General features: G+C 59.4%; 53 protein-coding genes (1 of these 53 running past the window's edge). 21 read left to right on the forward strand and 32 right to left on the reverse strand.

Annotation, left to right across the window (positions count from 1 at the left end; translation table 11 throughout):
- The 4 genes in view from KKQ10_RS25090 to KKQ10_RS25105 are tightly spaced (at most 18 nt apart) and all read right to left on the reverse strand, a layout consistent with a single transcriptional unit that may run on beyond the window.
- Positions 1-254: the beginning of a CpsD/CapB family tyrosine-protein kinase gene (locus KKQ10_RS25090; protein ID WP_127651802.1), read on the reverse strand. Its footprint begins 394 nt before the window's first position; the window shows 254 of its 648 coding nt (coding positions 1-254); the start codon lies at positions 252-254; the stop codon falls past the left edge of the window.
- The gene (locus tag KKQ10_RS25095) at positions 254-1,000 is read right to left on the reverse strand and encodes a sugar transferase (RefSeq protein WP_215502603.1); all 747 of its coding nucleotides are present in this window, start codon (positions 998-1,000) and stop codon (positions 254-256) included. The genes KKQ10_RS25090 and KKQ10_RS25095 overlap by 1 nt, the downstream gene beginning before the upstream one ends.
- Before the next feature lie 18 nt (positions 1,001-1,018).
- Positions 1,019-2,056 (reverse strand): NAD-dependent epimerase, encoded by a 1,038-nt coding sequence (locus tag KKQ10_RS25100; protein WP_215502604.1) that lies wholly within the window; start codon positions 2,054-2,056, stop codon positions 1,019-1,021.
- A complete protein-coding gene (locus KKQ10_RS25105; protein ID WP_127651799.1) occupies positions 2,053-3,405 on the reverse strand; it encodes a UDP-glucose dehydrogenase family protein in 1,353 nt (450 codons plus the stop codon). Before KKQ10_RS25105 ends, KKQ10_RS25100 begins: the two co-directional genes overlap by 4 nt.
- A gap of 69 nt (positions 3,406-3,474) precedes the next feature.
- On the opposite strand from KKQ10_RS25105, the gene KKQ10_RS25110 reads away from it, so the two are divergent.
- The 8 genes from KKQ10_RS25110 (at position 3,475) to KKQ10_RS25145 (ending at position 11,111) form a co-directional block, all read left to right on the forward strand.
- The gene (locus KKQ10_RS25110) at positions 3,475-3,723 is read left to right on the forward strand and encodes a hypothetical protein (protein ID WP_127651798.1); all 249 of its coding nucleotides are present in this window, start codon (positions 3,475-3,477) and stop codon (positions 3,721-3,723) included.
- Positions 3,724-3,796: 73 nt separating this feature from the next.
- Positions 3,797-5,494, forward strand: coding sequence for a sulfatase-like hydrolase/transferase (locus KKQ10_RS25115; protein WP_215502605.1), 1,698 nt, complete (start codon positions 3,797-3,799; stop codon positions 5,492-5,494).
- A gap of 168 nt (positions 5,495-5,662) precedes the next feature.
- Positions 5,663-6,316, forward strand: a complete 654-nt coding sequence (locus KKQ10_RS25120) for an ABC transporter ATP-binding protein (RefSeq protein WP_215502606.1) — start codon at positions 5,663-5,665, stop codon at positions 6,314-6,316.
- A complete protein-coding gene (locus KKQ10_RS25125; RefSeq protein ID WP_215502607.1) occupies positions 6,313-8,784 on the forward strand; it encodes an ABC transporter permease in 2,472 nt (823 codons plus the stop codon). Before KKQ10_RS25120 ends, KKQ10_RS25125 begins: the two co-directional genes overlap by 4 nt.
- Positions 8,774-9,841, forward strand: coding sequence for a lipocalin-like domain-containing protein (locus KKQ10_RS25130; RefSeq protein WP_215502608.1), 1,068 nt, complete (start codon positions 8,774-8,776; stop codon positions 9,839-9,841). The genes KKQ10_RS25125 and KKQ10_RS25130 overlap by 11 nt, the downstream gene beginning before the upstream one ends.
- A 163-nt stretch (positions 9,842-10,004) precedes the next feature.
- The gene (locus KKQ10_RS25135; RefSeq protein WP_215502609.1) at positions 10,005-10,247 is read left to right on the forward strand and encodes a hypothetical protein; all 243 of its coding nucleotides are present in this window, start codon (positions 10,005-10,007) and stop codon (positions 10,245-10,247) included.
- Between the two features lie 11 nt (positions 10,248-10,258).
- On the forward strand, positions 10,259-10,441 hold the full coding sequence (locus tag KKQ10_RS25140) for a hypothetical protein (RefSeq protein WP_215502610.1): 183 nt from the start codon (positions 10,259-10,261) through the stop codon (positions 10,439-10,441).
- Positions 10,442-10,526: 85 nt separating this feature from the next.
- The gene (locus KKQ10_RS25145) at positions 10,527-11,111 is read left to right on the forward strand and encodes a hypothetical protein (RefSeq protein ID WP_215502611.1); all 585 of its coding nucleotides are present in this window, start codon (positions 10,527-10,529) and stop codon (positions 11,109-11,111) included.
- 328 nt (positions 11,112-11,439) lie between these two features.
- Here KKQ10_RS25145 and KKQ10_RS25150 read toward each other — a convergent pair whose 3' ends face one another.
- Positions 11,440-12,246 (reverse strand): glycosyltransferase family 2 protein, encoded by an 807-nt coding sequence (locus KKQ10_RS25150; RefSeq protein WP_127651790.1) that lies wholly within the window; start codon positions 12,244-12,246, stop codon positions 11,440-11,442.
- 216 nt (positions 12,247-12,462) lie between these two features.
- On the opposite strand from KKQ10_RS25150, the gene KKQ10_RS25155 reads away from it, so the two are divergent.
- On the forward strand, positions 12,463-13,275 hold the full coding sequence (locus tag KKQ10_RS25155) for a VanW family protein (protein WP_215502612.1): 813 nt from the start codon (positions 12,463-12,465) through the stop codon (positions 13,273-13,275).
- Between the two features lie 417 nt (positions 13,276-13,692).
- Here the strand turns inward: KKQ10_RS25155 and KKQ10_RS25160 are convergent, their stop codons facing one another.
- The 4 genes from KKQ10_RS25160 to KKQ10_RS25175 are packed head-to-tail and all read right to left on the reverse strand — an operon-like array spanning position 13,693 to position 16,438.
- The gene (locus tag KKQ10_RS25160) at positions 13,693-13,866 is read right to left on the reverse strand and encodes a hypothetical protein (protein ID WP_215502613.1); all 174 of its coding nucleotides are present in this window, start codon (positions 13,864-13,866) and stop codon (positions 13,693-13,695) included.
- 36 nt (positions 13,867-13,902) lie between these two features.
- Positions 13,903-14,157, reverse strand: a complete 255-nt coding sequence (locus KKQ10_RS25165) for a hypothetical protein (protein ID WP_215502614.1) — start codon at positions 14,155-14,157, stop codon at positions 13,903-13,905.
- Between the two features lie 9 nt (positions 14,158-14,166).
- On the reverse strand, positions 14,167-15,135 hold the full coding sequence (locus tag KKQ10_RS25170; protein ID WP_215502615.1) for a tetratricopeptide repeat protein: 969 nt from the start codon (positions 15,133-15,135) through the stop codon (positions 14,167-14,169).
- The gene (locus KKQ10_RS25175) at positions 15,128-16,438 is read right to left on the reverse strand and encodes a hypothetical protein (protein WP_215502616.1); all 1,311 of its coding nucleotides are present in this window, start codon (positions 16,436-16,438) and stop codon (positions 15,128-15,130) included. Before KKQ10_RS25175 ends, KKQ10_RS25170 begins: the two co-directional genes overlap by 8 nt.
- Between KKQ10_RS25175 and KKQ10_RS25180 the strand changes: the two genes are divergently transcribed.
- Positions 16,438-16,644 carry a hypothetical protein gene (locus tag KKQ10_RS25180; protein ID WP_215502617.1) on the forward strand — a complete coding sequence of 69 codons (207 nt, stop codon included), beginning with the start codon at positions 16,438-16,440 and terminating at the stop codon, positions 16,642-16,644. The genes KKQ10_RS25175 and KKQ10_RS25180 overlap by 1 nt on opposite strands.
- A 56-nt stretch (positions 16,645-16,700) precedes the next feature.
- Here the strand turns inward: KKQ10_RS25180 and KKQ10_RS25185 are convergent, their stop codons facing one another.
- From KKQ10_RS25185 to KKQ10_RS25210, 6 genes are all read right to left on the reverse strand, one after another.
- Positions 16,701-17,777: a DUF6708 domain-containing protein gene (locus tag KKQ10_RS25185; RefSeq protein WP_252191752.1), complete on the reverse strand. Its 1,077-nt coding sequence runs from the start codon at positions 17,775-17,777 to the stop codon at positions 16,701-16,703.
- 123 nt (positions 17,778-17,900) lie between these two features.
- On the reverse strand, positions 17,901-18,998 hold the full coding sequence (locus tag KKQ10_RS25190) for a DUF6708 domain-containing protein (RefSeq protein WP_343228791.1): 1,098 nt from the start codon (positions 18,996-18,998) through the stop codon (positions 17,901-17,903).
- A 4-nt stretch (positions 18,999-19,002) separates the two neighbouring features.
- The gene (locus tag KKQ10_RS25195) at positions 19,003-22,344 is read right to left on the reverse strand and encodes a toxin VasX (RefSeq protein WP_215502618.1); all 3,342 of its coding nucleotides are present in this window, start codon (positions 22,342-22,344) and stop codon (positions 19,003-19,005) included.
- Positions 22,341-23,240 (reverse strand): DUF4123 domain-containing protein, encoded by a 900-nt coding sequence (locus KKQ10_RS25200; protein ID WP_215502619.1) that lies wholly within the window; start codon positions 23,238-23,240, stop codon positions 22,341-22,343. The genes KKQ10_RS25195 and KKQ10_RS25200 overlap by 4 nt, the downstream gene beginning before the upstream one ends.
- Complete coding sequence (locus KKQ10_RS25205) at positions 23,233-25,275, reverse strand: type VI secretion system Vgr family protein (RefSeq protein WP_215502620.1); 2,043 nt, start codon at positions 25,273-25,275, stop codon at positions 23,233-23,235. The genes KKQ10_RS25200 and KKQ10_RS25205 overlap by 8 nt, the downstream gene beginning before the upstream one ends.
- 131 nt (positions 25,276-25,406) lie before the next feature.
- Positions 25,407-25,922 carry an Hcp family type VI secretion system effector gene (locus tag KKQ10_RS25210; RefSeq protein ID WP_007919523.1) on the reverse strand — a complete coding sequence of 172 codons (516 nt, stop codon included), beginning with the start codon at positions 25,920-25,922 and terminating at the stop codon, positions 25,407-25,409.
- 407 nt (positions 25,923-26,329) lie between these two features.
- Here KKQ10_RS25210 and KKQ10_RS25215 point away from each other — a divergent pair, with 407 nt between their 5' ends.
- Complete coding sequence (locus KKQ10_RS25215; protein ID WP_215502621.1) at positions 26,330-27,007, forward strand: type 1 glutamine amidotransferase domain-containing protein; 678 nt, start codon at positions 26,330-26,332, stop codon at positions 27,005-27,007.
- Positions 27,008-27,101: 94 nt separating this feature from the next.
- On the opposite strand, the gene hglS is transcribed toward KKQ10_RS25215, so the two are convergent.
- From hglS to KKQ10_RS25245, 6 genes are all read right to left on the reverse strand, one after another.
- On the reverse strand, positions 27,102-28,481 hold the full coding sequence (gene hglS, locus KKQ10_RS25220; RefSeq protein ID WP_215502622.1) for a 2-oxoadipate dioxygenase/decarboxylase HglS: 1,380 nt from the start codon (positions 28,479-28,481) through the stop codon (positions 27,102-27,104).
- A gap of 88 nt (positions 28,482-28,569) precedes the next feature.
- Positions 28,570-29,790 (reverse strand): glycolate oxidase subunit GlcF, encoded by a 1,221-nt coding sequence (gene glcF / locus KKQ10_RS25225; protein WP_215502623.1) that lies wholly within the window; start codon positions 29,788-29,790, stop codon positions 28,570-28,572.
- A 2-nt stretch (positions 29,791-29,792) separates the two neighbouring features.
- The gene (gene glcE, locus KKQ10_RS25230; protein WP_215502624.1) at positions 29,793-30,842 is read right to left on the reverse strand and encodes a glycolate oxidase subunit GlcE; all 1,050 of its coding nucleotides are present in this window, start codon (positions 30,840-30,842) and stop codon (positions 29,793-29,795) included.
- Positions 30,842-32,341 (reverse strand): glycolate oxidase subunit GlcD, encoded by a 1,500-nt coding sequence (gene glcD / locus KKQ10_RS25235; protein ID WP_215502625.1) that lies wholly within the window; start codon positions 32,339-32,341, stop codon positions 30,842-30,844. The genes glcE and glcD overlap by 1 nt, the downstream gene beginning before the upstream one ends.
- A 202-nt stretch (positions 32,342-32,543) precedes the next feature.
- A complete protein-coding gene (locus KKQ10_RS25240) occupies positions 32,544-33,470 on the reverse strand; it encodes an alpha/beta fold hydrolase (protein WP_127651777.1) in 927 nt (308 codons plus the stop codon).
- 21 nt (positions 33,471-33,491) lie between these two features.
- The gene (locus KKQ10_RS25245; protein ID WP_215502626.1) at positions 33,492-34,943 is read right to left on the reverse strand and encodes a flavin-containing monooxygenase; all 1,452 of its coding nucleotides are present in this window, start codon (positions 34,941-34,943) and stop codon (positions 33,492-33,494) included.
- Between the two features lie 190 nt (positions 34,944-35,133).
- Here KKQ10_RS25245 and KKQ10_RS25250 point away from each other — a divergent pair, with 190 nt between their 5' ends.
- Together KKQ10_RS25250 and KKQ10_RS25255 are read left to right on the forward strand one after the other, a co-directional pair.
- A complete protein-coding gene (locus tag KKQ10_RS25250; protein ID WP_215502627.1) occupies positions 35,134-36,207 on the forward strand; it encodes a diguanylate cyclase in 1,074 nt (357 codons plus the stop codon).
- Between the two features lie 209 nt (positions 36,208-36,416).
- Complete coding sequence (locus KKQ10_RS25255; RefSeq protein WP_215502628.1) at positions 36,417-37,652, forward strand: M20/M25/M40 family metallo-hydrolase; 1,236 nt, start codon at positions 36,417-36,419, stop codon at positions 37,650-37,652.
- 262 nt (positions 37,653-37,914) lie between these two features.
- On the opposite strand, the gene KKQ10_RS25260 is transcribed toward KKQ10_RS25255, so the two are convergent.
- The 8 genes from KKQ10_RS25260 to KKQ10_RS25295 form a co-directional block, all read right to left on the reverse strand.
- Positions 37,915-38,784, reverse strand: coding sequence for an oxaloacetate decarboxylase (locus KKQ10_RS25260; RefSeq protein WP_127651770.1), 870 nt, complete (start codon positions 38,782-38,784; stop codon positions 37,915-37,917).
- Between the two features lie 121 nt (positions 38,785-38,905).
- Positions 38,906-39,940 (reverse strand): arginine N-succinyltransferase, encoded by a 1,035-nt coding sequence (gene astA, locus KKQ10_RS25265; protein ID WP_215502629.1) that lies wholly within the window; start codon positions 39,938-39,940, stop codon positions 38,906-38,908.
- Between the two features lie 61 nt (positions 39,941-40,001).
- Positions 40,002-41,018 (reverse strand): arginine N-succinyltransferase, encoded by a 1,017-nt coding sequence (locus KKQ10_RS25270; RefSeq protein ID WP_215502630.1) that lies wholly within the window; start codon positions 41,016-41,018, stop codon positions 40,002-40,004.
- 119 nt (positions 41,019-41,137) lie between these two features.
- The gene (locus tag KKQ10_RS25275; protein ID WP_127651767.1) at positions 41,138-42,487 is read right to left on the reverse strand and encodes an APC family permease; all 1,350 of its coding nucleotides are present in this window, start codon (positions 42,485-42,487) and stop codon (positions 41,138-41,140) included.
- 88 nt (positions 42,488-42,575) lie between these two features.
- The gene (locus KKQ10_RS25280) at positions 42,576-43,328 is read right to left on the reverse strand and encodes an N-formylglutamate amidohydrolase (protein ID WP_215502631.1); all 753 of its coding nucleotides are present in this window, start codon (positions 43,326-43,328) and stop codon (positions 42,576-42,578) included.
- Complete coding sequence (locus KKQ10_RS25285; RefSeq protein ID WP_215502632.1) at positions 43,312-44,643, reverse strand: type I glutamate--ammonia ligase; 1,332 nt, start codon at positions 44,641-44,643, stop codon at positions 43,312-43,314. Before KKQ10_RS25285 ends, KKQ10_RS25280 begins: the two co-directional genes overlap by 17 nt.
- Positions 44,640-45,284: a cysteine hydrolase family protein gene (locus tag KKQ10_RS25290; protein ID WP_215502633.1), complete on the reverse strand. Its 645-nt coding sequence runs from the start codon at positions 45,282-45,284 to the stop codon at positions 44,640-44,642. Before KKQ10_RS25290 ends, KKQ10_RS25285 begins: the two co-directional genes overlap by 4 nt.
- Positions 45,285-45,286: 2 nt before the next feature.
- Complete coding sequence (locus KKQ10_RS25295; RefSeq protein ID WP_127651763.1) at positions 45,287-46,141, reverse strand: MurR/RpiR family transcriptional regulator; 855 nt, start codon at positions 46,139-46,141, stop codon at positions 45,287-45,289.
- A 310-nt stretch (positions 46,142-46,451) separates the two neighbouring features.
- On the opposite strand from KKQ10_RS25295, the gene KKQ10_RS25300 reads away from it, so the two are divergent.
- A complete protein-coding gene (locus KKQ10_RS25300; RefSeq protein ID WP_215502719.1) occupies positions 46,452-47,042 on the forward strand; it encodes a histidine phosphatase family protein in 591 nt (196 codons plus the stop codon).
- A complete protein-coding gene (cobF, locus tag KKQ10_RS25305) occupies positions 47,042-47,797 on the forward strand; it encodes a precorrin-6A synthase (deacetylating) (RefSeq protein ID WP_215502634.1) in 756 nt (251 codons plus the stop codon). The genes KKQ10_RS25300 and cobF overlap by 1 nt, the downstream gene beginning before the upstream one ends.
- A gap of 105 nt (positions 47,798-47,902) precedes the next feature.
- Here cobF and ftrA read toward each other — a convergent pair whose 3' ends face one another.
- Positions 47,903-48,877, reverse strand: a complete 975-nt coding sequence (ftrA, locus tag KKQ10_RS25310; RefSeq protein WP_215502635.1) for a transcriptional regulator FtrA — start codon at positions 48,875-48,877, stop codon at positions 47,903-47,905.
- Positions 48,878-48,979: 102 nt separating this feature from the next.
- Here ftrA and KKQ10_RS25315 point away from each other — a divergent pair, with 102 nt between their 5' ends.
- The 4 genes from KKQ10_RS25315 to KKQ10_RS25330 all read left to right on the forward strand — a co-directional run bounded on the left by KKQ10_RS25315 (position 48,980) and on the right by KKQ10_RS25330 (position 52,677).
- Entirely contained in the window at positions 48,980-49,408 is a 429-nt protein-coding gene (locus tag KKQ10_RS25315; protein ID WP_215502636.1) for a rhodanese-like domain-containing protein, read from the forward strand.
- Between the two features lie 289 nt (positions 49,409-49,697).
- The gene (aotJ, locus tag KKQ10_RS25320) at positions 49,698-50,477 is read left to right on the forward strand and encodes an L-arginine-binding protein AotJ (protein ID WP_215502637.1); all 780 of its coding nucleotides are present in this window, start codon (positions 49,698-49,700) and stop codon (positions 50,475-50,477) included.
- 200 nt (positions 50,478-50,677) lie between these two features.
- On the forward strand, positions 50,678-51,790 hold the full coding sequence (locus KKQ10_RS25325) for a M14 family metallopeptidase (protein ID WP_215502638.1): 1,113 nt from the start codon (positions 50,678-50,680) through the stop codon (positions 51,788-51,790).
- A gap of 170 nt (positions 51,791-51,960) precedes the next feature.
- A complete protein-coding gene (locus KKQ10_RS25330) occupies positions 51,961-52,677 on the forward strand; it encodes an alpha/beta hydrolase (RefSeq protein WP_215502639.1) in 717 nt (238 codons plus the stop codon).
- 3 nt (positions 52,678-52,680) lie between these two features.
- On the opposite strand, the gene KKQ10_RS25335 is transcribed toward KKQ10_RS25330, so the two are convergent.
- Together KKQ10_RS25335 and KKQ10_RS25340 are read right to left on the reverse strand one after the other, a co-directional pair.
- Positions 52,681-53,247 carry a DcrB/PsbP domain-containing protein gene (locus tag KKQ10_RS25335; RefSeq protein ID WP_127651756.1) on the reverse strand — a complete coding sequence of 189 codons (567 nt, stop codon included), beginning with the start codon at positions 53,245-53,247 and terminating at the stop codon, positions 52,681-52,683.
- Positions 53,248-53,322: 75 nt separating this feature from the next.
- Positions 53,323-54,117, reverse strand: a complete 795-nt coding sequence (locus tag KKQ10_RS25340) for a hypothetical protein (protein ID WP_215502640.1) — start codon at positions 54,115-54,117, stop codon at positions 53,323-53,325.
- Positions 54,118-54,264: 147 nt separating this feature from the next.
- Between KKQ10_RS25340 and KKQ10_RS25345 the strand changes: the two genes are divergently transcribed.
- The gene (locus tag KKQ10_RS25345; RefSeq protein ID WP_127651754.1) at positions 54,265-54,801 is read left to right on the forward strand and encodes a chalcone isomerase family protein; all 537 of its coding nucleotides are present in this window, start codon (positions 54,265-54,267) and stop codon (positions 54,799-54,801) included.
- A 140-nt stretch (positions 54,802-54,941) separates the two neighbouring features.
- Positions 54,942-56,261 carry an Nramp family divalent metal transporter gene (locus KKQ10_RS25350; RefSeq protein ID WP_215502641.1) on the forward strand — a complete coding sequence of 440 codons (1,320 nt, stop codon included), beginning with the start codon at positions 54,942-54,944 and terminating at the stop codon, positions 56,259-56,261.
- Positions 56,262-56,345: the final 84 nt, after the last annotated feature.

Below are 56,345 nucleotides of genomic sequence, written 5' to 3' on the forward strand. Positions count from 1 at the left end.
AGGCCGCGCTCCTTGCCGAGGTTCAGTTGTTGCGTGAGATTGCTCGCCGACTGGCTGGCATCGACCAGCAGCACCTGGCCGCTGCTCATCTGCGCCAGTTGGCTGGCCAGCGCCAGGGCACTGGTGGTAGTGCCGGCGCCGGGGTTGGCGGCGGTCAGAAAGAGGATCCGCAGATCCAGATCCAGCACGGTCGAGATCAGGTTCGATTCGCTGGGGTTGGCAATGCTCAGGCTTTTATTGGTTGAACCGTCCATTAGCTTGCTCCGTGGCCGCTGAATACTTTGAAGGGGGTTTTCAACAGGATCTTCAGATCAAGCAAAAGGCTTTGCTCGGCGATATAGCTGAGGTCCAACTCAACGCGCTGGTCGAAGTCGATGTTGCTGCGTCCGGAGATCTGCCACAGGCCGGTCATGCCGGGGTAGATGCTCAGGCGGGCGAGGTGATTGTCCTTGTAGCGGTAGGCATTGAACGAGGTCGGACGAGGCCCGACCAGGCGCATGTCACCGGTCACCACGTTGATCAGGTTGGGCAGTTCGTCGAGGCTGGTGCGCCGCAGGAAACCGCCGATCCCGGTGATGCGTGGGTCCTTGTCGATCTTGAAATCGATGGCGTCGACCCCGTGCTTGTTGAGGTGGCGCAGCGATTCCTTCAGTTCTTCGGCGTTGCACACCATGGTGCGGAACTTGTACATGCCGAACTTGCGCCCGCGATAACCGGTGCGTTTCTGCACGAACATCACCGGTCCCGGACTGGTGAGTTTGATGGCCAGCGCCAGCCCCAGCAGCAGCGGCGAAAACACCACCAGGATCAGCAGCGCACCGAAGCAGGCCAGCACCCGGTTGGTGCGCGACAGCGTCCAGGGCCGGCCACCGTCGCGGCCGGTCAACCAGCCACGGCCCTGCATGTGGATGGCGGTATCGAGGCGCATTCGGTGCTCGGGGTCCATGCGCTTGTCGCGGCGCATTTGATTGATCGGTACACCTTGCTCATGTCCAGTCATGGGGTCCTCCGCTGATGTTCAGCCGCGAGCGGCGCGTGGGTGACAGGCAGTGGGGTAGTAGTCGCGAAACCAGGCGATGAAACGCCCCAGTCCTTCATCCAGCTCGATCCGGGGCTGGAACCCGGTGGCCTGGGCCAGATCATCGGTCTCGGCACAGGTGTTGAGCACATCGCCCGGTTGCAGGGGCAAGAGCTCGACAATGGCTTTCTGGCCGAGGTGTTTTTCCATCAGCGCCAGATAGGTTTTCAGCTCCACCGGGTGGTGGCCGCCGATATTGAACAGGCACCACGGCGCCATGCTGCTGCCCGCGTCGGGATGTTCGCGATCCCACTCCGGGTGGTTGTGCGGCGGATGGTCGGCGAGGCGGGCGATGCTTTCGACGATGTCGTCGATGTAGGTGAAGTCCCGTTGGTGCTCGCCGTAGTTGAACAGTTTCAGCGGCGTGCCTTCGGTGATCGCGCGGGCGAACTGGATCGGCGACATGTCGGGCCGACCCCAGGGGCCGTACACGGTGAAAAAGCGCAGGCCGGTGCTGGGAATACCGAACAGGTGGCTGTAACTGTGGGCCATCAGCTCGTTGGCTTTTTTGGTGGCGGCGTACAGCGACAACGGGTGATTGACGCCGTCGCGCACCGAATACGGGGTGTGCTGGTTGGCGCCGTACACCGAGCTCGACGAGGCGTAGATCAGATGCTCGACCGGATGATGCCGGCAGCCTTCGAGAATGTTCAGGAAACCGCTGAGATTGCTGTCCAGATAGGCCCGTGGATTTTCCAGCGAGTAGCGCACCCCGGCCTGCGCCGCGAGGTGGATCACCACTTGCGGTTGCTCGCGGACAAACAGCGCTTCGATCGCGGCGGCATCGGCCAGGTCAATCCGCGCCAGCGGAAAATGTCCGACCTGATCACGCACCCATTGCACGCGGTCGTGTTTGAGCTGCGGGTCGTAATAGCCGTTGAAATTGTCCAGGCCGACCACCGCATGCCCGTCGCGCATCAGCCGCAACACGCAATGGGCGCCAATGAAGCCGGCTGCGCCGGTGACCAGGATTTTCATGGGCGCAGTCCTTCCGGAGCGATGTGGCGCAGACCGATGCCGCTGTAATGCAGGCCGGCGGCGGCTACGTGTTCCGGGTTGTAGAGGTTGCGACCGTCGACAATCACCTTCGAGCGCAGCTTGCTCGCCAGCAGCTCGAAATCCACCACGCGAAAATTCTTCCACTCGGTGCAGATCACCAGTGCATCGGCATCTTCCAGGGTGTCGTCGCGGGTGGCGCACAGGTGCAGGTCGCTGCGATAACCATACAGGCGCCGGCACTCGGACATGGCTTCCGGATCGTAGGCCTGCACGCTGGCGCCTTCGGCCCACAGCGCGTCCATCAGATAGCGGCTGGGGGCTTCGCGCATGTCATCAGTATTGGGTTTGAACGCCAGGCCCCAGATCGCGATCGACTTGCCGGCCAGGCCTTGCGGAAACTGCGCCTTGAGTTTGCTGAACAGGATGTGCCGCTGGCTGTCGTTGACGTCGGTGACACTGCGCAGCAGCTTCAGCGGCATGCCGTTGTGTTCGGCGGTGTGCAGCAGGGCGCGCAGATCCTTGGGGAAGCATGAACCGCCGAAGCCGCAACCGGGGTAGATGAAGTGGTAGCCGATGCGTGGGTCGGAGCCGATGCCTTTGCGCACGGCTTCGATGTCGGCGCCCAGCAGTTCGGTGAGGTTGGCCAGTTCGTTCATGAAGCTGATGCGCGTGGCGAGCATCGCGTTGGCGGCGTACTTGGTCAGCTCGGCGCTGCGGTTGTCCATGAACATCAGTTTTTCGTGATTGCGGCAGAACGGCGCGTACAGCTCGCTCATCTGCTCGCGGGCCGCGTCGTCGCGGGTGCCGACGATGATCCGGTCCGGGCGCATGCAATCGGCGAGGGCGCTGCCTTCCTTGAGAAATTCCGGATTGGACACCACCCGCACCTTGAGGCTGCTACGGTCACGGCGCAGCAGTTCTTCGTTGGCCTTGGCGGCGACCTGGTCCGCCGTACCGACCGGTACCGTGGACTTGATGATCAGGGTGCGATCAGCCTCCATGTGCGAGGCGATTTGCCGGGCGACGTTGAGCACGTGAGTCAGGTCGGCGGAACCGTCCTCATCGGCGGGGGTGCCCACGGCGATGAAAATCAGCTCGGCATGCTCCACCGCGTCGCTGGCCTGGGTGCTGAACAGTAAACGGCCGGCCTTGATGTTTTCTTCCAGCGCTGCAGATAAACCCGGTTCGCTAATAGGCGGAACGCCCTGTTGCAGTTGTTTAATCTTGTTCGGGTCAATATCCACACATAAAACCCGATGTCCGACATCGGCAAGTGCGGCGGCTTGTATAAGGCCAACATAGCCCGTACCAAATACGCTCACGTCCATAGTTGGCGTGCCTCGTAAGACGGTGGAAGATAATAAAAATTGAACTGTCAAAAGGGGTATAGCGCAGGCATGGAAAAGCGTGTCAGCAAAATGACATGTTGCATGTGTATAACACCGGGCATTTTTCAGGCTATTGGCCATCAAGTGCTTGCTATTGCTGGATTTGTCGCGTTCTTGACGCTTTTTTCAAATCCCGAAGAAAACGATAAACGGTCGAAAGCCGTGAAATTAAAGACTTGTAGCGGCTGGAGTGTGTCAGGAATGAGTCAACGTTTTTTTGACGCTTCAGGGAAAAGTCAGGCTTTTCTTGCGCTTTGATAGCCGGGTGCTAGTGTCAGATTTTGACCGACAAACTATTGACCCAATGCCGTTTTGAATGACCGGAATTGCCATGTTTCGATATCTGAAAGAACTGCTTTTAATTATTTATCTGCTGCTTTATTCCGAATATTACATTGATCGGTTAAATGCTATCGGTGTCGGTTTTGCTGTACTTCTTTTTGGCGCGATGTTTTTGGCGCTCACTTTAGCATTATATCTAACGGCTTATATTCGTCAGGCATGGGTTCGACACTTATTCGCGATAACGCTATTTGTCTCGGCGGTATTTTTTGATGTTTACACCCGGGTCACCGCCGATTACCTGAGCTACAGCAGCTTTGTCTCGCTGGTGTACTCCGGCGGCTTCATCCAGGAGGCTGCCTACCAGTACCGCGACGCGATCATTCATGGCGCGCTCAGTGGCCTGCTGTTGCTGTTCGGCATCGGGCTCAAGCCGCGTCACGCGCTGGTGGTGCCCAACGTGTTGCGCGTGGCGGCGCCGGTATGTGGCGTATTGCTGTTGAGTGCGGTGTTGTTCCTGCGGGCGGGCGAGGGCGCGCGCGGCTTGCCGATCATGTACACGCCGCTGGCCTATCTGAACCTGTTCGCCTATGAAGCGCTGCACAACACAGTCGGCCCGCGTGAACCGGTGACGCTGGCGCGCAGTGCACCCGCGGTCAATCACGACATCGTGCTGATCATCGACGAAAGCATCTCCGGCAATTACCTGGACATCAACGCGCCATTCGGGGTGCACAGCAACCTCAAGCAGGCGCATCCGGGTGTCGACATCTTTAATTACGGCTACGCCGCGTCCATCGCCAACTGCAGCGCCGACACCAACGTCACCCTGCGCTACGGCGGCACACGCGCCGATTACATACGGATCAACAGCACGCTGCCGTCGATCTGGCAGTACGCGAAAAAGGCCGGGTTGCGCACGGTGTACATCGACGCCCAGCGCACGGGTGGCAATTTGCAGAACCTGATGACCGACACCGAAAAAAAGGACATCGACGCGTTCGTCCAGTTCGACCAGACCAGCGTGCGTGACCGCGACATGGCCGCCGCCGCGAAGCTGATCGAACTGCTCAACGACGATCAGCCCGAGTTGGTGGTGATCAACAAGGTCGGCGCGCATTTTCCAGTGCACGACAAATACCCCGACGCCTTCATGGCCTACCGCCCGACGCTGCCGCGCGGGCAGTTCACCGAGGTGGCCGACACCGGCAAGCGCGACGGTTTCAACGGCCAGCCGGACGATTGGGTGTTGTACCGCAACGCCTACAAGAACACGGTGCTGTGGAACGTCGGCGAGTTCTTCGCGCGGGTGTTTGCCCAGGCCAGGCTGAACAATGCGCTGCTGATCTACACCTCCGATCACGGTCAGGACCTGCATGAACGCGGCAACCCCGGGCTCAATACGCACTGCGGTGGCGATCCGGTGGAGGAAGAAGGGCTGGTGCCGCTGGTGGTGATTCAGGGCGATCAGTTGCACGGCCCGGACTGGGCGCAATCGTTGCTGACGAACAAGGACCGTTCCAGCCACTACAACATCTTTCCGACCCTGCTGCAGTTGATGGGTTACGACCTGGCGGGCGTCGAAGCGTTGTATGGCAAGTCGCTGACCCAGCCGACGGCCGATGACTTCACCTTCAACTACCGCTTCAACGCGCGATTGGGGGCCAAGCCTGAGTGGAAGTACATTGATCTGAATACCATCGTCACGCCGGGGGAGGCGGCGACCAGTGTGGCAGCCGGGCAGTGAGTGCTGGGGTGGTCGTGCCAGCCGCTTCGCGAGCAAGCGCGCTCCCACCTTGAAATGCGATCCCCTGTGGGAGCGAGCTCGCTCGCGAAGAGAGCAGTGCGAACACCACTGATTTGATCAGCCCGCTATCCGCTATCCTTGCCCCACACTGACCCAGCGGATGGCGGCATGCTTCAGGTTCAAGGCGTTTTCAAAAGTTACCTCACCCCCCAAGGCCCGATAGCGGTGCTGCAAGGCGTCGACCTGACGCTCGAACCCGGCAGCAGTCTGGCGCTGATGGGCGAATCCGGCAGTGGCAAAAGCACCTTGCTGCACCTGATCGCCGGCCTCGACAAGGTCGATCGCGGCAGCATCCGCAGTGGCGAGCATCGGCTCGAGAGCATGAGCGAAGCGCAACTGGCCGACTGGCGCCGTACCGAAATCGGTCTGGTGTTCCAGCAGTTCAACCTGATCGGCAGCCTGCGGGTCGAGGACAATCTGGCGTTTCAGGCGCGCCTGGCCGGGCGTCATGACCCGCGCTGGCAGGCACATCTGGTGCAGCGACTGGGGCTGGGCGAGTTGCTCAAGCGTTATCCCGAACAACTTTCCGGCGGCCAGCAGCAGCGGGTTGCGTTGGCTCGGGCCTTGGCGTCGCGACCGAAATTGCTGTTGGCGGACGAGCCGACCGGCAGCCTCGACGAAGCCACCAGCGATGAAGTGTTGCGCCTGTTGCTGGAGTTGCTCGACGACACGCCGACCACGCTGCTGATGGTCACACACAGCCCGCGCGTTGCGGCGCGGCTGGCGCAGCGGGTGGTGTTGTCCAGCGGCCGTCTGACGTGAACGTTTTCTGGCAGACCCTGCGCGCGCTGCTCAGCCATTGGCGACGGCATCCGGTGCAGTTCTTCAGTGTGCTGACCGGGTTGTGGCTGGCGACCAGTCTGCTGACCGGGGTCGAGGCGCTGAACAGTCAGGCCCGCGACAGTTACGCCCGGGCCAGCCAGATGATCGGCGGCGAACCGCAGGCCAGCCTTGGCGCCCCCAATGGCGCGACATTTACGCAGCAATGGTTTGTCGATCTGCGTCGCGAAGGCTGGCCGGTCTCGCCGCTGCTGCAGGGGCGATTGGTCCTCAAGGATCACGACAACCAGCGTCTGCAACTGATGGGCATTGAGCCGGTGTCGCTGCCGGCGGACTCTGCGGTGGCCGGGCAGGCGATGCCGATCGAGCGCATCGTCGAGTTTTTCTCGCCGCCGGGCAGTACGTGGATTTCGCCTGAGACGTTGCAGGCCTTGAACCTCAGCGAGGGCGCCACGCCGCAAACCGTCAACGGCCAGACCCTGCCGCCGCTGCGCGCGCAAAAGGACATGGCCCCGGGCGTGTTGCTGGTGGACATCGGCGTTGCGCAAACCCTGCTAGAACAACCCGGGCAACTGTCGCGGCTGCTACTGCCGAAGGAGTTTCATGCCGAGCTGCCGCCCGCGCTCAAAGGGCTGCTGCAACTTAAAAGCAGCGCCGAGGAAAACAATCTGGTGCGCCTGACCGAGAGCTTTCACTTGAATCTCGATGCCTTGGGATTTCTCTCGTTCGTGGTCGGGCTGTTCATCGTTCACGCGGCCATTGGCCTGGCGCTGGAGCAACGGCGCGGATTGCTGCGCACCCTGCGTGCCTGCGGGGTGAGTGCGCGGATGCTGATCGGCAGCCTGATCGTCGAACTGGGTGTGCTGGCCCTGGTCGGCGGCGTGTTCGGGGTCATCAGCGGTTACTGGCTGGCGAGTGTGTTGTTGCCGGACGTCGCCGCCAGCCTGCGTGGTTTGTACGGTGCGGAAGTGGCGGGGCAGTTGCGCCTGAGTCCGTGGTGGTGGTTCAGCGGCATCGGCTTGAGCCTGTTCGGCGCGTTGCTGGCCGGCGCCAACAGTCTGTTGCGCGCGGCACGCTTGCCGTTGTTGGCGGTGGCGGACCCGCAGGCCTGGCATCAGCAGCATGCGCGCTGGCTGCGGCGCCAGGGTTGGCTGGCGGCGCTATTGGGCGCGATGGCGCTGCTGGCGTGGGTCTGGGGCGACAGCCTCGGCAGCGGTTTTGCATTGATGGCCGGGCTGCTGCTCGGCGCCGCGCTGGCGCTACCGGTGCTGTTGAGCGCGGTGCTCAATCAACTGCTCGGGCGCAGTCGCTCGGTGCTCGGCCAGTGGTTTCTCGCTGACTGTCGCCAGCAACTGCCGGCGCTGAGTCTGGCGCTGATGGCGTTGCTGCTGGCGCTGGCGGCGAACATCGGCGCCGGCAGCATGACCGCCGGTTTTCGCCAGACCTTCAACGACTGGCTCGAACAACGCCTGAGCGCCGAGCTGTACATCAACCCGGTCAATCCGGCGCAGTCCCGCGAACTCTACACCTGGCTCAAACAGCAGCCGAAGGTCAGCGCCGTGCTGCCCAACTGGCAAGTGGCGGTGACCCTGCAAGGCTGGCCGGCGGAGGTGTTCGGGGTGATCGATCATCCCCATTATCGGCAGCATTGGCCGTTGCTCGACGCGATTGCCGGGGACCCTTGGGCGCATCTGGCGAACGACGATGCGGTGATGCTCAGCGAGCAATTGGCGCGGCGCCTGAAGGTGCGTGCGGGGGATCATCTGAGCCTGCCGACCCCGGGCGGATCGTGGTCGCCGCGGATCGTCGGGATCTACGCCGACTACGGCAATCCCAAGGGGCACGTGCTTGTCAACAGCAACCACCTGCTGCGTCTGTGGCCGGCACTGACGCCGAACCGGTTCAACCTGCGCATCGCACCGCCAGACATCCCGCCGTTGTTGACGGCGCTGCAAACGCGCTTCCAGATCGATGACAGCCGCATCGTCGATCAGGCGCGGCTCAAGGGTTGGTCGGTGCAAGTGTTCGAACGCACCTTCGCCGCCACCGCGGCGCTCAACAGCCTGACGCTGGCGGTGGCCGGTGTGGCGCTGTTCATCAGCCTGCTGACCCAGAGCCAGAGCCGCCTCGGGCAACTCGCGCCGTTGTGGGCCTTGGGCGTGACGCGCCGCCAGTTGATGCTGCTCAACCTCGGCCAGACCTGGCTGCTGGCGGTGCTGACGCTGGTGTTGGCGCTGCCGCTGGGGATCGCGCTGGCGTGGTGTCTGGATGCAGTGATCAATGTGCAGGCGTTCGGCTGGCGTTTGCCGTTGCGGATCTTTCCGCTGCAATTGCTGCAATTGATGGGGCTGGCGCTGCTGGCGACGTTGCTCGCGTCAGCCTGGCCGCTGTATTCGTTGTACCGCACGCAACCGGCGGACCTGCTGAGGACGTTTGCCCATGAGGATTAACCGGGTCGCGCTGTGCCTGGCATTGCTGCTGGTCGGCTGTGATCAACCGGAGCCTGCGCAAAAGGGTTTTGCCGGGCTCGGCGACCAGGCAGCCCAATTCACTCCCGTGGTGCCGGGGCGGGTGTTCAGCTTCCCGGCCGATCACGGTGCTCATGAGGGTTTTCGTATCGAGTGGTGGTACGTCACCGCCAATCTCAAAGATCAGCAGGGCAATGATTTCGGTGTGCAATGGACGCTGTTTCGCAGCGCATTGAAACCGGTTCCGGAGCAGAGCGGGTGGAGCAACCAGACGATCTGGCTGGGGCATGCGGCAGTGACGTCCGGTTCGGTCCATCACGCCGCCGAGCGTTATGCCCGTGGCGGTGTCGGGCAAGCGGGTGTACGGCTGGCGCCGTTCGAAGCGTGGATCGATGATTGGCGTTTTGCCGGTCAAGCGCAGGAGCCGTTGAGCGACATGCAACTCAGTGCTCGCGATCAATCATTCGCCTATCAACTTCACCTCACGTCCAGCCGCCCGCTGGTGTTGCAGGGGGATCAAGGCTTCAGCCAGAAATCCGAACAGGGCCAGGCATCGTATTACTATAGCCAGCCGTTTTTTCAGGCCAGCGGTACCCTGCAGATCGACGGCCAGACCTACACCGTCAGCGGCCCGGCCTGGCTCGATCGCGAATGGAGCAGCCAACCGCTGACGGCCAGTCAAACCGGGTGGGACTGGTTCTCCCTGCACCTGGACAGCGGTGAACACATCATGCTCTACCGCATGCGCCAGAAGGACGGCGCGCCATACCTCACCGGTACCTGGATCGCCGCCGACGGCCAGGTTCAAACCCTGCGTAGCGAACAAATCAAACTCGTCCCGCAAGACACCGCCAAAGTCGCCGGCCGCGCAATACCGGTGCGCTGGACCATCAGTATTCCCGACAAGCACCTCGACATCAGCCTGTCGGCGTTGAACCCCAACGCCTGGATGAACCTGCGCATTCCCTACTGGGAAGGGCCGGTGCGGATCAGCGGCAGCCATGGTGGGCGCGGTTATCTGGAAATGACCGGTTACTGACCGGTGCACTGCAACTGTAGGAGTTGCCGCAGGCTGCGATCTTTTGATCCTGTTTTTTACAAATCAAAGTCAAAAGATCGCAGCCTGCGGCAGCGCCTACATTGAGTTGAACTCCGTTTCGTCTCGCCGCCTCTACACAGTAAATACCAGCGGAGGATTGGCCATGAGCGACGACCTGCAACCCCCGGACCTCACCACCTGGCAGCGCCTGTTCGACGACCAGACCTACTGGCAGCAATCCCCCGACGCTCACTACTTCGACCTGCAACGCATCGCCGACGACTTGCTCGGCCGAGGTGCGATCGATCTTGAGCAGTGGCAGATCCTGCGCGCCAAGGCCGATGACCTGCACAAGGACTCGCCCGCCGTGAACGTCGCCCGTGAACTGGACGACCCCGAAGCCTGAGGAACCGCGCCATGAAACCCGTATCCGCCAACGAACATCCTGATGAGCCCCGTCCACCGGGAGAAACCGAACGCGACAATGACGCCCTGCGCCCGACCGACCCCAAGCAGCGCAAGGACAGCGGCAAGGGCACCGCCAGTGGCGAATCCACCGCGCAGGAGACCGCCGCGCCACAAACAAAAGCCAAGCCCTGAACAGCGTCTATGCTCAGTGGCACATTCGGTGCCGACCACGCGTGGGCGCCGGTTGCTGCCATTCATTACAGGGAAAGTACCGTTTATGAAGCTCCACACTCTGGCCAAGGCCATCACTCTTGCAACCGTATTGTCCGCCACCAGCTTCGGCGCATTGGCGGCGGAAATCCCGCTGTCCGCCACCATTGAGGCCGATAAGGTCACCACCAAAGTACTGGCCGTGGATGCGGCCAACCATCAGGTCGTGCTCGAAGGCGCCGAAGGTCGCCAGGTGCATGTTCAGTTGAGCGACAAGGCGAAAAACCTCGCCAACCTCAAGGTCGGCGATCTGGTAAAACTTGAAGTTCAGCGTTCCGTCGCGGCTTACCTCGATACCGATGTGGATAAAGGTCTGCCTGGCACCGTCGAGCGCAGCGGCGAGCTGCGCAAGGCGCCGGGCAATGAAAACCCGGGTGGCGAAGCGTACCGGCAGATTCAGGTGCAACTGAAAATCACCAAAATTGATTTGAAGAATAATCAGGTGACCCTGCAAAACCCCCAGGGCCAATCGAAAATCCTCGACGTGAAGAAGCCTGAAATTCAAGCCAAACTGAAGGATTTGAAAGAAGGGCAGAGCGTTATCGTCACTTACACCGATATATTAAAAGTGACCAGTCAGCATGAAAGCTGAGTATTAACTCTACAAGAGGGTTGTTCTTGTACAGAATGTTGTATGAGAACAATCATCTGAAATGAGTTGTGCAGTGCTTTGAAAGTTTCGCGAAAGGTTTTCGTCGATAAATATCTATTAACTTTTTCGTACATTAAATTTACTTTATGAAGGACGACATATCCGCCAACTTCTATTAAAATCCTTCCCGTTCGCCCAGTGTCAGGGCTCTTTACCGGTGCATGGATTGCCAGGCCATTACACTGGGCGAACACCTCTTCGGAGCGGATGTATACAATTTTAGATAAAAAAAGGGCGACTTTTAAGTCGCCCTTTTTTGTTTTTGCGGTTAGGCCGATGTCTGGCCCTCAAAGCGTTTGAGGGTGGCCTGGTACATTTTGGTCCGCCGGTGATTTTTGCCGTAGGTGCCGGCAGCTGCGACGGTTCCTGCCTGGATGTGATCCAGATAGCGGAAAATCTTGCGCGGCGCCAGCAGCTTGATCCCGTAGCCCAACGCTGTCATTCGATCCTGCAGAGTATAACCGGGCACCCGGTCATCCATGCAAAAGTGCAGTCCCCGGGACTTCATCAACTTGGCGTTCCACAACGTGCAGAAACTCTTGAGATGAGTTTCCCGATAAGGTTTCGGCTCTTTGCTGCGCAAGCCCAACGAGGTTTTGGCCCGGCGAACATAATGTTTGCAAAAGCGCGAAGTTAGTCGCCAGGTGTCTCTCACGACCCCACGATTAATTTGCTCGACACACCCGACCGCCGCGATGCCCGGAGTCTTTGTGCACTCACGCAGCATCATCGCGAAGACTTCCTTGTCATAGACAAAGGTGTCGGTGTGCAGCAAAAACAGATAGTCGGTTTCAACTTTCTCCAACGCCATGTCCAGCGCCTTGCCATGAGCAATATGCCCGGCTTCTTTGCCGGGGGAGGGACGTTCGATCAGATTGATCCAGTCCAGTGAGCGCAAGTAATCCAGGCTGGCATCCGCCGAATCATTGTCCACCACCCACACCGGAATGCGCTGCGCCTGAACGTGCTGGCGCAACAGCTCCAGGCACATCCGGGTGATGTCCGGGGTTTTGTAATTTACCAATACAAGACTGAAATTCGGCTGCGTAACGGCTGGTAAATCAAACTGGCTCATTCGGGAAGCTCATCCACGGTTGATCGACGGCAAGGGTCTGTCGGGCCGGGATGCTAGCGACGCAACCTTAGTTGAAGCTTAATTTGCCGCTCAGCAAGTGGGTCAAAGTGTGTCGAGCCAAGACATCTCACACACGACGGAAGCCGGCCCACAGGCTAAACTGCGCGCCCCTTTGCACGCTTCAAGGAACAAACGGCGCCCGCCGTAGACTCACGGATGAAACCACTCTCCCTCTACCACCCGGCCCTGTACTGGCTGCGCGTGTGGCAAAAAAGACTGTTCCGCCAGATCGCCTGGCACTGCTTCAGCAAACGCTACGCGCGCCTGGTTGCCGGCGCCGACCGCCTGCCATTCCGCTACCTGAAACACACCTCGAAACTCATCCGCAAACTCGGCGACTCCGACCTCGCCCTGCAACACAACAAAGTCATCAACCTCAAACTCGCCGTCGCCGCCATCGACGGCGTCGTCATCGCCCCGGGCGAACACTTCTCCTTCTGCCGCCTCGTCGGCCGCCCAACCGCCAAACGCGGCTACGTCGAAGGCATGGAACTGTCCTTCGGCGAAGCACGACGCGGTATCGGCGGCGGAATCTGCCAACTGAGCAACCTGATTCACTGGATGGCGATCCACTCACCGCTGGTCGTGGTCGAGCGCTCCAACCACAGCTTCGATCCATTCCCGGACGAGGGGCGAGTATTGCCATTCGGTTCCGGCGCGGCGATTTTCTATAACTACGTTGATCTGGTATTGCACAACCCGACGGATCGGCACTTTCAGCTGAAATTGAACGTCGGCGAGACACAACTCGAAGGGGAGTTGTTGTGTGATCGGGTGGGGGAATATCGCTATCACGTGTTTCAAGAGGCGCATCGGTTTGTGCGGGAGGGCAGCAGGGTGTTTCGCGAGAACGAGATTTGGCGAGAGGTCAGGGAAAAGGGGCAGGTGGGGGCGTTGGTGAAACGGGAGAGGCTTTATCGGAATCGGGTCGTGGTGAAGTATGAAGTGGTGGGCGAACTGGTTGAATAGATGCATAGTGAATGCGGGTTTTCAGCTTTGATGACGCAATTGTTGCTCTGCAGCTTTTTGCGATTCAGATTTGAAATTAGGTATGTATAACCATAGGCTTTTATTAGATCTAAGGGGGAGTCATAGCTATCTGGAAGATGGGCGATATTAAGGGCGTAGCCGCCTAGAGCGTCAATGTGCCCCGACTCGGCAGTCTTCTTAAGCTATTTCCGATATCTTGTTTACTTTCGTTGTGTTCGTACAAGTAGTTCGCATAAAGGTACATGCCTGGAGGGAATCCTCCTTCCGCAGATGCCTTAAACCATTTTTCGATTGCTTTTTCTCGACTGGCTGGAATTACGAACCAATCTTTTCCTTTTTGGTGGGCACTTGCAAGAAGTCGCTGAGCGAAGTTGTTACTCGACTCTGCAGCCACTTCTAGCCACTCCAAACCTTGTTAGCTGTAAAGAGCGAAACCATTGCTTTGGTGTCGCCTCTCTCCGCGCGTTCGTGTGCAATTTTTAAGGCCTGAGCCCGCCAATCCTTACCAATTTTTTGCTTGCAGGTTTCGATAAAAGTGCAGAGATCTTCTTTGTTACTGAGACGCAGCATGGAATATATATGTCCTTGTTCGGCTGCGGCCTCATATCATTTCACTGCTTCCTCTGCCATGTAGCTATTGCTTAGGTGGATGGTCTCGCCTAAGTAGTACTGAGCGTCTCGATTGCCCGTTTCGGCGGCGGGTTGCAAAAAAGACTGTGAAGAAGTCCAAGCGCTTTGATTGTAAAGCGCGATACCGCTATCTTTGGCCGTAGCTTGATTCTTTGTCAATTGGGTGGCATAAACATTTGGTGCAAGCGTTAAGAGAAAAAAGCTTGTCACTAATTTAATGAGTAATGCCACTTTGAGTTCTCAATAGCCGTAAACAGGGACGAAATAAGAAAGCGGTGGTCGCGTTTTCTTCCATTCTTCCGCAAATAGAAGACCTTGCTTGATTTCTTCCTTGGTCATTTTTTCAGTGATTTTTGGGAGCATTCTTTCTCCGTCTTCGGCTGCTGTCCCGCCACCCTCGAATTTAGACATCAGATAGGCTAGTCCATAAGCCTCAATCAAGTTTTTTGGGTAGTCTAGATCGTTTGGTATATGGGCTACGCTGAGGGCGTAATTGCCGACCGCGCTGACGTACCCGCCTTCGGCTGATTTTTTCAACCAATAAGCAACTTCTTCTTTCTTACCTCCATGTTCGAATAAATAGTTGGCATAAAAATACATTGCTTTGGGATATCCACCTTCAGCTGACGCTTTGTACCACTTTTGAATGGTTTTTTCGCGGCTACCCGGGACGATGAACCATCCGTCCCCATCTTCGTAGATTCCTGCGAGTGTATTCTGCGCTAGAGGATCACCTGCCTCAGCTGCCATTTCTAACCAGCTGAATCCTTGTTTGGTGATGAATAAAACGGTCATTGCTTCAGTGTCGTTGTTTTTAACTTGTTCCTGAGCTAATTGTATTACTTGTTCACGCCATTCGTCTGCACTTTTGCCACCGCAGCTTTTCATTTCATTACAGATATCACTCTTACTGCTTAGTCTTAGCATTGCGTATAGGTTGCCCTGTTGCGCAGCTGCTTCATACCATTTTCTTGCTTCATTAGTTGTGTATCGGTTGCTCAGGCGAATTGCCTCTGCCAAGTAATATTGGGCTGTCTCGTCACCAGCAATGGCAGCACTTTCTAGTAAGGGTTGAGAGTCGTACCAGTCGCTTTGCTGATACAAAATGAGTCCTCTTTCTTTTTTCGACTGCTGTTCTTGTGTTAATTGCGCAGAAGCGGAACAGGAAAAAAGGACGGATAGAAATAGGCATAATGCGATTTTAATCAATGTTCGGTCCCTTGTAGCTTGCTTTTATATCTTGGATTGGAGCGAAAGCAGGGCCCTTATAAATGGTGTTGTACTCACAGTGTCCATTTAGTCGTGCGCCTAATCTAGCTACATGCTCGCGATAAATTGCTCTTGTGTCGTTACTGGCTTTGTCCAGAGCTTTAAGTCGTTCGGCCATAAATGAATCAAGCTTGAATTTGTTTTTACAATATGTCAGCCCGGCTTGCGGTGGTCGCAATCCATCCCGATTCATACGTATAACTGTCTCTTCGAATTGTAAAGCAGCGTTAGGGTTGGATGATATCCACCCTAAACACCGTTCGATCGCTCTCTGCTGTAGTTGATATGCCTCGTCTTCCTTGACGCTTTTATTGTCTTGGTCTTCTTCTATTGAAAAAGGTTCAGGAGAAGAGCTAAGGGTCAATAGCAGCGGTCCAAGTGCCTGTGGCGGCAAGTTACATACCCATTCCTGCATCTCCTTCTGTTTTTTGTCGGTAACGATTGAGTAAGCAATCAACCCCCCGCGCCCCCCCTCAGTCAGCGCATCAAAAATCCCTTTAACAATGGCATACCCGCGCACATAGGCAAACGCCACATCGATGCCCGTGGCGCCGAGGAAGCTCAGTTTTTGCAGGTAGTCCATGGCTTCGCCATCGACCCACTCAAGGTCCTTGTATTGGTTCGCGGCCATTTCCTGTCGCACCAGTTCCGTCAAGGCCACGATGCTGTCGTAGCCGACTTCAAAGGTCAAATACCCTTTGACGCCTGCGCCCCAGACCAGCGCGCCCTTGATCGATAACAGCAGTAGGCCGTTTTGCATCCGCAGGTGCATGTCGCCCGTGTAGCCGGCGCCGATGGCCACGGCCACTTCAACTTCCAGTTTGGCCAAAGGGCGCCACTGGTTGGCTGAAATGCGATTGGGCACGGGAGCAGGAGGGAGGACGCTTGGGGGAGGGCACCAGAACAGTTTGCCGGTGACTTTGCAACCGGCTTGGGCGCCGGCAAACACTTCGAACTTGGCGAGGTCGCCGGATTTTTCAGCGATATCCACACCGACCAGGCTGGTGTAACCGGTTTTCTGGTCCAGGGTCAGGTCGCGTGACAGCATGAGGCTTGCGCCAGCGAATCCCCAGGCCTTGGCTTCCAGATCCAGCGACAGTTTGCCGAAGTTGACGCTGCGCACGCTGCCGTCCTGGGCCTTGTATTTCGCGACCCAGGGTCGGCCTTTGCCCGTTTCGGAAACTCGACTTTGAGTAAGCTGACTTCCCCACGCCACGCGTTGCCGCCAGTGGCCGAGACCCATTGGGAGTAACGTTCTTCGATCTTTTTCTCAAGCTCATCGCGTTTGGTGGTCAGCTCGATGAATGCCTGAAAATCCTCGGTACCGGCGTACTGGTCATCGGGACTCAGCGCAAACCCGGGAACTGCAATCCCGCACTCGGCAAGCTCCACGATGGCATTGATGTACTTGGACATCAGGTCTTTTGTAAAAGCTCAGACTTGACCTGACGGTTATCGGGCTATCTGATTTCTGGCAACTATATAGCTCAGCTATTTGTTAATTCCTATGCGTTGCTTTCGTTTAGGTTTGCCTTGAAGTACGTCATAAAATCCTGTCCTTGAGCAAAGGCTTTTTCGATTTTCGCGCTTTGCTCTTTAAGCGCCGGGCTTGGCTTGCCCCATTGTTCAGGCGGAAGAGGTTTGGACCACTCAGCAATGGATTCAGGTAGAGATTTCATGCCGAAACGATGGTCCCATTCTGCTACCCAATACGGAAAACGCCACCAAGTGATCAAATGTGTCAGGTACCACCAACCAACGTCTAAAGCGGAACGTTCGTTGTGCTGGTATTCCTCGTGCATGTCTTGTCGTTTTTTATCAAAGGTGTGGCGACCCTCGTAGGGTGCCTTGCCTGGGCAGAACTCTGGACCTTTTTCCATATAGATCCGTATGGCTTCCCACTTACCCAAGGCATGGGCAGGAGTCATGACCTCCTGTGTGAAAAAGTGCACCGTATCGGCCTTGGGATTATCTATGGCCATGCCAAAGGTGTAGCTACTGATTACGCCTACTCCAGTGAATCCGGTGCTGACTGAGATCCACGCAACCGTGTCTTCCCAAGGCTGGATCACGGCTTCGTCGGAGCCATTCGGGAAGTAACAGACCTCTCGGCGTTGACGGTTAAATCGGATGGGTCTGGCGCGGGCTTTGTTCCTTGTGGTGCTGATAATCGCGTACAGGCCAATCAGCGCTGCGCCCCCTCCACACCAGAGCGCTAGTGATATTCCGAACTCAAAAAAATCGTTGAAGTAAAACCAGAAGCTTCTGCCGAATGGGTTTATGAATGCTGCGAAGCCCATCAATGTTGGGAGAACCAATAGACAAACGATAGCTACGACTGTTGGGAGTGATACAGCTAATCGTGCTTGGAAAGACTTGGTGAGATTGCTGCTACCCAAGTCCAGATAGGTGTCGTTGACTTCAACAAAACTTCCACCGAGATCCACTGGGATTTGCCCGGTCGGAACTGGCAGCGGTGAGAAAAATAATGCTTCACCTGTGGCAAAACGACGAGTTTCACCTGCCGTGGGGCGGTGATTTTTAAGATCAAGTTCGACTTGCTGTTCAGGTTTGGATGGCATGCAATTCAACCGAGAAAGTGTAGGCGGTTTAGGCAACTACAGCAAAGCAAAGGTGACAGATTTATTTTCTAAAAATACATCTATCACCCTGTCACCTTTTGCTCTCTTGGCTCCTACGCCTCGTTAATTATGCTGTGCTTCCTGTTCCGTTGATGAGCGCTCTAGATCTATTTTGAAGTAACTCATGAAATCTTGACCACGAGCAAAAGCTTTTTCGATTTTTGCTGACTGTTCTTTCAACGCTGCGCTCGGTTGTGCCCACTGTTCGGGTGGAAGCTCTTCTGACCACCTTTCAACTGACTCGGGAAATCCTTTCATGCTGTAGCGGTGATCCCATTCCGCTATCCAGTACGGAAGACGCCACAACGTAATTAAGTGAGTCAAATACCACCATGCCACACCCAGTGCAGAGCGCTCCTTGTGTTGGTATTCCTCTCGCATGTCATCGCGTTCTTTATTGAAACTATGACTGCCCTCAAAAGGGGCCTGGCCGGGGCAGAATTGAGTGCCCTTTTCCATGTAGATGCGGATGGCTTCCCATTTTCCTAAACCATGAATAGGTGTCATTACCTCTTGATTCAGAAAGTGTACCGTATCAGCCTTGGGGTTATCGATGGCCATGCCAAAGGTATAATTTCTCATTACACCTACTCCCGTAACTCCCGTACTTATTGAAAGCCAGGCGACAGTATCTTCCCAAGGTTGGATTATCGGTTCATCAGAGCCGTCAGGAAAAAAACAGACCTCACGCCGTTGGCGATTAAATCGAATTGGACGAGCTCTTGATTTTTTGAGGGTACTGCTGATTACTACATAGCTACCGAGGATCGCCACTCCCCCAGCGCACCAGATAGATAGTCGCAAGCCAAACTCAAAAAAATCGCTAAAGTACCACCAGAAACTGCGACCAAAGGGATTATTGATTCCAGCGAGGCCTGCAAGTGTTGGAACAATTAATAAACATGAAATGAGTACGAGCATTACACTTGCGATCATCACTCTCGCTTGGAATGCCTTGTTCACATTACTGCTGCCTACATCAAGAAACGTATCGTTTACTTCAATGAAGCTTCCTCCCAAATCCATGGGCGTTTGCCCCGTCGGAATTGGTTTCGGTGAGAAAAATATGGCTTCACCTGTAGCGAAGCGCCGGCGTTCTCCCGCAAAAGGTCGGTTTTGTTTGAAATCAAACTCATCGTTTTTCTTAAGGTTCGAATACATGCTTTCAACCTGTCAGGTTTGGAGAACTCAAGGCTTCACTGTTGATTACTAACCATGGAGCATCGGATGCTCGAGTTCGTAGTACTGAAACTGGTGAAAACGGCTTGCCACTTTGGGCGTTAAGCGTAACAGACTCGAAGCGCTTTTCTCGAAATATCTCTTCGCCTGCCACAGGGTGGTAGCGCAGAGCAATACCCATGCCATGTTGCGCATTGGTTTCATTCTGAAAAATCTCAAAGCCAAGTTTGAGTGGTGCATCCAGAGCACTCAACAGATTGAGTTGATAGAGCATCGGCTCACTCCACGGCTCCCAGTCATTGCGTTGGTGGTTAGTAAGCCAGTAGGCACTTAATCCCAAGCCCACCTCATCCAGTTCTCGAATAGTCAATCCTGGGAAATGTAATATAACCATAGGTTTGTTGTTTACTTGTTGTAGCGCTACTTGCGGCGCGGAACTGATATCGGCTAGTAAAAGACGTTCCTCAATCATGCTGCGGTTGGCGTTATTTTTACCCCAAGGACCTTTTTGTAGCCATTTGTCCAGTTCGCTTTTATTGTTTCGGTTATATAACCACTCTCCACCAAGCTGTAAGCCAGTCAACACAAGTCCAATTAGGTTTGCTCGAGCAGCAACGCTAAGCAGCCTTCCTCCAGCTGTTACCCATGCTAAGGAACGCGCCTGATTAGTAGTGGTGACGACATCCATAAGGTGCTTGCCACTGCGAGCAAATGCCCAGCCATTGACGATCAGTTGTCCCGAGTCGCCAGCCAGAGTCATACTGGCACCGGCCAGCTTGGCTCCATCACCTGAGCGAAGAGCTTCAGTCCATCTTGCCGCAGAGCCTTTTTCGCCGTAAATACCAGTGCCAGCTGCAATAGTGCTAAAAACATATGCAAAGGGGCTTAAAGCACCTGTGATTCTACCCAGTCTAGCTGCCAGTTTTATTTTTCCAGCAGCACTGGAGTAGTTTTCTATTGCAAGAGACAGACTAGTGATAGCGATGCCTTGGACGGCAGCGAAGGTGCCTCCTGCCATAGAAAAGAAGGAATTAAATAAAGCTAATTTGTCTGAAGCGTCCGCTTCTTTTTTGAGAGAGTATTCACTAGATACTCTAACAAAGCTGATTATTTGCATCACTGCCGCTGCCGAAGCGAACAAATCCCCGCCAGCTGACTTAAATACTTCTCGACTTAATCCTTTAAGCGGTTTTTTGAGGCGGTAGTCGTCAACCATTCGTTCGAACTCCAAGACCTGTGCATTGGTCAGGCCTTTAATCTTGAACGCTGCCTTTCCTGGTCCTTCGCCAACTGGGCTCATCGCACGGGCCACTCTGGTTTCTAATGGGCCAACCGTTTGTTGCAACGATTTTCGACGCTCTATTAGGCTCTTGTGAGTGCCTTTGGCCGTTACTCCCTTTCGCTCATTGGCAAGTGTTTGACGAATCTGATTTTTCAATGCGCTCATCTGTCGACGCAGATCAGTCAGCTTTTCCATGTCAGCCTTAAAGGTGTCAATCTGGCTGGCGGAGGCAAACTCTAGTGTAATGCCTCCTTTGCCAAAGGCTCGCAGTACATCAACCCATGCTGAGTTGGGGATGTTGCGCAACAATTTGGCTGGATCCACAGGTTGCCCGCTTCGCAGTGCCTTGATGGATTCGTCCATTGCATCTGCTAGGCGAAGTTGCTTAGCCGGCTCATAGGCTGTATTTCGCATTTGATCAAAAGTAATACCGTTTTCACTCAAATGCATGGAGGCAGCGAGATGTTGTGTTAGCAGGTTGCCAAATTTTCCGCTGAGCTCCTGAGCACCCTCGTAATCTTTTGCCGCCATTTTAGTATCGCGTACTGACTTGATTGCCGAAGCAATTTTTGCGTCCAAGTCCTTTTGGTCGGTTAAGCTAAGAGTGAAGTAGGTCGGGACTGTGAAGCCCGGTTGTTTGTTAATAAGGTCTGCTAGTTTTTCAGTCGATTTTTCTGTGCGGCAAATGTCTTTTATACATGCGTATTCGGTTGCCAGCGAGGCTTCCAACTGTATGCCGAATTTTGGGTCGAAGTACCAGCCTGCGCGATGGAATCGTTGCTCACTTATCAAGCCGATTCGATCATTGGTAATTAAATCTAGGCGCTTGTTCCAGCGATTGAGCTGAGCTCTTTGATGTTTCAGGAATGACTCCATGGCGGGTCGATCAATAAGATCGTTGATTCCCTCCTGACCCATTTTGGCGCCGTTTAGTGCGTCGTCAGCATTTTCTTCGATGGTTTCGATCAAGTCTTCATACTTTGGGTACAGAGGGCCAAGACTGGTGCGCATGCGCATTTTCGAGGCCGATATTGCTCCGCGCTGGCTGCCTGCTCCGGACCATTGAGTCTGATTTTTCGTATTGACATAGTCCACGATCGATTGGCGTTGCTCAGGACTTGTTTCATCGCTGAGTTTGCTGAAACGCGGATCCCCTTGCGCGGCGCTAATTAGCGTATCGCCCGTGACGGTGTAAAGTGTCTCGATATAGGATCCAAACACATATTTCTTTTGGTTCGTTTCAGCGTCACTCCAGTCAATGAGCCAGCCGCTGACTAAATCCTGATGCTCTGCTAAATCGCGCAACACTCCCAAGTCATCCTGCACGATCAGATACAAATGGTCGCGCTCATATTCTGCTTTGACTTGTTTCTTTACTAAGCCGAGTTGAGTTTTTTTGAAGCATGCCGTCTGCTCCCACAAGTAATCTTTACTTTCTTCAGGCTTCGCCCCTGCAATAGCTGGATCTTTGCTCGGTTCTTCAGCAACTTCCGCAATCCATTTTTTAGCTTGGCTTTCGGTCAGTAGGTCGGTCGTACCTTTTTCGGGATCGGCGTTAGTCAGGTCAATCTTCTGCATGAAATATTCACGCTCAGATCTATGCTTAATGACCTGCGCACATTTGGCGGCAGTCCACTGCACTTCGGAATAGTTCACATAGAGTTTGCTTAAACGTGGAAAAATCAGTGTGGCTTCGCCCACATTGCTTTCACGCTTGTTTGCGGTTATTTCGCCTTTTTCCCAGAGCAGTTGCGTCACGATACCGTTTTGCACACGGTATTCATGAAGAACCGCTTCGGGCTTTTTTTCGGTGATAACGTAAAGCCATCCGTCGCGGATCAAACGAATACCCAGCGGGCGCGACTCCAATTTGTACGGCATAGCCAGCGCACTCGATGGATCTAGCCTTTCCACAATTCCGTAACGTAACGGAATGAGCTGGATCTTGGCTTTCATCAGCGAACAGCCGCCCAAAGCGCATTTGCCATCGTCCCGGCTTTTTGCAGCGTTGTTCGGGTTTTTTGCTGCCGATGTTGGCGTTGTCATCCTTGGCTCCTGTTCAGGGTTGCAGCCCGTTCCTGGGCAATATCAGCGACCCTTTCGAGTCGTTGTGCAGGCGTTTGTTCCGACGGGGTTTTGAGTATGGCGTCGAGGTCTGGATGTTCTTCCAGTGCTCGCTCGCCAAGGAACCCGTGAATGTTGGCGTAGAGGGTGATATCGAGTTCGGTGTTGAAGCCGCGATCATAGGAGGTCGACGCCAGCGCATGCAGGTGTTCCCAGCGTTGCCGTGGAGTCGATTGTGCCTGATAGCTTGGAAAATATTCTTGCATGTGTGCATCGAGACGCATCACAACATTGCGAAAGTTCACCTCGTCCAGTTGACTGAGTTGTGCGTCGCTCAATCGATAGCGTTTGCTGTGGTCGGGGTTAGGAGCGTTGCCCGGCCTATTGTTGATGTACCAGCAATCCAGTGCTGCATCGGCAGTAACGATTTGTTTGCAGGGGCCGAATAGGGTCGAATCCTTGATGGTTTCTGCGTGAGCGAGCAGTGCGTGGGTTACGGCCGGGTCTGCGATGCGCAACAGCACTTCCTCGCCCAGTGGGTGCATGACGCTGGTGAGCCAGCGAAAGTGTGCGACCAGTTGATCCCATGATTGATCGCTAAACACCAAGTGCCCCCATTCCTGACGCGATGCGTTCAGGAACCGGGTCAGGATCGGGTTGTTCTGTGCTTTTATTTGCACGAGGCATGGGGAGATATCGCCCAGTTCTGCCCAACGAGTCCCAAGATAAAGCGGCTCGAACTCAGGGTTTTCCGTCCACTGATACAGGTGCTGCGGAAGCTTCTCAACGCTGACACCATCAAGCAGTAGACCTACCGTGCCATTCCATGGAAAGCCTTGGGGGAGGCCGTTTTCCAATGGAAATTCCGACTTAAGCATTCTGTGCCTCCAATTTGGCTTTCTCGCACACCGCACAAATCGGCTTCTTCTGCATCAACGCTTGCCGCTGCGCCGGCACCAGCAACTGCCCAGCCTTATCGGTATCCGCCTGCTTCAACGGCCCCGGCAATAACGGCGCCGCCCCCGTGCCACTGCCCGGACTACCCCCCGAGTTCATGTTGATCACCGGCCCGCTCATCGTCACGCCGCCAGCGTCGATCTTGATGAAGCTGCCGCCACCCACCAGCGTCAGTTCGGCGCCGGCTTCCATCACCACTTTCATGCCGCTGCTCAGGTGGATTTCCTGGCCGGCGTCGATGAACTGTCCGGTGCCGATCTTGATGTGTTGGTTGACGCCCACGGTCAGGTGGTCGTTGGCGCGGGCTTCGACTTTGCGGTCGGTGTAGACGGTGTGGTGTTCTTCGGCCTTGAATTCTGTGTAGCTGTTCTGCTCGACGGTGTCGTGGCGTTCGTTGCCGACGCGGATTTTCTGGTCGTGCTCGATGTTCTCGTCCCAGTCGCGCTGGGCGTGGAGGTAGATCTGCTCCTGACCTTTCTTGTCTTCGATGCGCAGTTCGTTGTAACCGCCGCCACCCATCGAGCTCAGGGTCTTGAAGGTGCTGCGGGTCTTGTTCGCCGGCAGCGCGTACGGGACGGTGTTTTCCTTGTGGTACAGGCAGCCGCTGATCAGCGGTTGATCGGGGTCGCCTTCAAGGAAGGTGACCAGCACTTCCATGCCGATGCGCGGGATGGCGATGCCGCCGTACTGGGCGCCGGCCCAGGCGGATGAGACGCGCAGCCAGCAACTGGTCTTGTCGTCGGCCTGGCCTTCGCGGTCCCAGTGGAATTGCACTTTGACGCGGCCGTACTGGTCGCAGTGGATTTCTTCGCCTTTGGGGCCGGTGACCACGGCGCTCTGGCTGCCGAGGATGCGCGGTTTCGGATGGCGCAGCGGTGGGCGGTTCGGCACGTCCCACGGGGTCGCCTGAAAGCGGTTGCGATAGCCTTGATGGAAGTCGTCTTTGAGTGCGGTGGTGTCACTGGTCACCGATTCTTCCAGCACTTGCGGCTGTTTGCCTTCGTGCAGGACTTCGGTGAGCAGCCACAGGTCGTTCCATTTGGCCTTCGGGTGCTCGGTCAGGGCGAGGAAATGGCCGCTGACCAGCAACGGCTGATCGCTTTTGCCTTCGGCGAGCTGGAAGTCGCTGCGGTGGCGTTCGAGGGCGCGTTTGGCCAGGTGCTTGCCGCGCTCGCGGTCGATGAAGCGGCCCGGGTAGTCGTAGTCTTCGAGGTCGGGCAGGGCGTCGCCACGGTTTTCGCTTTCCAGCGTCAGGCGCGGTTTTTCGAAGTCGTAATCGCGGCGCGTGGTGCGGCTGGTGCGGGTTTCCAGGCGCAGGTCGAAACGCTTGATCACCGGGTTGCTGGCGACCATGCCGGAGTCTTGCTGGTAGGCCACCGGCTTGAGTTTCGGGAAGACCGTCTGGTCATCGCCGAACACCAGCTTGTGCGCCGTGGCGCTGTGCTGGAAGTGGTAATGGATACCTTCTTCCTCGCACAGGCGCTGAATGAAATGCAGGTCCGATTCATCGTATTGCACGCAGTAGATGCGCTCGGGATAGATGGAACCTGTCTTGAATTCGTAAGCGTTGCTCTGGATGCCGTGCTCTTCGAGGACCATGCCGATGATTTTCGGCACCGTGAGGTTCTGGAAGATGCGTTGATTGACGCGATGCGCCAGGTACGACAATTGCGGGCGCAGGGTCACCGAATAGCGCGTCAGGCGCTTGCCGGAATCGCCCTGGGCGGCGCGGTAGATCTGGCCGTGGATGCCGCTGCCATCGGGCGACAGCTGCAGGAAGGCCGGTTTGTGCAGCAGGGTTTCGAGGTCCAGCGACGGCTGCTCACTGACCAGCTCCACCTCGAACACAAAAGGCTGGCTGATGGCTTCCCGGCCGGTGAGGGTAAACACCTGAAAGTCGGCGGAAAGCCCTTCGATGGTCAGGGCAAAGTGGGTTTCATTGGCCGGCGCGAACATCCCTTGTTCCTCGTGCTGTACAGCGGCGTTCGTCGACAACCGCAAGGCGGTTCAACGCGCGCGAAATTCTGGAGGGGCGTAAACAACATCGACCAGCAGGGCTGGTCGATGCTTGTAACGATCAGCCGTAATTAAACGACTGGAGCACGCCAGTCATCGGAACCCGAAGTACCGGATACTTCGTGGGTCCAGGTGATTTTGCGGTAGGTGAACTGCACTTCTTCCAGGTGGGTGAAGTGCGAGTTGCCTGGATCCTGGCAGTTGTGCATTTTGTTGTTGATGGCGACGATGATCGCGTCTTCCAGTTTGGTGGTGTAGTAGTGCTCTTGAGTACCTTGAGCCGAAGTACGGAACCACTGGATAACGATTTCGCTCATGCGCTCGCCGGAGGTCAGAGCGGCTTGCAGCAGAGGCGAAGCCTTGTCGTAGACCTTGGTGATCACAACTGGCTTGTGAACGCGCTGACCGGTTGGCTGACCGGATTGTGGGTCACGCGGGATGATCACGTCGTGGCTGAAAGCCTGAACCATAACCTGGTCTTCGTGACCTTCCTGGTAGGTGTTGCCAACGGAGTCAGCGGTGAATGCGCCTGCAGTGATCAGGCCTTGTTTTTCGCCGGTAACCGACATGTACGCTGGTGTTGCCATGGGGTGCTCTCCTTGCGGATAAATTTAGGGTGCCCGGGAGGCGGAATCGCCCGGTGGGTGCCTGACTGTTATCAAGGAGCGTGCCAGGTTTGCTGAAGGTCCCGGAATCCGGGGGTTCGAGTGCTCTAGCCTGCGGTTTTGCCGATGTTTTCTGCTGAATCGAGGTAGAAAGTGCGCAACTTCTTGCGCAGTACTGCGCAAGAAGTTGCGCACTTGGCTGCGAGCCACGCCACTCAAGGCTTGCAGCGCGATGGGTGGTCTTTTTTGCCGGACAAGTGCGCAAGAAGTTGCGCAGTAAGGCCAAGTGCCATCGTCGAGCGGTTGAAACGATCCGCCCCGCACGAAGGTCAATCACTCACGACCGCGCCAAAGGCGTCTGAACATTCCCCACATCGAGTGAGAGCGACATGAAAATCCTGATGGTTTTAACGTCCCACGATCAACTGGGTGATACCGGCAAGAAAACCGGTTTCTGGCTGGAAGAATTCGCCGCGCCGTATTACGTGTTCAAGGACGCCGGCGCGCAACTGACGCTGGCCTCGCCCAAGGGCGGCCAGCCACCGCTGGACCCGAAGAGTGACGAACCGGACGCGCAGACCGCTGCAACCGAGCGCTTTCGCAAGGACTCCGCCGCCCAGTCTGCGCTGGCCTCAACGGTCAAACTGGACACGGTGAAGGCCGCGGATTTCGATGCCGTGTTCTATCCCGGCGGCCACGGCCCGCTGTGGGACCTGGCTGAAGATCGCCATTCCATTGCCTTGATCGAAGCGTTTTACAACGGTGGCAAACCGGTAGCAGCGGTGTGTCATGCCCCCGGCGTGCTGCGCCATGCCAAAGGCGCGGACGGTCAGCCGCTGGTCAACGGTAAGCAGGTAACCGGTTTCACCAACACTGAAGAGGAGGCGGTAGGGCTGACCAACGTGGTGCCGTTTCTGGTGGAGGATGAGCTCAAGGCCAAGGGCGGGATTTTCTCCAAGGGCGCGGACTGGTCGAGCTACACCCGTGAGGATGGGTTGCTGCTGACCGGGCAGAATCCGGCGTCGTCGCAAGAGACGGCGTTCGCGTTGTTGTCGCGGTTGCGCTAGAAGCAAAAGCAAAAGATCGCAGCCTGCGGCAGCTCCTACAGGGGAAACACAATCCATCGGTAGGAGCTGCCGCAGGCTGCGATCTTTTGATCTATCAGCGCGAAAGCGCTGCCAGACACTCTTCAATCGAACGCCGCTGCGTCTCGGCATACAACCCCAGCTCATCAATGGTCGAACGCCCCAGCGCCTGTTCGAACGCCTGGCGGTTCGAGTGTTCGCCATAGTGCGTTTGCGCCGCATCCCCAAGGTTCGACTGAAAAATCCCCGCGGCGCTGACTGGCAGGAAATCTTCGTACACCAACGGTTCGGCTTTCACATGGCCGTCGCGGAGCAAATCCTCCAGTGACGCCGACGCGACGCTACCTGCTGTCAGGCCTTTTTCCGTAGCGAAGTAGCGAAAATACGCCAGCCCCTGCTCACGCATGCCTTCGACGCTGTCAGGAAATTCTCCAAAGTGTTGGGTCATCAGTGCGTTGTAGCGTGCGGCGTTGCCTTCGTTGGGGAAGTCACCGAGTTCATCGCGCGCGGCATTCAGCAAGCGGTCATACAGCGCACGGCCCTTCGGCGTCAGCGCTGCACCGCGTTGTTCGATCTCGCCGAAACGGGCGCTGTGACTGCCGTGGGTGTCGTGCTGGTCGGTGAACGCGATCGGCTCGTCCAGCGCCTTGAAACTGGTCTGGCGCAGCAGGATCGGGCAGTGCCGGCGCGGCGGGCCTTCGATCACCGCTTTGGGGGTGATGCCGTGCACCGGCATTTGCGCCTGGACGATGTCGATGTCCAGCGTGCGCGGGGTCAGGTGATTGATGTGCGGGCCTTTGAACGCCACGACGTCGGCGATCAAACGGTGCTGGGCGCTGAGGGTCTGGTACTGCGCAGCGGTGACGGTTGCGCTGTGATGCCAGCGAAAGGTCTCCAGTGCCTGTAGGACGAATTCCGCCGCTTCATCTTCATTCAGGCCGCCGGCCGCTTCGGCCTGCTCGATCAACCTTAGCGCTTGCGTAGTAAAGATCGAACGTTGGTTCAACACCGATACGGCAAACGCGCGCAACTCGGGATCCTCGATCAATTCCAGGCGCAGCAGTGAAGTGAATACTCGAAACGGACTGACTTGCAGCGCCGCTTCATGCACTGCGCGAAACGCCGTGGAGTGCACCGGCACACCCGCCGGGGTCAGGTCGTAATAGCCCACCGGTTGCATGCCCATCACCGCGAACAGGCGGGCGAGGGTTGCCAGCTCTTTGGCCGTGCCGACGCGGATCGCGCCGTGGCGCTCCATGTCCAGGCGCTCGATCTCACCGGTGCTGTGCAGCTGTCGGGCGATTTGCGGTTCGCGGGCCAGCACCTCGCGGTTGGTCTGTTCCACCAGTTCCATCAGCGCGCCGTACAACGGCACTTCTTCGCGGTACATGTCGGACATCGCTTTGGAGAAGCGTTGGCGGATCAGGTCGGGACTGACGAAAGGCTGCACGGTCATGAAAAAAATTCCTGCCACGGTCACGTAAAGGATGGAGGAAAAGATCGCAGCCTTCGCCGGCGGCGACAAACGAAGAATCCTACGAACTTCATTCTGCCAACGACTGATCCACCAGTTCGATCCAGTGCATAACCGGTGTGCGTCCGGCGCCGGCCAGATGATTCTGGCAACCGATGTTGGAGGTGACGATCAGCTCCGGGCGACCGCTCTCCAATGCATTTAGGCGGTTATCGCGCAGTTGCCGGGCGAGGGTCGGTTGCGTCAGCGAATAGGTGCCCGCCGAACCGCAACACAGATGACCGTCCGGCACGGGCATGAGATTAAATCCGAGTCGGGTCAGCACCGCCTCCACCGCGCCGCCGAGTTTCAGTGCGTGTTGCAGGGTGCAGGGGCAGTGCACGGCGATCCGCCGTTGGGTGGCGGCGCACACCTGTTCCAGGGGTTCCTGCGCGAGGATCTGCACCAGATCCAGCGTCCGTTCGCTGATCTGCCGCGCCTTGTCGGCGTAGCGCGGATCCTGCGCCAGCAAATGCCCGTAATCCTTGATGAACGCGCCGCAACCGCTGGCCGTCTGCACGATGGCTTGCGCGCCGTTTTCCAGGTGTGGCCACCAGGCGTCGATGTTCTGCCGGGCGCGATCGAGGCCCTTGGCCTGGGCGTCGAGGTGATAGTCCAGCGCGCCACAGCAACCCGCCTCGGCCACCGGAGTGACGCTGATCCCCAGCCGATCGAGCACCCGCGCCGTGGCGTCGTTGGTGTTCGGCGACAGGCCCGGTTGCACGCAGCCTTCGAGCAGCAGCACCCGACGCGCATGGCGCGGAGCAGGGCGTGTGCCGGACACTGGCGCGCGTTGCGGCAATTTGCTTTCGAACATCCGCGGTAACAGCGGCCGGAACGTTGCGCCAACCCGCAGCAATCCCTTGAACACCCCGGGATTCGGCGCCAGTGCGCGCAAGCCCTCGCGTAACAGGCGCTGGGCAGCGGGGCGCGGCACGGCCTGATCGACCACCGCCCGGCCGATATCGAGCAGGTTGTGATAATCGACGCCGGAAGGACAGGTGGTTTCGCAGTTGCGGCAGGACAGGCAGCGATCCAGATGCAGTTGAGTCTGCGCGGTGGCCGGTGCGCCTTCGAGCACTTGCTTGATCAGGTAGATGCGCCCGCGCGGCCCGTCGAGTTCATCGCCGAGCAACTGATAGGTCGGGCAGGTCGCGTTGCAAAACCCGCAATGCACGCAGGTCCGCAGAATTTTTTCCGCCTCGGCAGCACGCGGCAGTTGTCGGGCTTGTTCGCTGAGGGTGGTTTGCATGGCTAGAACTCCGCGTACATCCGGCCGGGGTTGAACAGCCCTTGCGGGTCGAGTTGCGCCTTGAGCTGCCGGTGGTAGCGCAGCAATGCCGGGGCCAGTGGCTGGAACGGTGTGTCGCTGGCGCCATGGGTGAAGCAGGTGGCGTGGCCGCCAAGTTCCTGGGCGAGGATCTGAATGTGTTCGTGATCGGATTTCAGCCAGCGTTGCGCGCCGGCCCAATCGATCAACTGCTGGCCGGGCCAGTCTTGCGGCCCGAGATTGTTCGGCAGCGACAGGCGCCACAGTGGCAGGCCCTCGTCAAAAAATGCCAGACGTTGCTCGTTCAACTCACGCCAGAACCCCGAGTCCAGCGGTTCGCCGCCGAGCCGTTGATGGGCGGCGGTCACCGAGCCTTCGCCGCCCTCAAGGCGCAGATACAGGCTTTGCCCGTCGTGACAGGCGCCGCTGATCGGCAAAGGTTGCTGGCCCCATTCGGCCAGCCTGGCCAGCGCCCGTGTGCAGTCGATATCGAGGCGGATGCTCAGGCATTGACGCGGTTTCGGCAGGACTTTCAGTGAAACTTCGGTGAGCACGCCGAGGCAGCCGAAACTGCCGGTCAACAGGCGCGAGAGGTCGTAGCCGGCGACGTTTTTCATCACTTCGCCGCCAAAACGCAGATGCTCGCCGAGACCGGTGATCACCCGGGTGCCGAGGACAAAATCGCGCACCGAGCCGGACCATGGCCGCCGTGGCCCGGACAGTCCGGTGGCGATCATCCCGCCGACCGTGGCGCTGTCGCCGAAGGCCGGCGGCTCGCACGGCAGCATTTGCCCGGCCGCGTCGAGCGCCTCCAGCAACTCGCGCAACGGCGTACCGGCGCGCACGCTGACCACCAGCTCCGTCGGTTCGTAGCGCACGATGCCGCGATGCACGCGGGTGTCGAGCACCTCACCGGCCACCTCGCGGCCGAGGAACGCCTTGCTGTTGCCACCCTGGATTTTCAGCGGCGTGGCGTTGGCCCGGGCCTCGTTGACCTGATCGAGCAGGGCGCTGCTGGCGTCGACGTCAGCCATCAGAAACGCTCCAGATCAGGGAACGGCAGTTGCCCTGCATGAATGTGCATGGCGCCGAATTCGGCGCAGCGATGCAGGGTCGGGATGTTCTTGCCGGGGTTGAGCAGGCCTCGCGGGTCGAACGCGGTTTTGACCGCGTGGAACAGGGTCAGCTCGGCGCTGTTGAATTGCGCGCACATCTGATTGATTTTCTCCCGGCCGACCCCGTGTTCGCCGGTGATGCTGCCGCCGACCTGCACGCACAGTTCCAGAATCTTTCCGCCCAACGCTTCAGCGCGATGCAGTTCGCCCGGCTGGTTGGCGTCGAACAGAATCAGCGGGTGCATGTTGCCGTCGCCGGCATGGAACACGTTGGCAACGCGCAAGCCGTATTCGGCGCCGAGGCGGGCGATGCCTTGCAGCACGCCGGGCAATTCGCGGCGCGGGATGGTGCCGTCCATGCAGTAGTAATCCGGTGATAGGCGGCCGATGGCCGGAAAGGCGTTTTTGCGCCCGGCCCAGAAACGCACGCGCTCGGCTTCGTCACGGGCCTGACGCACCTCGCTGGCGCCGGCCTGGAGCATGACCTCGCGGACCCGCAGGCAATCATCGTGGACATCGGCTTCGACGCCATCGAGTTCGCACAACAGGATCGCCTCGGCATCGACCGGGTAACCGGCGTGAATGAAATCTTCGGCGGCGCGGATCGCCAGGTTGTCCATCATCTCCAGACCGCCGGGGATGATGCCCGCAGCGATGATGTCGGCCACGGCGCGGCCAGCCTTTTCCACTGAGTCGAAACTGGCCAGCAAGACCTTGGCGACTTGCGGCTTGGGCAGCAGTTTGACCGTGACTTCGGTGATGATCCCCAACAAACCTTCGGAGCCGGTGAACAGCGCCAGCAAATCAAAACCCGGCGAGTCGAGGGCGTCGCTGCCCAGTGTCAGGCGTTCGCCTTCGATGCTCAGCACTTCGATCTTCAGCAGGTTGTGTACGGTCAGGCCGTACTTGAGGCAATGCACGCCCCCGGCGTTTTCCGCGACGTTGCCGCCGATCGAGCAAGCGATCTGCGACGAAGGATCCGGTGCGTAATACAGGCCGAACGGTGCGGCGGCCTGGGAAATCGCCAGATTGCGCACCCCGGGCTGAACCCGCGCGGTGCGGGCCGCCGGGTCGATATGCAGGATGTTGTTGAACCGCGCCATCACCAACAGCAGGCCTTTTTCCAGCGGCAGCGCGCCGCCCGACAGCCCGGTGCCTGCCCCTCGGGCAACCACCGGCACGCTGTGTTGATGGCAGAGTTTGAGCAGGGTCTGCACTTGGTCGAGTCGCCGGGGCAGCGCCACTAGCATCGGCGTGGTGCGATAGGCCGACAGCCCGTCGCACTCGTAAGGCTTGAGCTCGTCTTCGCGCCAGAGAATGTCGAGATCGGGCACGGCGTGCTGCAAGGCCTTGAGCAGCTCGGCCTTGTTCACCTCCGGTAGCGGGCCGTCGAGGCGTTCGTCGTAGAGAATGTTCATTGCGACCTCATCTCACTTGGCGGATGACCTCCTCTGTGGCGAGAGGGCTTGCCCCCGTTGGGTCGCGAAGCGGCCCCAGCCCGGCAAACTCGATCTTTATGATCTATCGCTTGGCAAACATTGGGGCTGCTGCGCAGTCCTACGGCGGCAAGTCCCCTCGCCACAATAAGTTTGTTCTCCGCGGGCTCAGCATGGGGCCAGGTCATCGCTGGTTCCCCAGAAACTCCCGATACAACCGCGCCGTGTTGGTCGGTTGTTCGACCATCGGCATGTGCCCGACGCCGTCCCACACGTCGACCCGCAGGTTGGCGATGCCCTTGCTCCAGATCGGCACGCTGCTGACGTCGATCAAGCGGTCCTTGCGTCCCCACAACAGCAGCGCCGGGCATTTGATCTCGGCCAGTTTCGGCTCCATTGGCGGGCTGGCGCGAAAATCACGGAAGATCTCTTCCAGTTCGTCGCGCTGGCGTTCGTAACGCTGGGCGATGGCGTCCAGGATCAACTTGGGCACCCACGGTGGCGAGGCCATGGTCATGGCATACAACTGGCGGAATTCTTCCCGGGAATTGATCAGGAACGGATTATGCCCGCGGGCCAGATGGCGCTCCATGTCGCTGGCCTCCGGTGCGGTGACGCCGGCCGGGTCGATCAGCGCTACCGAGGCAATCCGGTCCGGGTAGGTCGCCGCCAGCCACGCCGCGATGTAGCCGCCCATCGAGTTGCCTATCACGTGGACTTTCTCCACGCCGCACACGTCGAGCAGCTGGATCATGCGTTTGGCCTGCAGTGGAATGTCGTAGCCGCCACCGGCCTTGAAGCCGGTTTCACCGTGACCGGCGATGTCCGGAATGATCACCCGGTACTGGCGGACAAAATGCCGGGCGAAGCGCAGCCACAGGTTCTTGTCGGCGCTGTAGCCGTGCAGCATGAGGATCGCGCTCGCCGCTTCATAGGGGCCGCCTTGCCACGTCGACACGCTCATTTCGGCGATTGGTACCTCGATTTTGTGCAGCTTATACAGCTTGGCTTCGAGGGCCATGCTCAGGTCGTACAGCCAATGGCCGACCGCCGGGTAACTCAACCAGCTCCAGGCCACGAAAACCGCGAGAGCGACAAACAGCAAAAGCATCGACGTCTTCCTTTTACGTGTTCAGGACAGAATGTGGTCAGCCGGTTTCAGCGCCCGGGTCAACCGGTAGTAGCTGAAACTGAAACCCGGAAAAATCGCGATCACATGACCGCTCTTGCTTTGATACCAACTGTGACAGCCGCCGGACTTCCATACCGTGCGTTCCATCTCACGGTGGATCATTGCAGTGTAGGTACGTTCCGCTTCGGGACGCACTTCAATGCTGCGCAGGCTTTTGGCCTGGAGGGTGTGGATGCAGTCGAGGATGTAATTCATCTGAGATTCGATGATGAACAGCGCCGAAGTGTGGCCAATGCCGGTGTTCGGCCCGGTGACGATAAACAGGTTGGGAAACTCCGGCAGGCTGGTGCCCAGGTAGGCGCGCGGGTACTGCGCCCAGACGTCCTTGAGCTGCACGCCATGCTTGCCGGTCACCGGATAGGACATCACGCCGTCGGTGGCGTCGTAGCCGGTCGACCAGACAATCAGGTCGACTTCGATGTGCTGGCCGTCCGTGGTGGTGATCCCGGTTTCGTCGAGCGCGGCGATGCCTTGTTCGCGGCTGTGCAGGGTGACGTTGGGCCGGATCAGCGCCGGGTAGTAGGTGCTGGAAAGCAGGATGCGCTTGCAGCCGATGGTGAAGTCCGGGGTGAGTTTTTCGCGCAACAGCGGATCCGGCACCTGTTGCTTGAGAAAGCGCAACGCCTGGTGCTGGACCAGGTGAATCGCCGGTTTTGAATATTTGAACGCGATCACCCGGGTTTCGAATTGCCAGTAGAGCAACCAGCGCAGCAGCTTGTACGCCGGTTTCAAACCCAGCAGCCAGCGCTGAAAGCGCCCGAACGTGCGATCAGCTCGCGGCAACACCCAATGCGGTGTGCGCTGGAACACATGCAGTTGCTCGACCTCGGGCGCAATCGCCGGAATCACCTGCGCGGCACTGGCGCCGCTGCCGACGATGGCCACGCGTTTACCCCGGTAGTCGTAGCTGTGATCCCAATTGTTGGTATGAAACGTCTTGCCCTGAAAGCGATCCAGGCCGGGGAAGGGTGGGATCACCGGTTGGCTCAGCGGGCCGCTGGCGTTGATCACGAACTGCGCATAGAAGACGCCACGGTTGGTCTGCACTGCCCAGCGCTTTTCGACCTCTTCCCATTCAATGCGCTCTACATTGGTCTGCAGCTCCACATGTTCGCGCAGGCCGAAATGCTCGATAACGTATTGGGTGTATTGGTGCAGTTCGGCCTGGGCGGCAAACATCTGCGTCCAGCGGTACGGCGCGAAGGACAGCGAATACAACGGCGAGGGCACATCCACCGCCGCGCCAGGGTAGGTGTTCTGGCACCAGGTGCCGCCGAAAAAGTCGCGGCGTTCCAGCAGGCGAAAATCGTCGATCCCGGCCTTGAGCAAATTGACCGCCGCACATTGGCCGCCAAAACCGCTGCCGATGATCAACACTCGGTAGGTCTGCATGGGCCTCCTTCTTATAGTCGTTTTTCCGTTTTCATCCTTTCAGGTATAGCTAAATATTTGCACTGTGCGCGGCGGCGATGGCCCGCTATTCAGCGGCTGGTCGGTGATGGCTATTTAACGGCTGGCTGTTAGACTTCCAGCACATCGGTCTGACGATGTGCGCAGGTTCCGTTGAGTGGTCGAGGCCCTTATGCGAAACAAGGGAGGAAAGGGACTTTCACTGGCCAGGAGGCTTTATACATCGCGAACCCTCGGGCTGGTGCTGGGGCTGTTGTGCGTGAGTGCGGCGATGTACCCGCTCGACCCGCCGCTGTGGGTCTGGGCGCTGATGCTGTTCAATGGCCTGCTCTGGCCGCATCTGGCATTTCAATGGGCCCGTCGTTCCAGCGTTCCCTATCACGCCGAACACCGCAATCTGTTGGTCGATGCGTTTATGGGCGGCTTCTGGGTCGCCGCCATGCATTTCAATCCACTGCCCAGTGCCACCACCATCTCGATGATGGCGATGAACAACGTCGCCATCGGCGGCTTGCGTTTTCTCGCCGCAGGCCTGGCGGCGCAGATCCTTGGCATCGGCGTCGGCCTGGTGGTTTTCGCCCCGGCGTTCATTCCGCAAACCTCGCCGTTGCAGCTGTACGCGTGCCTGCCGTTGTTGATGCTGTACCCGTTGGCATTGGGCTGGATCTGCTTTCGCCAGGCCTACACGCTGGGGCTGCACAAGCGTGAGTTGCTGGCGCTGAGCCGCACCGACAGCCTCACCGGCTTGCTCAACCATGGCGCCTGGAAGGATCAGCTGGAAATCGAATTTCAACGTTGCCGCCGGCAGCAACAGGGCGCGGCGATTGCCTTGATCGACATCGATCATTTCAAGGCGATCAACGATACCTACGGTCACGTGGCCGGCGACATCGTGCTGCGCCAGTTGAGCAAGATGCTCAAGCAGAACCTGCGCGCCGCGGACGTGGCCGGGCGTTACGGCGGTGACGAGTTCTGCGTGATTCTGCCGGACCTGCCGCTGTTCAATGCCGCCCAGGCCATGGAAGCCTTGCGCGAGCGTTTCGCCACCCTGGGTTACGAACAGAACCCGGCGCTCAAGGTCAGCCTCAGCATTGGCCTGGCCGCTTACGACCCGGCCCATGGCAATGCGACCCGTTGGCTTAACGATGCGGATCAGGCGCTGTACGAGGCCAAGGCCAGCGGGCGCAATCGGGTGATCTGCAACAGTGATGATCGGCCGAAGCGCGAAGTGCTCGATTCGGTCTGACTGCCCACAACAATTCCCTTTGTAGGCCTTCGCCTGCTCGCGATAGCAGTCTATCAGTAACCCGGATGTTGACCGATATAACGCTATCGCGAGCAGGCTCACTCCTACAGGTGTTCGGTGTCGGTCGGGGGAGATGTCGCATCCGGTATAGAGCCTTGCGTCGATGTCAGGTACGGTTGAATCCCCCGACGCGAACCAAGGATCGATTCATGACGTTCTCATTTTCCCGCTCTCTGCTGGCAGCCAGCCTCGGCCTGTCTCTCGCCTTCAGCACCGCCAGTGCCTTCGCCGAACCGCACAAGCAAGTGCTGGCCGATGCCGAACAGTATCAGCCCGAAGCCCTGAAACTGCTGGAACGGCTGGTCAACATCGACTCCGGCTCCGGTTATGAACCGGGGTTGAAACAAGTCAGCGAGATTGCCATCGACGAGCTGAAAAAGCTCGGCGCGACCATCGAGCTGGTGCCCAATACTCCGGAAAAATCCAACCACGTGCTGGCAACGTTCAAAGGCACCGGCAAGGCAAAAATCCTCCTGATGGCGCACATGGACACGGTGTTCAAGGAAGGCTCCGCCGCCGAGCGCCCGTTCCGTATCAAGGACGGCCGCGCTTACGGGCCGGGGGTGATGGATGACAAGGGCGGCATCGTCGCCGGGATTTACGCGCTGAAAATTATGAAGAACCTCGACTTCAAGGACTACGCGCAAATCACCTTCCTGCTCGACGCCAGCGAAGAAACCGGCTCGGACGTTGCCACCGACCTGATCAAGAAAACCGCCAAGGCCCACGACGTGACCCTCAACCTTGAGCCGGGACGTCCGGCCGATGGTCTGGTGGTGTGGCGCAAGGGCAGCGCGACGGCGTTGGTCGAGGTCAAAGGCAAGGCTGCGCATGCCGGCGTTGCGCCGGAGCTGGGGCGTAACGCGGCGATGGAGGCCGCGCACCAGATTCTGCAACTGGGCAAACTCGGCGACGAGGCGAAGAAAACCACCATCAACTTCACCGTGCTCCAGGCCGGCGATCGCACCAACGTGATCCCGGATCACGCGACGGCCAAGGCTGACGTGCGCGCGGCGGTGCCGGAAGAGTTCGACCGGATCGAGAAAGACCTGGCGCGGGTCTCGCAGGACAAGTTGATCGCCGAAACCGAAGTCACCACCAGCCTCAAGCGCGGCTTGCCACCCATGCCACAGACAGCGGAGTCGGATCGTTTGATGGCCATGGCCCAGGGGATTTACGGCGAGATCGGCCGCAAGCTGACTGAAGAGGGCAGCGGTGGCGCGGCGGATGCCAGCTTGTCGGCCGGGGTCGGTACACCGACGCTGGATGGTTTCGGGATTGTCGGCGGCAATATTCACACGCCGGAGGAATACGCCGAAGTAGCGAGCGTGACGCCGCGGATTTATCTGTTGTCGCGGATGATCATGGAATTGGCCAAGCGCTGAGCCGGTAGCCACAAACCGGCGGTGTTGCGGCTGACGTCTTCGCGAGCAGGCTCGCTCCCACAGGGATTTGTATTCGCCGCAAGTCCAATGTGAGAGCCTGCTCGCGATGGCGTCAGCCCATTCAAAACTCGTACTGCCTGACTCACCGCTTTCGCGAGCAAGCTCGCTCCGACATTGGAGCTGTCGAACACGAATGCGGTGTTCACTGAACATCTACTGTGGGGGCGGGCTTGCTCGCGAAGAGGTCAGACCAGGCTGCACCTTATTCCTTCACGCTCATGTATTCCTTCGCCCAGAGAATGTAATCCTCAGGCTGGGTGTAGGTGTGCGTCAGCTCGGTGGCGTTCAGGTCCGAGGCCTGGGTGAAGATCTGCCGTTGTTCGCGCAGGCTGTCGTAGGTGGCCTTGATCGCGGCGAAATATGCGCCGTGACCGTCGATGGTCACACGCACGCCCAGTTCGGCCAGACGCTTGTCGTCGCGCAGCGCCGGGTTGCCGTAGGTGACAAGCATCAGCGGCACGCTCAGGTGTTCGGCGATCTGTTCGAGCTGATCGAAGTCCTGCACCCCGACCATGCAGATGCCGTCGGCACCGGCGGCCTGGTATTGCTTGGTGCGGCTGATGATTTCCTGGTTCGGCAGGATGCCGGCGTTGGTGCGGGCGATGATCGCCATTTCCGCATCGACCCGGGCTTCCAGCGCCGCGCGGATCTTGCCGACACCTTCGGCGACCGAGATCAGGTCAGTGGATTTGCGGCCGAATTGCGCCGGCAGCAGGGTGTCTTCGATGGTCAGGGCGGCGACGCCGGCACGTTCCAGTTCAACGATGGTACGCATCACGTTGAGGGCGTTGCCGTAGCCGTGGTCGGCGTCGGCGATCACCGGCAATTGGGCGACGCGGCCGATACGGGTGGCCTGTTCGGCGAATTCGCTGAGGGTGATCAGGGCAAAGTCGGGGGCGCCCAGCACCTGCAACGAGGCCACGGAGCCGCCGAGGATCCCCACTTCAAAACCGAGGTCGGCGGCAATGCGCGCGGACATCGGGTCGAACACCGAGGCGGTGTGGTAGCAGGTGTCGGAAGCCAGCAATTGACGGAAGTTACGGCGCAAATCTTGATGGGAAAGCCTGGTCATACGAGTTCCACCAATACAAAGGAATGGAACGGCTTGAGCAAAGGTGTCAACGCCGAAGAATGAAAAGGCTATCACGCGAATGGGTCAAGGTTCATGACGAATTTGCGCGGGAGAAGGGGATTCAGGCCGCTACTGCCTGTTGCTGTTGCCTGGGCAGCAGCACCGCGCGCACCGAGTTGCCCGGTTGCAGCTGCAGGCGCTTGGCGGTGAGGCGGTCGACCACCAGGGTATTGCCGACCTGACGGCCGGGGGCCACGGTGATGCGGCAGTTTTCCAGGCGACGGTTGTGGATCAGCCACAACGGCGCCTGATCATCTGGTGTGCCGAGGCTCAGGGCCAGCGCGAGACTGTCGCGCACGGTACGAATGTTCGGGATCGCGCTTTCAATGACCGGGCCGCCGTCGAAGATGTCGATGTAGCCCTTATGCACAAAACCTTCTTCGCGCAGGATCTTCAGCGCCGGTTCGGTGTTGGGGTGCGGTTGGCCGATGACCGCTTGTGCCTGTTCGGTGAGCAGGCAGGTGTACAGCGGCTGGCGTGGCATCAGTTCGGCGATGAACGACTTGTTGCCCAGGCCCGACAAGTGGTCGGCGTGGCTGAAATCCATCTTGAAAAAGTGCCGCCCCAGGCTGTCCCAGAACGGCGAGCAGCCGAGTTCATCGGCACTGCCGCGCAGTTCGGCGATCATCTTTTCGCCAAACAGCTGCGGAAATTCAGCCACGAACAGCAGGCGTCCGAGCGACAGCAACCGACCATTGCTGCCTTGGCGGTGCTGCGGATGCAGGAACAGCGAACACAGTTCCGATTGGCCGGTCAGCTCGTTATTGAGAAACAGGGTAGGGATCTGTCGCGAAATACCCAGATCCGGCGATGAAGTCACGGTCAACCCGACCCGGTAGTTGTACCACGGCTCACGCAGACCCACCGCCCCGGTCAGGGCGCTGACACCAACCACGCGCAGGTCGTCGTCTTCGAGCACGAACAGATAATCGGCGTCGGCTCGTTCCACTTGCTCGGCGAACGCACGCTGGGCCCAGCGTACGCGGTGGGCGAGGCGGTCTTCATTGGCCGGCAGGGTGGTGAACCCCGGGCTGGCCTGTTGCACCAGGGTCATCAGTGCTGGCAGGTCGCTGACTTTGACCGGACGGACGATCATGCGGTAACTCCTTGTACGCGCCTGTTCGGGCACTGTCGTTGGGTGTGCAGCCGGGCGCGGCTCACAGGGCTATCAGCCTGATCGTGCTGCCATCGGTGACATTCAGCGCCGCGCATAACTGCGGCGTGAGGGACAGCGGTTGATCGGGTTGGTAATCCAGTTCGGCGACGATGGCCCGGAAGCCGTGCAGCGCGTCGTTGCTCAACAGATAGCGGCCCCGGGCGTCGATCTGTGCTTGCTGGCGCACGCTGGCGATCCGGCTGCGGGCAATCGAACGGACGTTCGCGGTGCGCGCATACAGGGTCGGGCCGGCGTCGAACAGATCAATGTAGCTGTTGGTTTCGAAGCCCTCACGTTCGAGGATGTCGAAGGCTTCCTGGCCGTCGGGGTGAATCCGGCCGATGCATTCCTGTGCGGCCGGGGGCAGCATCGGCACGTAAATCGGGTATTGCGGCATCAGTTCGGCGAGAAACGTGCGGCTTTGCAGGCCACACAGGCGCTCGGCCTCGACGTAGGGCAGGTCGAAGAAATGCTTGCCGAGTGCGTCCCAGAACGGCGAGTGACCGTTCTCGTCGCTGTAGCCGACGATTTCGGTGATCACCGCATCGGCGAAACGTTGCTCGTGGGCGGCGATGAACAGCAGCCGCGCCCGCGACAGCAATTCGGAAAAGGCGCTGCGCACCAGCGCGTTATCGATGTGAAAGCCGCGCAGCAGCGTGTGGTCGTTGAGGTCGTGACACAGCGACAGCGCCGGCACCCCGTGCTCGATGTTCAATTCTCGCGAGGCGCTGGTGAAGTGCCGATTGCGCAGGCTGTAGAACGGCTCGTTGAAACCGGCAGTGGCGAGGATTTCCGAGCAGCCGACCAGCCGCTGACGGTCGAGGTCTTCCAGCACGAAGAAGTAGTTCTCCGGGCCTTGCGCCTGAATGTCGCTGTCGAACGAGGCGCAGGAGCCGGCGATTTTTTCGCGCAGGCGCTCGCTGTCGTCCGGCAGCGACGTGACGCCGACCAGACTGTCGCGGGCCAGTTGCTGCAATTGCGGCAGGTCGGTTGGCGCGACCGGGCGTAAGACCAGCATGGATGCACTCCTGTATCAAAGGGTTCGGTGATCCCCACCGAACCTGACTATCACTGTCGGTTGCCACGCTTTAAAGCGGCGGTCGCCTGATTTATTGTCAGACGCCGCTCTTTTTCTTGTCAGCCATTGCTCGGGTCAGGCAGCGCGGTGCTGGCGCCGAGCTTGTTCAGGAAGAACAGGTACACCAGGCCCAGGGCGATCCAGATCAGGCCGAGTTTCTGTGCATCGACGCCCATGTTGTACATGATGGCGGCGACGATGATGAAGCCGATCACCGGGCAGATCAGATGGCGTACGACCTGACCGGACTTCTGCCGACGCCAGTAGTAGTTGATCACCGTCAGGTGCAGCAGCATGAAACCGCTGAGGGCACCGAAGTTGACCAGCGAGGTCAGGGTGTCGACCGAATTGATGAACAGGTAGCAGATCACCAGCGACAGCACCGCCACCAGGTAAATGCTCAGGTACGGGGTGTTGTGTTTCGGGTGCACCTTGGCCAGCACTTTCGGCAATTTGCCGTCGCGGGCCATGCCGAACAGCAGACGCGACACGGCGGCTTGCGAGGTGATCGCCACCGCGACGCCCCAGGCCAGTGCGGTCGCGACACCGGTCAGGGTGGCCAGCCAGCTGCCGGCAGCCATTTCAGCGATTTCATAGAACGCGGTGTCGGCGGACTTGAAGCCCATGCCGGCGGCCAGATCGGTGGCGATCCAGGTCTGTACGACGAAAATCGCGCCCATCACCACCAGGGTAATCAGTGCGGCTTTGCCGACGCTTTTGCCCGGGTCGCCTTTGATCTCTTCGGCAAGGGTCGAGATCGCATCGAAGCCGAGGAATGACAGCACCGCGATCGACACGGCCTGCATCAGCAGGGCGAAGTTGAACGTTTCCGGGTGATACAGCGGCGCCAGGGTCAGTTCGCCGTTGCCGCCACCGTTGTGCAGGGCATTCCAGGCGTAGAACAGAAAAATCCCCAGCACGACAAGCTGTGCCAGCAGGAAAACGATGTTCATCCGTGCGGTGAAGGTGATGCCGCGCAGGTTGACGAAGGTTGCGCTGACCAGGAACGCCAGAATGAAACCGACCTTCGGAATGTCCGGGTACAGGTGGTTCAGAGCCATCGCCGCGTAGACGTACAGCAGCGGCGGAATCAGCAGGTAGTCGAGCAGCATCAGCCAGCCGGCGATGAAACCAACGTGCTGATTGAGGCCGCGTTGCGCGTAGGAATACACGGAACCTGCGATCGGAAACGCCCGTGCCATGCTGCCGTAGCTCAGCGCGGTGAACAGCATCGCGACCATGCCGATGATGTAGGCCAGTGGCACCATCCCGGGCGCCTCGGCATTGACGTAGCCATACACGCCGAAGGGGGCGATGGGGATCATGAAGATCATCCCGTACACCACCAGGTCGGTCAGTGTCAGGCTACGTTTCAACTCCTGTTTGTAGCCGAATTCTTCTATTTCCATGAAGCGCAACTCCTTGTCAGCCTATCCAGCGTTATTAGTTGTTATGTCGATCCGTCGTTTATCGCGTCAGCAGTCTCTACAGCATTCGTTACAACAGCGGCGCCAGGCGCTCGGCCCACAGTGATACGGCTTCGGGGCTGCGCAACAGGTCGTTGCGCACTTCGATCAGCACCGACTCCAGCCCTCGGGCATCGCCGTGCACCGGCACGGTCATGTCGCCCAGCGGATCAATCCGGTACGGCTGGTTGCCCGCGATCTTCAGCGGGTACTGGTCGAGGCCGTCGATCACCCGTTGCGCATAGGCGCTGGCCTGGCCGAACAGCACACCGACTTCCAGCGGGCGCGGCTGGCCGTAATACACCGGGGTAAAACTGTGAATCCCTACCACCCGCACCGCTTGACCCTGCGCCACGCGCTCGTCGATCAGGGTCTGCAGCCGGGCGTGAAACGGTTTGAACAGGTTCTGGCGCCGGTATTCGCGTGTGGCTTCATCCAGATCGCGGTTGCCGGGCACCTGATAAATCTCGCTCTGCGCCGGGATGCTGTCCGGGGCATGCCGGGGCCGATTGAGGTCGATCAGCAGCCGTGAATAATTGGCGCTCAACAACGTCGCCCCGAGTGTTTCCGAGAGCTTTTCAGCCAGTTGCAGTGCGCCGATGTCCCAGGCGATGTGCTCGCGCGCGGCTGCATCGTCCAGGCCCAGATTGTTCAGGGCGTCGGGGATGTAGCGGCTGGCGTGCTCACACACCAGGATCAACGGATGCGATGAATCTTCACGGCTCAGGTTGTAGACCGGGCGGGTGTACAACCCCAGCTCGGCGGATTCAGTACAGGCGTGCATAGTGCTCACACAGGTCAGCGGGCGAGAGCTGTTCCGTCAGCGCCAGTTCCTCGGTTTTAAGGGCGTGGTAAGTGTCGAGCAACGGCTTGGGCAGCCATTGGTTGAAGGCTGCACTGTCACGCAGGCAATCCAGCGCCTGGGCCAGCGAGGCGGGCAGGGCTACGATGCCCCGGGCCTTGCGTTGCTCGTCGTTGAGTGAATCGGGAATTTCATCGGTGATCGCGTTCAGCGCCAGACGCTGTTCGATGCCCAGCCGTCCGGCAATCAGTAGCGCGGCCATCGCCAGATGCGGCGAGGCGGTGGCGTCCATGGCGCGGAATTCCAGGTTGTACTGCGCCGCCACGGATTTGCCGCCCAGGCTCACGGTCGGGCAGATGCGCAACGCCGCTTCGCGGTTCTGCTGCCCCAGACACGCGTAGGACGCGCTCCAGTGATGGGGCTGCAAACGCTCGTACGACACCGGCGTCGGCGCGGTGAAGGCACACAGCGCCGGCAGGTAATGCAGGATCCCGGCGGCCCAATGCTGGCCGAGGGTCGACAGACCGTTGCTGGTGCCGGCGTCGTAAAGCATCGGCAGACCTTGCAGATCGAGCAGGCTGACGTGCAGGTGCACGCCGTTGCACACCGCGTCGGCCTTGGTTTTCGGCGCGAAGCTGACGTCGACGCCCATTTGCCGGGCGATTTCGCGGGAGATCTCGCGCACGTTCACCGCGCGATCCGCCGCCGCTACACCAAGGGTCGGGCGGCAGGTGATTTCGTATTGATGCTTGCCGTATTCGGGCAGGAACATTTCCGGCTCGACGCCGCCGGCGCGCAGGGCGCTGAGCAGCCAGCCGCCGAATTCGGCGCCCTGACGCTGGGCTTCAAGGGTGAACGCCAGATGCTCGGCAAAACCGGCATGCAGGTTGAATTCGTGTTCGAACGCCGCGTTGACCTGCAAGCCGAGGTCGTCGCGATAGCGTTCGATTTCATCGCGCAACAAGGTGCGCGGGCAGGCGCTCCACGGGCGGCCGTCGGTCTCGCGGATGTCGCCGTGGATGAAGTCCAGCGCCGGTGCAGCGGCGTCCGGGCCGTTGCCTACGGTGACGCGGCTGGCAAGATCAGGGATCAGCCGCAAGTCGCCATAAGCCCCCCACGGGTTGGTCGAGGCGATGATGTCTTGCGGGGTCAACGCGCTGTTGGCCGGCACCCAGCCGCAACCGGCGGCTTGATAGTGCTCCAGCTCGTCGGTCGGAAACGAACGGCCACGGGTGATGCCGATGAGGTCGGTGGTGACGATGGTGGTCATCGGCAACGGCGTCAGGCGCTCGCTCATGGGCGCATCTCCTGCAACCGGCCGAGCACGGTTTGCGTGTCGGTGATCCAGCAGTAACCCTTGATCGCATTCAGGCAGGCGTCATGCCGCGCCGGGGTGTAGGTGGCGCAGGCGTCTTCGACCAGCGTCACCAGATAGCCGCGGTCGGCGGCGTCGCGCACGGCCATGTCGACGCACTGGTCGGTGACGATGCCGGCGATGATCAGATGGCGGGTTTCGAGGTTGCGCAGCACGTAATCGATGTTGGTCGAGTTGAACACCCCGGACGAGGTTTTCGGCAACACGATCTCGTTTTCCACCGGGGTCAGGTCGTCGATGATGCGCGCCTGTTCACTGCCCTTGGGCAGGTGCATGTCCGACAGCTTGTGGTCCAGTGAGCGATCGCGACCGTCGGCGGTCAGGCTTTCGATAAGGGTGTGCAGCACGTTCTGCCGCACCTGGCGAAAGGCGCTGAGCAATCGGCGCTGGTTGGGCACCACCTGCATGTGGGTGCGGGTCAGGAAATACTCGGCGTCCGGCCCGTTCAGGTGCGGGTCGTACTGCGGTTCGAGCCAGGCTCGCTGCATGTCCACCAGCAACAACGCGGTGTGATCGGTGACAAACGGCAAGTCCCGCGGCGAGCGGTGGGGAAGGCTGAACATCCTTATTTATCCTCCAGCAGGTGGGTGTTGAACTCGTTGCGCATGGCGTCGATGCCTTCCAGGCGATCGGCCAGATCGGGGCTGCGCAGGGTCAGGCAGGCAATCAGCGCCTCGACCTGGGCCAGTGCCGGCACCATGGTGTCGAACGGCGAGGCCGATTCCACCGGGGCGCTGATGATCAGGTCAGCGAGTTCTCGCAGCGGCGAGGCATAGATGTCGGTGAACAACACCACCCGGGCGTTGCGGCTTTTTGCGGCACTGGCCACGCGCAGGGCCTGGGTCTGGTAGCGGCGATAGTCGAACAGCAGCACAACGTCCTGGCGTTGCAGGTCGAACAAGCGATCGGGCAGTTGCGCGTTGTCTTCCAGGGCAAAGCAGCCGGGGCGCAGCAGGCGCAAGTGATTGAGCAGGTAATGGGCCATCAGGCTGCTGAAACGCCCGCCGAAGCAGTAGATCTGGTGCCGTGTATCAAGCAGCCAGTCCAGCAGAATGCGCACGTCTTCAGGCTGGGTCAGAACCTGGGTTTCCACCAGCAGGCGCTGGCTGTCGGCCAGATAATGGCCCCAGGCATCGTCCTTGTTCAGGTGCGAACGCGGTTGCAACAGGGTGCTTGGCGAACGCAGGCGGTGGTCCATGTCGCTGAGCAGGGCGTCCTGAAATTCGGCATAACCGCCGAATCCGAGCTTCTTCACCAGCCGCACGATGGTCGGATCGCTGACGCCGGCGTGTTCGGCCAGACGCGCCATCGGACCCAGGCCGTTGCGTGGATACTGGTCGAGCAGGGCGCGAATCACTTTGCGCTCCGACGGCGTCAGTTCCAGGTCGGGATCGGTGATCAAGTCTCTTAGAGGGGGCATCCGGGCTCCTGCTGGATGAAGGGGTGTTGAATTCGTTTCATAATCCGTTAAAACAGTATTTATGTAACTCAGGTTACATGTCTAGTGAATTTTTAGCGCTCGCGATTCAGCGTTTAAATAACGTGAGAGCCCTGTGAAACAAGGGCTACACCGATGTCGCCGGACCTTGTAGTCCATTGCCCATTGGTGTGTGAGACATTGCCGTTTTTTCCCATTCAGCAGGTCGGACTTAAAGCTTGCGAGATCCCCTGAGACGCCCGGTTTGCGGCACAATTGCCGCAAGACCGGCGGTTTGCCGCCGATTCAACTGATGTTCATCGAGTGCAATCCTGTGCAGTCCACCCGTTTGACTTTGATTTGCCACGCTCGAACCGTCGCACAGAAATTGGCGTGTTTTCCTACGAACGAGCCTGTTGAAAAACAGCCATTGGCGCTCGATGTGGTGGCGAAACAGTTGGGTAGCGCCACTCGCTTGTTGTGCGGGCCGGAATTGCGTACGCGCCAGACCGCCGAGTGGTTTGGGGCGGTGCCGCAAGTGGACGAAGCGCTGCGCGATTGCGATTGGGGGCGCTGGCACGGGCGAGCGATCAAGGATCTGCAACTGAGCGAGGCCGAGGCGTTGCAGGCGTGGATCAACGATCCGCAGGCGGCCCCCCATGGTGGCGAATCGGTGAGGCAATTGGGCGAGCGGGTCGCCGCGTGGCTGCACACTCTGCAAACCACGCCGGGGCACATCGTAGCGATCACCCATCCGTTCGTGATGCGTGCTGCCGTGATGCAGGTGGTGCAGGGCGCCGCATTTAACGCGATGGATGTTGAACCGCTGTCAGTGGTCGAGTTGCGGTTCAACGGGATCTGGCGGCTACGCTTGCCGGGTATCGATCTTGCGGGAGCACAGTGATGAAACGATTGCTGGTCATCGGCATCGGCGCCGGAAATCCCGACTACATCACGATGCAGGCGGTGAAGGCGCTCAACCGGGTGGACGTGTTCTTTCTGATGGACAAAGGCCGGAGCAAGGACAAACTGCTCGACCTGCGTCGGGACATCTGTGAACGCTACATCACCAATCCTGCTTATCGATTTGTCGAAGCCCACAGCCCGGAGCGCGAGCGCGGCGACGTGGACTACACCCGCGCGGTCGAAGATCTGAACCGCGCGAGGCAGGAAACCTTCGTACGCCTGATCGATGAGCAACTGTCTGACGGCCAGTGCGGCGGTTTCCTCGTGTGGGGCGACCCGGCGCTGTACGACAGCACCATCCGTATCCTGCAGGCGATTCTGGCGTCAGGCCGCTGTGCCTTCGAATACGAAGTGATCCCCGGCATCACCAGCGTTCAGGCCCTGGCTGCGCAACACAAAGTGCCGTTGAACACCATCGGCCAGCCGATTGAAATCACCACCGGCCGGCGCCTGGCGGCAGGGCAGGTGAGTGACACCGACAGCCTGGTGGTGATGCTCGACGCCGAAGATGCCTACCGTCGTGTGGCGGATGAGGAGACCGAGATTTACTGGGGCGCCTACCTGGGCTCGCCGGATGAAATCCTGATCCACGGCAAGCTCAAGGATGTGGCGGAGCAGATCGAGCGCACGCGCAAGGCGGCGCGGGCCGAGCATGGGTGGATCATGGATACCTATTTGTTGCGCAAGCCGTAGGTTTTTTGTGGCTGGACTGGCCTCTTCGCGAGCAAGCTCGCTCCCACAGAGGGACGCATTTCAAATGTGTGCGAGCCTGCTCGCGAAGGGGTCATCACAGCCACCTCAGGAAATCGCTTTGACCCCACGCCCAAACCGCTCCCGATACACCGACGGCGGCACCCCGACCACACTGCGAAACGCCACGCGAAAGCTTTCCACCGAACGGTAACCACAGCGCTGGGCGATCTGCTCGGTGTTGTGTGCGGTGCTTTCCAGCAGTTCCCGCGCCCGGGCCAAGCGTTCGTGTTGCAGCCAGGCCTTGGGCGATTGCCCGCTGGCCTCGGTGAAACGCCGCAGAAAGGTGCGCTCGCTCATCGCCGCTTCGCTGGCCAGATCACGCACTTCCAGCGGTTGGTGCAGGCGTTCGCGAGCCCACTGCATCACCCGCGACAGGTCATTGCGCGGTGTCGGGCTGACCGGCGTGGGGATGAACTGCGCCTGGCCGCCGGTGCGTTGCGGCGACATCACCAGTCGCCGCGCCACCGAATTGGCGACCTGGGTGCCGAAGTCCCGGGCCACCAGATGCAGGCAGGCATCGATCCCGGCGGCGCTGCCCGCCGAGGTGATCAATTGGCCGGCGTCGACGTACAGCACGTCCGGATCGACCGCAATCGCCGGAAAGCGTCGCGCCAGTTCATCGCTGTAGCGCCAGTGCGTGGTCGCACCGTGGCCATCGAGCAAGCCGCTGGCGGCCAGCACGAACACCCCGGAGCAGATCGATAACAGCCGCGCACCCTGGACGTGGGCCTGGCGCAGAGCCTCAAGCAATGCCGGTGGCACCGGAGCCTCGCGGTCACGCCAACCGGGAATGATGATGGTGCGCGCCTGCGCCAGCAGCTCCAGGCCTCCGTCGGCCAGGACGTGAATGCCGCCCATGGCGCGCATCGGCCCTGAGTCCACGGCGACGATGCGGTGCTGGTACCACGGGAACTCGAACTCCGGCCGGGCGAGGCCGAAGATCTCCACGGCAATCCCGAACTCGAAGGTACAGAGGCCGTCGTAGGCCAGAATCGCGACCAATCCAGGTGAGTCAGGCATTTGGCGGAAAATTCCCGGTGAGTGTCTTGCGCGCCACTGTAGCGTCAAGTGCCGGGCCGATAAAGTCTGTTCACACCCCAACCGATACAGGAGCTACACAGCATGACCAGCCTGGTTCGCGAAATGCCTGCTGCACCGTCGGCGATTGCCCTGATGCACTTCAGCAACCGTCTGACGTTTGAAACCGATTGTTCCGATGTGTACAGCAGCCAGGAGGCCGGTGAAGTCGATTTTGTGCTGGTCGATGTGCGCAGTCCGCTGGCGTTCGAACGTGGTCATGTGCCGGGCGCCATCAACATCCCGACCCGCTTGCTGACCGCCGAAGGCCTGGCGGATTACTCGAAGAGCACGCTGTTCGTGGTCTATTGCGCCGGCCCGCACTGCAACGGCGCCAACAAGGCAGCGGTGAAACTGGCGGCGTTGGGTTACCCGGTCAAAGAGATGATCGGCGGCGTGACCGGATGGCTGGATGAGGGCTTTACCCTGAGCGTCGTACAACCCGCCAAAACCCCCATCGCCTGCGAATGCTGAAAATGCTTTTGTAGGAGCTGCCGAACGCGGCCCGAGCCTACGGCAGCTCCTACACGGTAATTTTTGTTGTTTTCAAAGATTTGTCCTACAGCCTTTGCACCATGTCGGCGCACCATTGATCCCGGTCAACGAGTGCGCCGATGATATGTAAGTATTTGTCGCATAAACACAATTTGCCCTGTGCGCGCCGCCATAGACTGCCGTCCACTTCGGTTTTTGCCGTTAAATGGCCATGACCGAATGCCAATCGAAAGCTGCCAATAAAAGCCTCCGCACACAGGAGTAATAAATGAAGAAGCTAGTGATGTTCGGTGCCCTGGCACTGTCGATGTTGTCCCTGACCGCTGTGGCTGCAGACGCCAAGCCGATCCGCCTCGGGATCGAAGCCGCTTCCCCGCCGTTCTCGATGAAAACCGCTGACGGCAAACTCACCGGGTTCGACGTCGACATTGGCGATGCCCTGTGCAAGCAGATGGACGTCAAATGCGTGTGGGTCGAGCAGGAGTTCGATGGCCTGATCCCGGCACTCAAAGTGAAGAAGATCGACGCGATCCTGTCCTCGATGACCATCACCGACGACCGCAAGAAGAACGTCGATTTCACCATCAAGTACTACCACACCCCGGCGCGCTTCGTGATGAAGGAAGGCTCCGGTGTCAAAGACCCGCTGACCGAGCTCAAGGGCAAGAAAGTCGGCGTGCTGCGTGCCAGTACCCACGACCGCTACGCCACCGACATGGCCAAGGATGCCGGGTTTGAAGTGGTGCGTTACGGCTCGCAACAGGAAGCCAACCTCGACATGAAGTCCGGCCGTCTTGACGCGATTCTGGCCGACTCGGTCAACCTGAGCGACGGCTTCCTGAAAACCGACGCCGGCAAAGGCTTCGAATTCGTCGGCCCGACCTACGAAGACGCCAAGTACTTCGGCGGTGGTGCCGGTATTGCGGTACGCAAAGGTGATACCGAGCTGGCCGAGAAATTCAACAAGGCCATCACCGAAATCCGCGCCAATGGCGAATACAAAAAAGTCCAGGACAAGTACTTCGACTTTGACGTGTACGGCCATTAATACGCCGTAGGAAAAAAGTGGCCCCGTGCAGACGGTGGCCACTTTTTTTGTGCTCTGATTCATAGGAGAACCCTGTAGGAGTGAGCCTGCTCGCGATAGCGGTTTAACATTCAGCCACTTTAGTGCCTGACAAACCGCTATCGCGAGCAGGCTCACTCCTACAGGGGATCTGCGTGATCCAGCCATTCAGGAGTTTTCTCATGCAACGCATCGACCATGTTCTGCCCTGGAGCCATCTGGGTAGCGAGCGTTCCCTCAGCGTATTTCGTTACGGCGCGGGCAGCCGCAAGGTGTATATCCAGGCCAGCCTGCACGCCGACGAGCTGCCGGGCATGCGCACCGCGTGGGAACTGAAACAGCGCCTCAACGAGCTTGAACAGCAGGGCCGTCTGCAAGGCGTGATCGAGTTGGTGCCGGTGGCCAACCCGATCGGCCTCGATCAGCACCTGCAAGGCAGCCACATGGGCCGCTTCGAACTGGGCAGCGGCAAGAATTTCAACCGCGCGTTTGTCGAACTCAGCGCACCGGTGGCGGCGCGGATCGGCGAGCGGCTGGGCAGCGATGTCGAGGCCAACATTGCGCTGATCCGCCAGACCATGGGCCAGGTGCTCGATGAGCTGCCAGCCCCGGCCTCGCAACTCGAAGCGCTGCACCGCTTGTTGCTGCGCCACGCCTGCGATGCCGACATCACCCTCGATCTGCATTGTGATTTCGATGCGGCGATCCATCTCTACGCGCTGCCGCAACACTGGCCGCGCTGGCAATCCTTGGCGGCGCGACTGAAGGCCGGCGTGGCGCTGTTGTGCGAAGACTCTGGCGGCAGTTCGTTCGACGAATCGTGCTCGGCACCGTGGTTGCGTCTGGCGCGAACGTTCCCGAACGCGGCGATTCCCCCGGCCAACCTCGCCACCACTCTGGAACTGGGCAGCATGGGCGATACCCGGGTCGATCAGGCCCAGGCCAATTGCGAAGCGATTCTCGGGTTTCTCGCCGAGCAGGGCTTCATCAGCGGCGAATGGCCGGCGGCGCCGCAGGAATGCTGTGAAGGCATGCCGTTCGAAGGCACCGAATACCTGTTCGCACCGCACCATGGTGTGATCAGTTTCCTGCGCAATGCCGGGGAGTGGGTTGAGCAGGGCGATGCGCTGTTCGAGGTGGTGGATCCGCTGAATGACCGCCTCACCACGGTCCGCGCCGGTACCAGTGGGGTATTGTTTGCGATCGATCGCGGACGTTACACCCAGCCGGGAATCTGGCAGGCCAAGGTGGCGGGGCGCGAGCCGATTCGGGTGGGCAAGCTGATCAACGACTGAGGGATCTTCTTTGGATTTTCCGGCCTCATTGCGAGCAGGCTCACTCCTACATCTGGAATGCGTACCCCTGTAGGAGTGAGCCTGCTCGCGATAGCGCTCTCGCCAACCCCACTATCTTCAGGCAAGTGTTAGGCTCCCCCCGAACCCGACACCCTGTGAAGGAAGGCTTTATGTTGAAGGCGTTTGCCCTGTTAACCCTCCTGGCGTCCAGCGCCGTCCACGCGCAAACCACGCTGCAAAGCGACTTGCCATTGAAGTACATCGAACAGGTTCACCCGGACGCGGACGCCCGGCCGCTGGTGATTTTCCTGCACGGTTACGGCAGTAACGAAGCCGATCTGATCGGCATGAAGTTCCAGCTCCCGGCGCAGTACAACTACCTGTCGGTGCAGGCACCGCTGGCGTTGGGCGAAGGGCGTTTCCAGTGGTTTCGCAAGAAAGGCGAAGGCGCCTACAACGGGGAGACCGATGATCTGAAGGCCAGTGGTCAGAAGTTGCGGGCGTTTGTCGCGCAGGCAGCGAAGAAATATCACACCAGCCCGGACAAGGTGTACCTGATCGGCTTCAGCCAGGGCGCGATGATGACGTACGAGCTGGGCTTGCGTCCGCCCGTGGCGGTCGGCGGCATCGCGGCGTTGAGCGGACGGCTGTTGCCGGTATTGAAAGCCGAGCTCAAGGCCGAGCAGCAACCGTTGCCGCTGAAGATCTTCATCGGCCACGGCACCGCCGATGATCGGGTGCCGTACCACGACGGCACCGAGGCCAATGCGCTGCTGCAAAAACTCGCCTACACCCCCGAGTTTCACGCCTATCCCGGCGTTGGTCACAGCATCAGCGCCGCCGAACTGCGGGACTTGAACGCCTGGCTGCAGCAGCTCAATCCGTGACGATCATTTGTCCTTGAGGATGGTTTTCACCAGCGCCTCGTGACCGCTCTTGTCGCTGGCCCGGGAAATCACCTGGACCAGCGCCATGCGCTTGCCGGACGCTGCGAGCAGGGTGGTGTTGAGCGTCTGACCACCGCCCTGGGTGGCGGTGCTGTCGACCTGACGCACACCGAGGCCGCTGCTTTTCTGGGTCAGGCTTTTTTCGCTGAGCTTGTTGAAGTCCGGCAGGGCCTTGCGCTGGTCATCGATGAAACTCGCCAGACTGCCGTCGAGAAACTCATTGTCGTTGTCCTTGACGGTGGTGCCGCCGGCGATCTGGTTTTCCGCGGCGATGACCACGGTCTTGGTGGCCTGATTGGTGTACATCGTGCCCTTGGCACCGGTCGGGCCGGCGGGCAACGGGTCGGCGGTGAAGCCTTTGGGCAGGACGAAGGTGAACTTGCCGTCGAGCATCGACACGCTGTTGGTCGAGGCTTTTTCCTTGGCCTTGGCCGCCTGGGCATTGATGGCGCCGAAGCCGGCGACCGCCGCCAGCAACAGGACGACGGCTTTCTTGCTGAGCAATGACATGTGAATCTCCGAGGGATGGTCGCGCCAGGGCGGCGATGATCCCACGGAGCGTGCATGGCATTCCAGCGCGGTTTGTCAGGCGCTCGCGTCAGCCTTGGGGTGGCGGGCCTTTGCCGGCGCCGGGCGGGCCAGCAGTTTGCGGGTGACTCCGAGCATGGCCAGCGACACCGCCACACCGGCGATGAATCCGCTGAGGCCGAGGCTTGGCAGGGTCAGCGCCGACACCAGGCAAAACGCCGAAAACGAGTACATCCCGGTGGCCGTCGCCCGCAGCAATGCTGCGGTAAACGCCGGGCCGCGTGTCTGCTGGGAGAACACCGCCATGACGCTGCCGAGCACCGGGAACACCGCGAGCAGACCGCTCCAGCGTTCGCCCACGGTACTGGCGAGCATCGTCACCAGCAGCGTCAGCGCTGCCCCGGCAATCATCCGCCAGAGCAGTTTGTCCGACTTCGGGGCCGGGCCATTCAGCACCGGTTGCACCTGGGGGAACAGGTACGGCGCCGCCAGCAGGGCCGTGGCTGCCGCCGCGACCGAGAACGGCAGCGACAGCGGAATCAGCGACAGCACCAGCGCCAGCACCGCCCACACCGCCAGGGAAATCGTCAGCGTCCACGGCCAGTTTGCCCGCTGCGCGACCTGCGCATAGGTGGCGCAGAACGCGATCATGGCGAACATCGCCGACAGCGCCGCGACCGCCGATTGCGCGGCAAACGGCGCCCCCTGTTCGATGGCGAGGAAAAACAATATCGGCCCGACCACCACCGGCAACCCCGACAACCACCCGGCCACGCTCGGCCCCCAGCGCTTGCCGGCGAGGGAAATCAGCAGCAGAAAACCGGGGATCAGCAGCAGTTTGAGCATCAGCACGCGGGTGGCTCCGTCGGGTGAGAGAGGGCCACGTTAGCATTGCCGCTGGTCGATTGCTGCATTGTTCGGCATGAATTGTATACAACGTGCTGGCGCTGATCGCCGACTATGCTCTGAGTATCAGGGTTTACCGGAGTCGATGCCGCGATGAGCAAACCATCGAAGGTGGTGCGTGGGTGTTGTGGCATCGGCTTGTGGGCGCTGTTACTGACGCCGACCTGGGCCAATTGGCAGGACGCCGTGCCCGGCGCGCAGGTCATCGGTACCGGCGATTTCAGTGTGTTCGGTTTCGACGTGTACAACGCGCGGTTGTGGAGCGCGGCACGCCCGTTGTCGACCGAACAGCCCTTTGCCCTGGAGTTGATCTATCGGCGCAAGATTTCCCGTGATGATCTGGTGCAGGCCAGCGTCGACGAAATCAAACGCCTGGCCGGCACCGGCGTCAGCCCGGCGCAACTGGCTGCGTGGCAAGTGCAGATGCAGCAGTCGTTCGTTGATGTGCAGGCTGGTACGCGAATCACTGGCGTGTACTTGCCGGGGCAGGGCGCACGGTTTTTTGTCGGTCAGCAGTTGCAGCATGAAATCGATGATCCGCAGTTTGCCCGGGCGTTTTTTGATATCTGGCTGGATCCGCGCACGCGCAGTCCCGAGTTGCGTCAGCAATTACTGGGTATGAGCCATTAAAGTCAAAAGATCGCAGCCTGCAGCTCCTACATTGGGATGTGTCCTCTGTAGGAGCTGCCGCAGGCGGCGATCTGTTGATCTTCAAGGCTGGCGCTGAAACGTCTAAGCTGCGCCTTTCGAACCTGTTTCTGGATGTGTGCGTGAAATTCAGCTTACCCAAAATCGCCACCGCGCCGTTTTGTCCGCCGGAAGTGGCCGGCAGTGTCGCGGTTGACCCGAACGCCTCGTTCTTCAAACGCGCACTGCGCTTCGCCGGTCCCGGGTTACTGGTGTCGATCGGCTACATGGACCCGGGCAACTGGGCGACCGCCATCGAGGCCGGTTCGCGCTTTGGGTACAGCCTGCTGTTTGTGGTGCTGCTGGCGAGTCTGGCGGGGATGGTCGTGCAGTGCCTGTGTTCGCGCCTGGGCATTGCCACCGGCCGCGATCTGGCGCAACTGTCCCGCGAGCGCTACAGCACCCCGACCGCGCGCCTGCAATGGGTGCTGGCGGAAATTTCGATCATCGCCACCGATCTGGCAGAAGTGCTCGGCTGTGCCTTGGCCTTTCACTTGTTGCTCGGTTGTTCGCTGACCTTCGGCATCGCCCTGACCGCCTTCGACACACTGCTGGTGCTGGCCCTGCAGAACCGTGGTTTTCGTCGCCTGGAAGCGATCATGCTGGTGCTGGTGGCGACCATTGGCGTGTGTTTCTTCGTCGAACTGGTGCTGATCAAACCCTACTGGCCGGAGGTGTTCGCCGGCTTCAAACCATCGCTCTCGGCAATCAGTGACGCGGCACCGTTGTACTTGGCGATCGGCATCCTCGGCGCGACGGTGATGCCGCATAACCTCTACCTGCACACCTCGATCGTGCAGACGCGGATGATCGGCAAGGACCTGGCGAGCAAGCAGGACGCGGTGAACCTGGCGCGCATCGACACCATCGGTTCGCTGGCCCTGGCGCTGCTGGTCAACGCGGCGATCCTGATTCTGGCAGCGGCTGCCTTTCACCAGTCCGGGCATACCGACGTGGTCGATATTCAGGACGCCTATCACCTGCTCGATCCGCTGGTGGGCGGTGCGCTGGCGAGTGTGCTGTTCGGCGTGGCCCTGCTGGCGTCGGGGCAGAGCTCGACGTTCACCGGGACCATCGCCGGACAGGTGATCATGGAAGGCTATCTGAACCTGCGGATTCCTTGCTGGCAGCGGCGTTTGATCACCCGCGGGCTGGCGCTGATCCCGGCGTTTATCGGCGTGTGGCTGATGGGCGACAACGCGGTGGGCAAGCTGCTGGTGTTGAGTCAGGTGGTGTTGAGCCTGCAACTGCCGTTTGCGCTGTACCCGCTGATTCGCATGACCAGCGACAAGCAACTGATGGGGCCGTTTGTGAACCGGCTGCCGACCCGGGTGCTGGCGTGGGGCTTGTTTGCGGTGATCAGTGGGGCGAATGCGTGGCTGATTCTGCAAATGGCGGTGTGACTGAGGGTTTTGTGGCGTCTGAATTGGCCCCATCGCGAGCAGGCTCGCTCCTACATTTGGAACGCGTTTCCCTGTAGGAGTGAG

Origin of the sequence: Pseudomonas sp. MG-9 (assembly GCF_018729515.1) — a bacterium.
GTDB lineage: Bacteria > Pseudomonadota > Gammaproteobacteria > Pseudomonadales > Pseudomonadaceae > Aquipseudomonas > Aquipseudomonas serboccidentalis.

Excerpts from the sequence above, each read along its gene's own strand:
- KKQ10_RS25255 (WP_215502628.1), top strand. The coding sequence starts at position 36,417 with ATGACGTTCTCATTTTCCCGCTCTCTGCTGGCAGCCAGCCTCGGCCTG.
- glcD (WP_215502625.1), bottom strand. The coding sequence starts at position 32,341 with ATGAACATTCTCTACGACGAACGCCTCGACGGCCCGCTACCGGAGGTG.
- KKQ10_RS25195 (WP_215502618.1), bottom strand. The coding sequence starts at position 22,344 with ATGACAACGCCAACATCGGCAGCAAAAAACCCGAACAACGCTGCAAAA.
- KKQ10_RS25245 (WP_215502626.1), bottom strand. The coding sequence starts at position 34,943 with ATGCAGACCTACCGAGTGTTGATCATCGGCAGCGGTTTTGGCGGCCAA.
- KKQ10_RS25290 (WP_215502633.1), bottom strand. The coding sequence starts at position 45,284 with ATGTTCAGCCTTCCCCACCGCTCGCCGCGGGACTTGCCGTTTGTCACC.
- KKQ10_RS25270 (WP_215502630.1), bottom strand. The coding sequence starts at position 41,018 with ATGCTGGTCTTACGCCCGGTCGCGCCAACCGACCTGCCGCAATTGCAG.
- KKQ10_RS25260 (WP_127651770.1), bottom strand. The coding sequence starts at position 38,784 with ATGACCAGGCTTTCCCATCAAGATTTGCGCCGTAACTTCCGTCAATTG.
- KKQ10_RS25345 (WP_127651754.1), top strand. The coding sequence starts at position 54,265 with ATGAGCAAACCATCGAAGGTGGTGCGTGGGTGTTGTGGCATCGGCTTG.
- KKQ10_RS25115 (WP_215502605.1), top strand. The coding sequence starts at position 3,797 with ATGTTTCGATATCTGAAAGAACTGCTTTTAATTATTTATCTGCTGCTT.
- KKQ10_RS25150 (WP_127651790.1), bottom strand. The coding sequence starts at position 12,246 with ATGAGCCAGTTTGATTTACCAGCCGTTACGCAGCCGAATTTCAGTCTT.
- KKQ10_RS25300 (WP_215502719.1), top strand. The coding sequence starts at position 46,452 with ATGTTCATCGAGTGCAATCCTGTGCAGTCCACCCGTTTGACTTTGATT.
- KKQ10_RS25175 (WP_215502616.1), bottom strand. The coding sequence starts at position 16,438 with ATGGGTCTCGGCCACTGGCGGCAACGCGTGGCGTGGGGAAGTCAGCTT.
- KKQ10_RS25135 (WP_215502609.1), top strand. The coding sequence starts at position 10,005 with ATGAGCGACGACCTGCAACCCCCGGACCTCACCACCTGGCAGCGCCTG.
- KKQ10_RS25185 (WP_252191752.1), bottom strand. The coding sequence starts at position 17,777 with ATGCCATCCAAACCTGAACAGCAAGTCGAACTTGATCTTAAAAATCAC.
- KKQ10_RS25215 (WP_215502621.1), top strand. The coding sequence starts at position 26,330 with ATGAAAATCCTGATGGTTTTAACGTCCCACGATCAACTGGGTGATACC.
- KKQ10_RS25275 (WP_127651767.1), bottom strand. The coding sequence starts at position 42,487 with ATGGAAATAGAAGAATTCGGCTACAAACAGGAGTTGAAACGTAGCCTG.
- KKQ10_RS25105 (WP_127651799.1), bottom strand. The coding sequence starts at position 3,405 with ATGGACGTGAGCGTATTTGGTACGGGCTATGTTGGCCTTATACAAGCC.
- KKQ10_RS25210 (WP_007919523.1), bottom strand. The coding sequence starts at position 25,922 with ATGGCAACACCAGCGTACATGTCGGTTACCGGCGAAAAACAAGGCCTG.
- KKQ10_RS25315 (WP_215502636.1), top strand. The coding sequence starts at position 48,980 with ATGACCAGCCTGGTTCGCGAAATGCCTGCTGCACCGTCGGCGATTGCC.
- KKQ10_RS25155 (WP_215502612.1), top strand. The coding sequence starts at position 12,463 with ATGAAACCACTCTCCCTCTACCACCCGGCCCTGTACTGGCTGCGCGTG.
- KKQ10_RS25205 (WP_215502620.1), bottom strand. The coding sequence starts at position 25,275 with ATGTTCGCGCCGGCCAATGAAACCCACTTTGCCCTGACCATCGAAGGG.
- aotJ (WP_215502637.1), top strand. The coding sequence starts at position 49,698 with ATGAAGAAGCTAGTGATGTTCGGTGCCCTGGCACTGTCGATGTTGTCC.
- KKQ10_RS25100 (WP_215502604.1), bottom strand. The coding sequence starts at position 2,056 with ATGAAAATCCTGGTCACCGGCGCAGCCGGCTTCATTGGCGCCCATTGC.
- glcF (WP_215502623.1), bottom strand. The coding sequence starts at position 29,790 with ATGCAAACCACCCTCAGCGAACAAGCCCGACAACTGCCGCGTGCTGCC.
- KKQ10_RS25250 (WP_215502627.1), top strand. The coding sequence starts at position 35,134 with ATGCGAAACAAGGGAGGAAAGGGACTTTCACTGGCCAGGAGGCTTTAT.
- cobF (WP_215502634.1), top strand. The coding sequence starts at position 47,042 with ATGAAACGATTGCTGGTCATCGGCATCGGCGCCGGAAATCCCGACTAC.
- KKQ10_RS25280 (WP_215502631.1), bottom strand. The coding sequence starts at position 43,328 with ATGCACGCCTGTACTGAATCCGCCGAGCTGGGGTTGTACACCCGCCCG.
- KKQ10_RS25295 (WP_127651763.1), bottom strand. The coding sequence starts at position 46,141 with ATGCCCCCTCTAAGAGACTTGATCACCGATCCCGACCTGGAACTGACG.
- KKQ10_RS25330 (WP_215502639.1), top strand. The coding sequence starts at position 51,961 with ATGTTGAAGGCGTTTGCCCTGTTAACCCTCCTGGCGTCCAGCGCCGTC.
- hglS (WP_215502622.1), bottom strand. The coding sequence starts at position 28,481 with ATGACCGTGCAGCCTTTCGTCAGTCCCGACCTGATCCGCCAACGCTTC.
- KKQ10_RS25240 (WP_127651777.1), bottom strand. The coding sequence starts at position 33,470 with ATGCTTTTGCTGTTTGTCGCTCTCGCGGTTTTCGTGGCCTGGAGCTGG.
- KKQ10_RS25285 (WP_215502632.1), bottom strand. The coding sequence starts at position 44,643 with ATGAGCGAGCGCCTGACGCCGTTGCCGATGACCACCATCGTCACCACC.
- KKQ10_RS25160 (WP_215502613.1), bottom strand. The coding sequence starts at position 13,866 with ATGCTGCGTCTCAGTAACAAAGAAGATCTCTGCACTTTTATCGAAACC.
- KKQ10_RS25140 (WP_215502610.1), top strand. The coding sequence starts at position 10,259 with ATGAAACCCGTATCCGCCAACGAACATCCTGATGAGCCCCGTCCACCG.
- KKQ10_RS25335 (WP_127651756.1), bottom strand. The coding sequence starts at position 53,247 with ATGTCATTGCTCAGCAAGAAAGCCGTCGTCCTGTTGCTGGCGGCGGTC.
- KKQ10_RS25095 (WP_215502603.1), bottom strand. The coding sequence starts at position 1,000 with ATGACTGGACATGAGCAAGGTGTACCGATCAATCAAATGCGCCGCGAC.
- glcE (WP_215502624.1), bottom strand. The coding sequence starts at position 30,842 with ATGGCTGACGTCGACGCCAGCAGCGCCCTGCTCGATCAGGTCAACGAG.
- ftrA (WP_215502635.1), bottom strand. The coding sequence starts at position 48,877 with ATGCCTGACTCACCTGGATTGGTCGCGATTCTGGCCTACGACGGCCTC.
- KKQ10_RS25120 (WP_215502606.1), top strand. The coding sequence starts at position 5,663 with ATGCTTCAGGTTCAAGGCGTTTTCAAAAGTTACCTCACCCCCCAAGGC.
- KKQ10_RS25325 (WP_215502638.1), top strand. The coding sequence starts at position 50,678 with ATGCAACGCATCGACCATGTTCTGCCCTGGAGCCATCTGGGTAGCGAG.
- KKQ10_RS25200 (WP_215502619.1), bottom strand. The coding sequence starts at position 23,240 with ATGCTTAAGTCGGAATTTCCATTGGAAAACGGCCTCCCCCAAGGCTTT.
- KKQ10_RS25110 (WP_127651798.1), top strand. The coding sequence starts at position 3,475 with ATGGAAAAGCGTGTCAGCAAAATGACATGTTGCATGTGTATAACACCG.
- KKQ10_RS25130 (WP_215502608.1), top strand. The coding sequence starts at position 8,774 with ATGAGGATTAACCGGGTCGCGCTGTGCCTGGCATTGCTGCTGGTCGGC.
- astA (WP_215502629.1), bottom strand. The coding sequence starts at position 39,940 with ATGATCGTCCGTCCGGTCAAAGTCAGCGACCTGCCAGCACTGATGACC.
- KKQ10_RS25145 (WP_215502611.1), top strand. The coding sequence starts at position 10,527 with ATGAAGCTCCACACTCTGGCCAAGGCCATCACTCTTGCAACCGTATTG.
- KKQ10_RS25190 (WP_343228791.1), bottom strand. The coding sequence starts at position 18,998 with ATGTATTCGAACCTTAAGAAAAACGATGAGTTTGATTTCAAACAAAAC.